The following is a 56,233-nucleotide window of genomic DNA, read 5'->3' as shown; positions in this document are numbered from 1 at the left end:
ATGACTTCGGCGGCTGGCCCCTGCTTTGGAGGCCTGGCCGCATCATCCAGAGCGGTAGTGTCCTGATCAGCAAGTTGCAGGCCAACTAAAATGGGCCGCCTGATGCAGGAGAGCCGCCAGTATATCTGTCGGACAATTCCCCGACATGTGAAAAACCCTTATGAATCAAGAGCTTGTTACAAAATACCCCGTCACCGACCGCGTTCAGGCGGCCTTGGCTGTGTCCCTGCGCGGCTGCGATGAGCTGATCCCGCAACACGAATGGATACAAAAACTCGCCAAATCGGAGGCCACGGGCGTGCCGCTGCGCATCAAGCTGGGGCTGGACCCCACGGCGCCTGACATTCATGTCGGCCACACCGTGGTGCTGAACAAAATGCGTCAGCTCCAGGATCTGGGCCATACAGTCATTTTTTTGATAGGCGACTTCACCAGTCTGATCGGCGACCCGTCCGGCCGCAACACCACGCGCCCGCCGCTCACGCCCGAGCAGATCAAGGTCAATGCCGAGACTTACCGCGCCCAGGCCGACAAGATCCTCGACCCGGCCAAAACCGAACTCCGCTACAACAGCGAGTGGAGCGAGCCGCTGGGCGCCACCGGCATGATCAAGCTGGCCTCGCACTACACCGTGGCCCGCATGATGGAGCGCAACGACTTCAACGACCGCTTCAAGGCCGGCACACCGATCAGCGTGCATGAGTTTTTGTACCCGCTGATGCAGGGCTACGACTCGGTGGCGCTGCGCAGCGATCTCGAGCTCGGCGGCACCGACCAGAAATTCAACCTGCTGATGGGCCGCCACCTGCAGCAGGAGTACGGCCAGCAGCCGCAGTGCATATTGACAATGCCGCTGCTGGAGGGGCTGGACGGCATCGAGAAGATGTCGAAAAGCAAGAACAACTACATCGGTATCAGCGAAGACGCCAACACCATGTTCGCCAAGGTGCTGTCGATCTCCGACGTGCTGATGTGGAAGTGGTACACCCTGCTGTCGTTCAAGAGCGAAGCCGACATCGCGGCGCTGAAGGCTAAGGTGGAAGGCGGGCGCAACCCCAAGGACGCCAAGGTCGCGCTGGCCAAGGAAATCACCGCGCGCTTTCATTCGACCGCCGCGGCCGACGCCGCCGAGCAGGACTTCATCAACCGCAGCAAGGGCGGCGTGCCCGACGAGATTCCCGAGGTGTCGCTGTCGGGTGCGCCCATGGGCATTGGCGCGCTGCTCAAGGCCGCGGGCCTGGCGCCTTCAGGCAGCGAAGCGACCCGCCTGATCGACGGCGGCGGGGTACGGGTGGATTCCAGCGTGGTGAGCGACAAAGCGCTCAAGCTGGCGGCCGGCACCTACGTGCTGCAGGTGGGCAAGCGCAAGTTCGCCAAAGTCACCTTGGCCTGAGCTGCGCCCCAGCGCTTCTGGGCCCTCGGCACAGAGGCTTGATGCTATTGTTTTTATAGCTGCTTGCGCCTGCCCCTATTGGGCAAAGCGGCTATTTCTCTCAAATATTAGCGAACCTCAATGGCCACGCGGCGGTTGCGCGGCTCGTCCACTTCGTCAGCGGTCGGTACGGCCAGGTCGCGCTCACCGCGCCCAGCCGCTTCGATGCGCTCGGCCGGAAACTGGCGCTCCACCAGCATCTGACGCACTTGCTGTGCCCGTTGGGCCGACAGCACATCGTTGCTGGCGCCGGTGCCGATGGTGTCGGTGTGGCCGGTGATCACGATGTCGCCGCCGCTTCGGGCCAGCGCATCGGCCAGCACGTCGTCCATGATTTTTTGCGTTTCGGGCGTCAGCACAACACCGCCCGCGTCAAAGTACACCGTGTAACGCCTGGGTTTGGGCGGCGCCATGTCGAACAGCGTGGCATTTTCGGCGCGCACCTTGGCCGGGTCTGCCTGGTCCACCTTGGGCGTGCCGCCCGCACCTTGGGCTGCAATGGCGCGCTGAAAAGGCACGGACAGCACGGCTTCGCCGCCGCCCTCACGGGCGCGCACCACCACGGCCGACGGGGTGCCGTCTTCCTGGGGCAGCAAGATCACGCGGGTGCCGGTGGAGCATCCGGCCAGCAGCAGGGCGAGGGCAAAAAGAGACAAAAGGCGATGGGTTTTCATGGCTGTGGATCCGCCTGCACGATGAAATCGGTACCGCGAACGCCGATGAGCGCGGTCTTGGTTTCGATACGCACCGTCTGGGGATGCGCCTTGCCGACCAGGCCGCTCATCATGCGCAAAGAGCCCTGCAGCAGCGAAATCAGCAGGCCGCCCTCCTGGGTGGTCGCATCAAAGCTGAAGTTCTTGAAATCAATTTGCGAGGCGGGTCCGACCACCACGGTCGTGCCATCGCGCAGCACCAGGCTGGCGGCAGAATCGGGCCCCGTCACGATACGGCCGGTGGGCAACACGGGTTCGCCGGCCTTTGCCGGCCGGGTCGTACCGGCGGCTTCCAGCACCTTCACATCGCCTCGCAGGGTTTTCAGAAAACCGGCCTGCGTTGGCGTGGGCGGTGGTGGGGGCAGCGCAACAGTCGGGGAGACGGCCAATGTTTCGGCACCGGGTGCCGGTGCAGTTGCCGGGGCGGCCTGCGCAGTAGCGCCGGGTTCCGGCGGAGTCTGCGCGCCGGCTTGCGTCGCGGCAAGCAACAAAGCCCAGGATGCCAACTTGTAACAATTCATGTCTTCCCCTTTTGGCCGGATTATCCCATTGCCCCAATGCCCTCCTTCGGGGCCCGCCATGGCCCACAATTCGCAAATGAATTTCCCCGGCTGGCAGTCCCTCACACCACAACGGCTGTTGCGCGCTTCCGTGGCGGTGGCCGCGGCCACCATTGCCCTGAAGACGACGGCTTGGTACATCACGGACTCGGTGGGCTTGCTGTCGGACGCGATGGAATCATTCGTCAATCTGGCCAGCGCGCTTTTCGGGCTGGCCATGGTCACGATTGCGCAGCGCCCGGCCGATGAAGATCATCCGTACGGTCACCACAAGGCCGAGTATTTTTCCTCGGGTTTTGAGGGCGCGCTGATTGTGGGCGCCGGGGTCGCGATCATCTGGGCGTCCGTCCACCGCATGATGAATCCACAACCGCTGCAGCAGCTGGGCTGGGGCCTGCTGCTGTCGGTTGGCAGCTCGGCGCTCAACGGGGTGCTGGCCTGGGTCATGTTCCGCTCGGCCCGGGTGCACCGATCCATCGCGCTGGAGGCCGACGCCAGACACCTGGTCACCGACGTGTGGACGTCTGCCGGCGTGGTTGTCGGCATTGGCGGTGTGATCTGGACGGGCTGGCTGTGGCTGGACGCCGTGGTGGCGATCGGCGTCGCCCTCAACATCCTGTGGGAGGGCAGCCAGCTGGTGTGGCGCTCCTCGCAAGGCCTGATGGACGAAGCCGTGGAGCCCGACGTGCTGGAGGCTATTCACCGCACGCTGGAGGGCTTTGCGCGCCCCGCCATCCGCTTTGATCACCTGATCACGCGGCGTTCGGGCCAGCGGCGCTTTGCCGACTTGCACATGCACATGCCTGAGCGCTGGACCCTGGGCCGGGCCGCGGCCTTGCGCAACAGCGTGGAGCAGGCCCTGATGGGCGCAGTGCCGGGCCTGCGCGTCAGCATCCAGATACTGCCCAGCAATGTGGAAGCCCACTTCGATGATGGGGATGGCCTGACCTGATGGCTTTCTCCGTGACGTCGCCCCCGTCGATAATTTTCCCTGCCTTTCATCCAGGAGTTTTCATGAAACGAATGAGTCTTTTTGCCGGCATTCTTGCGTGTGCGCTGGGCGGTACCGCCACGCAGGCGGCCGAGCTCCAGGTGCTGAGCGCCGGCGCGATCGAGCCCGGCCTCAAGGCTGCCGCGGCCGCTTTTGAAAAGCAGACCGGCCACACCGCTCGCATCACGTTCAACACCGCGCCCGAGCTGAAAAAGCGCATGGACAACCATCCGGCGTTTGATGTGGTGATTGCGCCGCCCACCGTCATCGGCGAGTTTGCCGCGGCGCGCAAGCTGGCAGAAACACGTGCCAACGTCGGCCGCGTCGGCATGGGTGTGGCGGTGCGCGAAGGTGCGCACGCGCCTGACATCGCCAGCGCTGATGCGCTCAAACAATCGGTTCTGCAAGCAGACTCGCTGGTCTTTAACCGCGCCTCCACCGGGTTGTATCTTGAAGGCCTGCTCAAGAAGATGGACGTCTACACGCAGGTGGAGGGCAAGACCACGCGCTACCCCGACGGCGCTTCCGTCATGGAGCACGTCATCAAAGGCAAGGGCAACGAGATCGGTTTCGGCGCCATCACCGAGATCCTGCTGTACCAGGGTAAGGGGCTGAAGTTTGTCGGCCCCGTGCCGGCCGAGGTACAGAACTACACGTCCTACACCGCCGCGCCGCTGGCCTCCGGCAAGCAGCAGGAGGTGGCCCAGCAGTTTGTGAGTTTTCTCGCGGGCCCGGTGGGCAAGCCGCTGTTTGTCGCTGCCGGCGTGACCGACTGATGAAAGCGGTGCTGCAGCGCGTGGCTGAAGCCCACGTGGTGATCGCCGGCGAGACCGTCGGCCGGATTGGCGCCGGGTTGCTGGTGCTGGTGTGCGCCGAACGCGGCGATACGGAGGTGCAGGCCGACAAGCTGCTGGCCAAGATACTCAAGCTGCGGATTTTTTCGGATGGACCGGGCGCCGGGCCGCCCCAAGCCCGGCCAGCTCCCTCGGGGGGCAGCGCAGCACACGCAGTGGCAAGCGTGGGGGCCCATAGACCCGGAAAGATGAATCTGTCGGTACAGGACGTGAAGGGCGGCCTGCTCATCGTAAGCCAGTTCACCCTGGCCGCAGACGCGTCAGGCGGCAACCGGCCCAGCTTCACCGGCGCGGCCGCGCCGGATGAGGGACGACGGCTGTACGACTACTTTGTGGCCCAGGCCCGCAGCGCGCATCCCCAAGTCGAAACCGGGCAGTTCGCGGCTGACATGCAGGTGCACCTGGTCAATGACGGGCCGGTGACCATTCCTCTGCAGGTCGTGCCGGGTACATGAATCTGCTATCAATTAAATAGCTGGTTGCGCTTATCCCTATTGGGCTGCAGCCCCATAATCCTTAAACCTCAGCGGTAGGGGTTTTTGATGCCCAGGCCAGCCAGGATCTCGATTTCGCGGGCTTCCATGGCCTCGGCATCCGCTTCGCCGGTTTCGTGGTCCCAGCCCTGTGCGTGCAGCGTCCCGTGCACCAGCAAATGCGCGTAGTGCGCCTGCAGCGTCTTTTTGTTGTCTTTGGCCTCCTGCGCCACCACCGGCGCACACAACACCAGGTCGGCCGTCACCACCGGCTCCCGGGTGTAGTCGAATGTCAGCACATTGGTGGCGTAGTCACGCTGGCGGTAGTCGTGGTTCAGCGCCTGGCCTTCTTCGGCATCCACGATGCGCACCGTGATCTCGCCGTCATGCGCCAATGCGTGGCGGATCCAGCGGGCCACGCTGTGGCGCGGCAAGGCGGCGCGGTGGCGGGCGGCGTCTTTCAGCTCGCCGAACTGCAAGGACAGGCTTAGCTGCTTAAGAGCCATTACGGCTCCGGGCACTGGTGCGGCGAGCAGGGGCTGCTGCGGGTTCTGCGTCGGCCTCCCTGGCGGGGCCAGCGGCGCCCGGTGATTTGTCGTACGCATCCACAATGCGGGCGACCAGCGGGTGGCGCACCACGTCAGCGCTGGTCAGCCGCGTAATCGCAATGCCTTTCACACGCTTGAGCACACGCTCCGCGTCGACCAGGCCGCTCAGCTGCGTCCGCGGCAGGTCCACTTGGCTGATATCACCCGTGACCACCGCCTTGCTGCCAAAGCCGATACGGGTGAGGAACATCTTCATCTGCTCGGGCGTGGTGTTTTGCGCTTCATCAAGGATGACAAAGGCATGGTTCAGCGTGCGGCCACGCATGAAGGCCAGCGGCGCAATTTCGATCTGCTGGCGCTCAAAGGCTTTTTGTACACGCTCAAAACCCATCAGCTCATGCAGCGCGTCATACAGCGGGCGCAGGTAAGGGTCCACCTTCTGACTCAAATCGCCCGGCAAAAAACCCAGGCGTTCGCCCGCTTCGACCGCCGGTCGCGTCAGCACAATGCGCTGCACCGTGCTGCGCTCCAGTGCATCCACCGCGCAGGCCACGGCGAGGTAGGTCTTGCCAGTGCCGGCCGGGCCAATGCCGAAGGTGATGTCGTGCGCAGCAATGTTTTCCAGGTAGGTGCCCTGGTTGGTGGTGCGGGCACGCAGGTCGGCGCGCCGGGTTGACAGCGCCATGCCGCCGTCGGGTGCGGTGCCCAGGGCGGTGTCACCCGCCAGCATCAGCTGCACGGTTTCGGGCTCAATGGGACGCTGGGCGATTTCGTACAGCGCCTGCAACACCTCCAGCGCCTGGGTCGCCTTCACCTTGGTGCCGTCGATCTTGAACTGCTCGAAGCGGTGGGCAATCGTGACGTCCAGCGCCACTTCGATGGTGCGGATGTGGCTGTCCATGGGGCCGCACAGATGGCCCATGCGGGTGTTGTTCGGCGGCGTGAAGGTGTGGCGAAGAATCAAGGCGGTGGTTTTCCTAAAAAACTCAAAAACCGGCGCCAGGCACCGGCCAAAACGCAATTGTCCGCCCAAACAGCTGCCCGCGTCCGACTGATAAGATTTGCCCATGATAGGAAGACTCACTGGCCAGCTGGCCGAAAAAAATCCCCCGGAAATCCTGGTGGACTGCAACGGCGTCGGCTATGAAGTGCTGGTACCCATGAGCACCTTCTACAACCTGCCCGGACTGGGCGAAAAAGTCAGCCTGCTGACCCATTTTGTGGTGCGCGAAGACGCGCAAATCCTCTACGGCTTCGGCAGCACCAGCGAGCGCGCCGCTTTCCGCCAGCTCATCAAGATCTCCGGCGTGGGCCCGCGCACCGCGCTCAGCGTGCTCAGCGGCATGAGCGTCGAAGAACTCTCGCAGGCCGTGACCCAGCAGGAGGCCGGCCGCATCATCAAGGTGCCCGGCATCGGCAAAAAAACCGCCGAACGCCTGCTGCTCGAACTCAAGGGCAAGCTGGGCGCCGACATCGGCATCCAGGTCAGTGTTGCCAACGACGCGCAATCCGACATCCTGCAGGCGCTGGTGGCGCTGGGCTACAGCGACCGCGACGCGGCGCTGGCGCTGAAGGCGCTGCCGAAAGACATCGGCGTGAGTGACGGAATCAAGCTGGCGCTGAAGGCATTGGCAAAATGAGAGTGAGCGACCGTGGGGGCTCTGTACCCAGGCAGGGGCCGCGGAACCGGCTTAGCCGGGCCGCAGGCGCAGCGGCCCCCTCGTCGGGGGGCAGCGTAGTACACGCAGTGACAAGCGTGGGGGCCTTATGACCATTCAGACCGACGATTTTTCCCCCGGCGACTTCCCGCCCGCCAAGCGCGTGATGTCGGCCGCGCCGGCCTCGCCCGGCGAAGAGGCGATCGAACGCGCCTTGCGCCCCAAGCTGTTTGACGAGTACGTCGGCCAGACCAAGGTACGCGACCAGCTTGAGATCTTTATTGGCGCAGCCAAAAAGCGCAACGAGGCGCTGGACCATGTGCTGCTGTTCGGCCCGCCCGGTCTGGGCAAAACCACGCTGTCGCACATCATTGCGCACGAGCTGGGTGTGAACCTGCGGCAGACTTCCGGCCCGGTACTAGAAAAACCCAAGGACCTGGCGGCGCTGCTGACCAATCTTGAAAAGAATGACGTCCTCTTCATCGACGAAATTCACCGCCTGAGCCCGGTGGTTGAGGAAATCCTCTACCCCGCACTCGAGGACTACCAGATCGACATCATGATCGGCGAGGGACCGGCTGCGCGCAGCATCAAGCTCGACCTGCAGCCCTTCACCCTGGTGGGCGCCACCACACGCGCCGGCATGCTGACCAACCCGCTGCGCGACCGTTTCGGCATTGTGGCGCGGCTCGAGTTTTATACGCCGGACGAGCTGGCGCGCATCGTCAAACGCAGCGCCAAGTTGCTCAACGCGCCCATGGACGAAGAAGGCGGCTTTGAGATTGCCCGCCGCTCGCGCGGGACGCCGCGCATTGCCAACCGCCTGCTGCGCCGCGTGCGCGACTATGCGGATGTGAAGGGCACCGGCCACATCTCGCTGGACATTGCCAACAAGGCACTCGCCATGCTGGACGTCGATCCGCAAGGCTTCGACGTGATGGACCGCAAGCTGCTGGAAGCCGTGATTCACCGCTTTGACGGCGGCCCGGTGGGTCTGGACAACATCGCCGCCAGTATTGGCGAAGAGCGCGACACGATTGAAGACGTGATCGAGCCGTACTTAATCCAGCAAGGGTATTTGCAGCGCACACCGCGCGGTCGCATTGCCACGCTGGCCGCCTACCGACATCTGGGCGTGACGCCGCCGGCCAGCGGCAACGACATGTTCAATTGAAGGCGGAGCGATATGTCCCAGAGCTTTCGTTGTACCGTCGTTTGCGGAACGTTGGCTGGCTTGAGCCTGCTGCTTGGCGGTTGCGCCGCGAGCGGCAACCCGTCTGCACCACGCACGCCCAACCCGGCCGTGCCCATAGCGGCCACCTCCAGCCTGCCGGAATTCCCCGAGCTGTTCCGGCAGATGAGCAAGCTCTACGCCGACCACCCGCAAGCGCCGGTGATGCAGGACGGCGACGGCATGGGGCAGAAAATTTCGATCGCGCGGGTGCGCAAGCCCGGCGCGATGGACGCGGTGCAGGCTTATCGGGCACAGGGCGTGCACGGACGGGTCGTGGTGATTTCGCTGCTGGATACCGAAGGCCGCTTGCTCGATGCGCGCGTGCTGTCGTCTACGCATGCCGAACTCAATGACGCGGTGCTGCAGTCGGCCCGCGAGGCTGAATACCGGGGCGGCCGCATCAATGGTGCGCCGTCGCCCATGTATGCGGTTTACGGCGTGAACTTCTAGGCGCGCCGTTCTCCAGCGCGGCAGACGCTCAGGTCAGCGCGCCGCGCGCGTCCACCCGGTAAATACGCTGCACTGTGCCGTGGCGCAGGCCGCCCACCACGCCAATCATGGCGTCGTGCAGATTCACGGTGGGGTCGCAGTGGCCGGGAATCAGCCACAACATGCTGCCAAGACCGGGCAGGCGTTTGCCATCGCCGGCGGGCCGCAAAATGCCGTGCTCGTCACCGCCGTTGAAAAAAATCAACTCGCTTTCGCTGTCAAAGGCATGCACCAGTGGCAGCCCGGAATCGATGGCGTGGCTCTTGTGGCCCGCGTCGCATACGGCGTGACCGGCATGTGTGCTGACAACCTGCGTTTTGACAAACAGCGCATGCTCGAATTGCGGCTGTGACGGATCGCGCTCGTTCTGGGCGTAGTCGGCATCCATGAACATGAAGGAGCCGGCCTGCAGTTCGCCATAGACGCCGCTGGCGGCCTCCAGAATCAGGCTGCCGGTGCCGGCGCCGGTGACCAGCTCCACCGTGATGCCCTGGGCTTCGATCAGCTTGCGCGTCAGCATCACTGCCTCAACAGCTTTTGCGATGGCGTCGCGCCTTTCCTGGGCGCTGCGCATGTGTTGGGCCTTGCCGTGATAAGCCTGCAGCCCGGCAAAACGCAAGGCGGGGTGTTTGCGTATCTCCAGCACAAGGGTCACGGCAGCGGCACCGGGCTCGACACCGCAGCGGCCCTGGCCGACGTCGATCTCCACAAACACGTCAATCACGGTGGCGCCCGCACTCTTGTTGGCGATGCGGGCTTCCGTCATGGCCTGCGCCAGCCGGATCACCCCCTCGGTGCTGTCCACCGCTATGGCCAGGTGGCCGCCCTGGGCCGCGACTTTTTGCGTAAGCGCCGCTACCCGGGCCAGCTTGCCCGGGGCAATGACCTCGTTGCTGATGTAGATGTTGTACACACCGCCGGCCACCATGGCTTCGGCTTCGGACGTTTTTTGCACGCACACGCCGATGGCGCCGGCCCGCATCTGCATCTTGGCCAGCGTAGAGCTTTTATGCAGCTTGGCATGCGGGCGCCAGCGGATGTTGTGCTTCTTGGCAAACTCGGCCATGCGCGCAAGGTTGCGTTTCATCGCATCCAGATCAATGACGAGCGCGGGCGTGTCGATGTCGTTGACCGGTTTGCCGATCAGGTCGGCCAGGGAGTTTGGCAGGGTGCTCATGGATGCGTTGAAGTGTATCTGCGCTTATTGTGCGCCGAGACCGGCACGGGCATCGCCGGCCGGTAACCGGTTGTCGTCCAGCGTGTCGTTGTCCAGGTGCTGGGTGTCGGCCCAGCCCACCAGTGAAAAGCCCTGAGGCGTCCAGAGCAGGCGGTTGATCGCTGCGTTGCCCAGCGCCCAGGTGCGTGGCGCCTGGATGTCCAGCCGCGTGGCGGCACGGTACAGCACGTCCATCACGCCGCCGTGGCCCACCATGGCGATCAGCTCGCCCGCATGGGCGGCAGCCAGGCGTTCGGCCGTGGCCACCACCCGGGTGCGCAGGTCCAGCAATGACTCACCGCCGGCGGGGGCAAATTCCGGGTCGCGTTTGCGCCAGCGCATCGACTGATCGGGCAGCAGGGCTTCAATCTCCGCAAAGGTTTTCCCTTCAAAGTCACCGAAGCCGCGTTCGCGCAAACCTTCTTCGCGCGTGACCTCGATGCCGAGCACCCGGCCCAGATAGAGCGCTGTCTCCCAGGCGCGGGTCAGGTCGCTCGCGTAAATGGCCGTGATGGGCTCATCGGCCAATGCCAGCGCCATGCGCTCGGCCTGGCGGCGGCCAGTGTCGTTGAGCGGGATGTCCAGGTGGCCCTGGATGCGGGTGTCCACATTCCAGGTGGTCTCACCGTGGCGAATGGCAATAACGCGCGTCGATTCAGACATCAAGCCCCCACGGTCGCTCACTTCGTGTAGCTCCCTGCCCCCCGAGGGGGCCGCCCGCCTGCGGCCCGGCAAAGCCGGTTCCGCGGCTCATGCTGGCAGGGACCTGCTGTGCATGAAACTGTCGCGGCCACATCACCGCGAAATTTCCACGTTGATTCGGCGCGTGCCGGCCGGCGGTTGCGGAAAGCTGCGCAGAGCCGAGTCCAGCATGGCGGGCAGAACGGCCAAGGTGTCACCCCAGACGCCGTCGTGCAGGGCCCGCGTCTCAAACGCGACCTGGTTGGTGCGCAGGTCACGCATCACGATGCTCAGCTCGCGCTTGAAATAGGTCGGTTCCGCAATCCCGCCGCCAATCGGGAACGACAAGCCCACCGAGGCGCCGCGGCTGCCGCCGCCCAAAAACACACCGCTTCCAAATCCACCATAAGGGCTGTAGCCATAGGGGCCGCGGTCGATGATCTGGGTGTTGGCCACGACCTGCACGCTGTATCGTGCGGCAGGCGGATTAAGCTCTAGCCCCACTTTCGCGAGGGCGTTGCGCGCCAAGCCTTCGACAGCGTCGTGGGGCGAGCCCGCACCCTGCTGGGAAGGCAGACGCTCAAACCGGTAAGGCGTTCCCGGCGCTGGCGGCGAGCCGTTCCAGTTGTAAAAAGCGGTGACGTCGCTGTCGACCACGCGAACGGTGGAGCAGCCGGTCATGAAGAGCGCCGCAGCGGCTATCGAAAAAATGGTGGTCAGTACGCGTTTCATAAAGCCTCCATGGTGAAAAGTATCGAACAGGTCAGCTGGACTGAATGCTGATAACGGATGCGCCCGGCAGGCGTGGCTCCTGGAACTCCTCGACATCAAAGGCCTTGTCGCCATCGGCGTCGGCAATGCCGGTGGCCTTGATGCCCTTGAAGTCGTGGCGCTTGTTGTCCATCAGGTGCGAAGGCACGATGTTCTGCAGCGAGGCAAACATGTTCTCCAGCCGACCGGGGAATTTTTTCTCCCATTCGCGCAGCATGTTGCCGACCTGCTTGCGCTGCAGGTTTTCCTGGCTGCCGCACAGCGTGCACGGGATGATGGGAAACTCGCGCACCTGGGCCCAGCGCGTCAGGTCTTTTTCGGTCACGTAGGCCATCGGGCGAATGACGACGTTCTTGCCGTCGTCGCTCACCAGCTTGGGCGGCATGCCCTTGAGTTTGGCCGCAAAAAACATGTTGAGGAAAAACGTCTGCAGCATGTCGTCGCGGTGATGGCCCAGCGCAACCTTGGTGCAACCGAGCTCACCCGCCACGCGGTACAAAATGCCGCGGCGCAGGCGTGAGCACAGCGAGCACAGTGTTTTTCCTTCGGGAATCACGCGTTTGACGATGCTGTAGGTGTCCTGATTCTCGATGTGAAACGGCACGCCCAGCTTGCTCAGATAGTCGGGCAGGATGTGCTCGGGGAAGCCGGGCTGCTTCTGGTCGAGGTTGACGGCCACCAGTTCGAAGTTGATGGGTGCGCGCTTTTGCAGCTTCAGCAAAATGTCGAGCATGGCATAGCTGTCCTTGCTTATTGGCACACCTGCCCGACCTACATTATGTAATTCCCTATCTTTTCTCCTGTGGCAAATCCGGGTAGCACGCGTCGAATCTTTACCAAAACTCTTGTTTTGGAAAGATTTTCGGGATTGTTGAGCGAAATATTTACAAAGGGACATCAATGACTAATCAAGTGATTTCGGGATTGTTTGATTGTCAGGTGTTTTACGCATTGACCGATTACAGCGGATGAACGCGAATCATGTAGACAATTTTCTCTAGTCCCTAACTTCGCGCGCACGCAATTGAGCAAATGGGAAGCCTACTTCTTCACTTATCGTTTTTGAAGCAGTTCAGCAAAATCCAATAGCAACCGTTGATCGGCAGTGGCCAAGCCCGCCATGATGGTCGTAATTTTTCGAGCTTGATCGCTTGGTAACGCGCTTGTTGCCGCTAACAGGTCGCCAATACCGACATCTAGTGCATCGGCGATAACCCAAAGGCGCTCCAACGAAGGCATAGAAATGCCGCGCTCAAATCGGGAGACGGTTTCTGCGTCGACCTCAACCAACCCCGCAAGCTCATCTTGCGTCAGCTTGCCAAGCTTACGCCGCTCGGCAATGGAGGCGCCCAGTTTCCGCCGGAAGTCCTCGGGAAATTCCCTTTTTTTAGGTCGCACGTCACATCCTTTGATACGTATCAAAGTGTTGACAATCGACGTGATATGTAGAATGATCTTATTTGCTGACAGTCAACAAATTAGGTCTAATTAACATCTTGGAGTGGTCAAAGTTAGCCGCCCATAATTTTTTGCGTGGTCGTTACTTACAAAGAGCACAAAGCGACATTGCCCTTTTGGGGAAGGACTGACGCATTATTGGAGGGCTGCGGAGCTCGCTCTGCAGCGGTCATGGTTTTTTTATTTACCTGTCACAGGTATGCATACATCCTCCACCAAAGCTGAACATCGAAATCGGCCTTTGGCATACAAGGACTGCTCATGCTTGAAGCTCTTCGCCCTAAAGCCTCAACAAGCTTAAAAGAGTTGACGCGTCTGACGGGGTCTTATGCGCCACACCTGCTGTACCCCTCAGCGCTCAAAGAGACGGTTCTTCTTTGCCTGGCCAGAGATTTGAGGATGGTTGAGCGCCTCTCATTTGAGGAGGGTGAACTTGATGCGCCACTTGCACCTTCGCTCTTTGTCGTCTGCGAACTTTTGATGCGACCTGGTACGAAGTACCACGCAAACGGTCAATTCCAAATGACGGAAGCGGGTCTTGCCCGCGCAATCAAGGTTCTGCAGGGTGCCGTCGAAAGAGAAATAGTCAGCCGCATTGTGGGAGTGGGCAGTGGACTTGATGAGGACGAATTCTTTCTCACTGAGCTGGATTCAAGTCAACGCAGTGAAGGAGCCGACTTGTGATCAAGATCCCTGACGAAGCGATTACTGAGGCCATTCAGTACTTCGGCATGGCGCATGTGCAACGCATTCAACAAGAGCTGGTTGAGGGCATGCGTAACGGAGAACCACGCGGATATGTCGCGCTCCGCGGATTGCTTGGGCAACTTGAAGAAATCTCGCAATTGACGGATAAACAGGTGGAACTCGCGACAGATTGGAACGTCATTGAAGACCTGCAGGATCCCGAGATTACACCGATGCTCTCGCCGGCCCGATACATCAGTCTGCTCGGGATCGACGTCGAAACGTTGTCTCGGAATGCCCAGGTATCTGTAAGCGCAATCACGGAGAGGCCAGGCACGGCCAAGATCCAAGCACATCTCAGAAAAAACCTCCTCGTCATCAAAGCCGCCTATGACGCATCAGGCAGCGATCTACCGAAAGCGCTGCATTGGTTCCGAACAGAACAGCTTTCTCCATTTGGTCAAAGAACCGCGGAGAAAGCAGTTGCGGACGGCCGAGCGTACGACGTGATCCGCCTGATTGATTCCCTCCACGCCGGAGCTGCGGGTTAGCCGCCATGGTTACATGAGCGATGTAAATGCTCTTAAGAACGAGTACGAGTTCTAGTCTTTGAGTACCCAAAGATGAATTCCGAAGATTTAGCCCGTGAGCTCACCAAAGCTAATCAGGCCTTGACCGAAAAGGACCGACTCATCAAGCATCACCAGATCGCGCTTGACCTGGTCACGTCGACACCTGATCACCGCGACCAGCTGATCAGCAGTGCACGAGCTACCGTCGCGCGTTGGCGTTCACAGCGCCTTTCCAGCCGGGACCACATAGAGAGGTGGAATGAAATTCTGAATATGGAACCCACCAAGATGGCGATCACCATGGTTTCTGCGGTCGATGGTTGGGGGCCGACTCTTCGCCAGAACTCGCCGTGGGTCGATGATGAAGAATTGGAAGCAACTGTTGGCATTCAGAGCCCAAACAGCCCTGCACATCTATATGGTGTGCTGACAGTCCGGGAAATGGCAGATCGTCTGAAATGTTCGCCGGAGGCGGTTTATGAACGCACGGTTGCCGGCGAGTTTATTTTCCTCTCGTCGCCATCCCGAGTCGACGACCGGCGCTACCCAGCGTTTCAACTCGATGAGCGTGTGGACAAGCCGCTACTAAAGCAAACCATTCAAAAATACCGGGACGCCGACGTCAACTCGACCCTGCTCTGGAGTTTCTTGCGGGCCCCATTGAAGATATACGTCGGCCTGACAGCTATCGAAATATTGCTAGGCGATATGCCGCGTCATTTTGAAATGCTAACGCTCGAAGAAAGATCCTGGCTATATCTCGATGTGGTGGACGAAGAGATTTCGCGCGTGCGATGGTAAGTGTGCCGCGGATTCCCGCGGGCCCAGAGCTTCTACAAAATCTGTGTAGTAGACCCTTATGGAATCCTAAATGCTTTCACTTTGTCGATGGATGACCCGTCCGACCAAATAGCAATGCTTGGCAAAAAACTGTTTACGAGGAAATCGCTGCGTATCAGGATTGTCGCAATGAAGCCACCAGGCTCCTACGTCTCGAAATGCGCGGCGTAACAACATCTTTCCTTCGTAATTAACCGCATACACCAGTCCATCAACTGGAAGTAAATCCGCGGTATTGACGACGACCAAGTCGGCTCTGGAAATGGTGGGTTGCATCCCATCATCGCCACTCTGAATCGCCAACAATTTGCGCTCGTCGTATCCATTTACAGTCAGCCAATCTCGCCTGAAAGCGATAAAGCTTGCCGCAGGCAGAATAGGTTTTACAGAAAATCCCTTTACGCCTTTCTTCAACAACAACTCCACACAGGGAATCCGCGCATATTCCTGCCCGCCCTCTGTGGGTGCTGTCTCCGGGCCTACGGCGACCAAAACCTCCTGAAGCTCTGAGGCCAGGCGAGGACTAAATTGCTCAAGAGGCACCCCCAATCCTCGAGCAAAGCGGCAGCCGGCCTTCAAATTCAAAGGACGGTGACCATGGAGGTACTGCCAAACCATCGATGCAGAGCCTAGCTTGTGCTGTTCACCAAACGCTTTTTGACTCATCAACGCGCGCTCCGCGAAAATATCGCTCAATAGCTGGGCTTCCTGCTGCTCGGTCATGTAGCAATGCTATCTCAAAATAAACCGCTTACGCAAATTCTTAAGCGATGCTATTATTTGACCTATGAGCCAGCCAAGCCAGCACTACGTCAGCCTCGCACCGCGCGGTCGTATTGGCATTCGGCATGATTCCGCTCGTCTTCCTCTACTCGCTTGCCCGCACTGCAAGTCCCCTGGAGGCACAGAATGAACGAAGATAAAGGCGCCACGCAAGAGAAGGCGGGTCGCCTGGAAAGCGCCATTTTTTCGATTGGCCCTGCTGAAGACCAAGTCGTGCGGCTTGACCTTAGCGACGGAGTGACGAGTCGTAATTTTGAGTATGCGGACCTACTCAAGGGAGACGAGTTCGGCCGTCGCGTGAGCGCGGTCATAGAAAAGGACGGAAGTCCCCTGGTTTACATTGCCGATATTCCTCAGGGATCCCCGGAGGTCGGCAAGAGGCTAGCGCAGCTTCTCGGCAACCGGGGGGAAACCGCCGTCTTGCTCGACATCCACCGCTCCCCTGGGAAGCAAACAATCGCTGCACGCGCTTGGCCGTGCATGCTCGATGCGGAAACCCACCTGCAACTCGACCTGGGTAATCCGGTTGATGCACGCTCCATACTTGGCGATTTGCAAGAGGGTCTATGGGGTTCAGATAGCAATGCTTATCAAGAGCAGCGCTTGCGTAATTTGCTTGTAGACAGCGTCGAAACCGTATCCAGCGCATTTTTAAAAGCCACCGCCGGCAAGCGTCGCGATCTTGGGTCAGGTCAAGAGGTCCTCGCATTGGTTGGAAGGGCCCTGTTCACGCGATTTCTATTGGACAGGGGGATTCTTTCGGAAAAGACTGCGCCCGCGCTCTGGGGATCAATGGGAACCGACGGCGAGTTGGCGTTTAGTTCGGCAAGCCAGGCAGCTGCAATTTGTCTCTGGTTAGATCAGACCTTCAACGGCGAGTTCATGCCCCTTTCGGCGCGGAAAGGGTATCAAGCGTATTTCGAGGACCTACTTCGACGCGCGCCGACGGCTTTAGAGCCTTTGGGGTGGATCGTGGGCCGCACGGACGTTGGTGGTCAACTCCCCCTATGGGAAAAACTGGATTTCTCCCATATTCCGGCTGGCACCTTGAGCGAGGTTTATGAAGACTACGCACACCGAAAAGCGCCGCGCACAGCCAAAAAAACGAGTGTGCACTTTACCCCGCGACATGTGGCGCGGACCATGGTACGCCAAGCTTTGGCGGGACTGCCGCCAGAGAAAGTTGCCTATGCCAAAATTCTCGACCCTGCAGTCGGTGCGGCAGTTTTTCTATCCCTTTCATTTCGGGAACTCGCTCGACATCGGGCGATTAGTGATGATGGGGTGTGGCCAGATACAAAAAAACTCCGCGACATTCTGTACGGGCAGCTTCGCGGGATGGACCTCAACTCCGATGCATTAAATCTCGCTGCATTAACGCTGTACCTTACAGCCATCGAACTTGATGCAAACCCAGTCCCCCCAGAGAAACTGAAGTTCGATCGCCGGCTAATTGGATCCGTACTTCACGACGTGGGAATTAAAGATCCCCACGATTCACACGCGGCAAGATTGGGAAGTCTTCGGAAAAATTCCGTCGTAGGCGTCGGAATTTTCGACGCAATCATAGGCAACCCGCCCTGGACCTCCATGGGTTTGGGGGATGGTCCAGACGGTGAGGATTCGGAAGAGGAAAGCACGGCCTCTGATGCGTTGGTGCGTGAGGTGGAGTCGATTGCAGCCGCATGCATTGAGGCCCGAGGCGTGAAGGTTGGCGGCCGCTATGCTCATCCTGACAAAGTCCCAGATCTTGCATTTCTCTGGAAAGCGACACAGTGGGCCAAACCCGGTGGAATCATCTCGCTTCTAGTTCACCAGCGACTGCTGATCAAGCAAAGCACTCAATGGAAACTTGCGCGGCAGGCCTTGTTTTCGAGCATTGAGATTGACGGAATTCTTAATGCCGGCGAGTTTGCAAACCACGATCAGTTGATTTGGCCTGGCATTGAATCTCCGTTCTGTATTGTTTTTGCCAGAAACAACGTACCTCCCAAAGATCACCGGACTGTGTTGTTGACGCTCGCCGTAGAGCCTACATTGCTGCGTCGTCGCCAGATCCGCATCGATCCGATGGCCACGATGAGTGTCACGATTGCTGAATTTGACGAGCATCCAGGAGGCATGGTTGTTCGCACCAAAGGATGCGAGCTAGACAGGGCGCTCCTGCAGCGCTGGGCCGCACGTGTTGCGCTTCCGAAGGACAAGCCGCTTGATACTCAAAATCATCGGCGCCTGCCTTTAACAACAATTGGCGCCTGCGTCGATCAAATTGCAGAAAAAAAACCCAAACGAGGATTCAAGACTGGCCTGAAGAAGACCAAGCTGCCTGAATGGTACAAAGATCTCCCCGCTCAGGCGAAAGAATTGGCGGGCAAATCAGAAGAGCGTATTGCGGGTGAGATCAATGCCTCAGATATTCATCTCAATTTCATCCATCGGCCAGTACGGTCATCACCTACGCTGGAGTGGTATACGCCACCCATTCTGTTGATTCGCCAAGCCGCTGGCAAGCTGGGAGATCTGGAGCGCACCGCGCTGATCACACCATCGGCCAACCAAACACCCGTGCTCTACCCATTCGCATTTTTGGGCACACCTTTGAAGAATACGGCCGAGGCGCTTCTTTACGCCAAATATATTGCGGTCTGGGTCAATAGCTCAATTTTCAGCTACTACCAAACGCTCACGTCAACGCAGCTTTCGTTTGGGATCAAGACACTTATAAACGAAGAGATATTGGAAACGCCTGCGCTGGATCCGCGCAAGGCGTTACAGGCGCAACTCACTAACAAAAAGGAAATAGAAAGTCTCTTCGCTCAACTTGCTCGGCCAAGTGGCTCATCACAGGCAGACATTGACGCCTGGGCGTTCAAAATCCTGGGGATGGATGAGAACGAGATGCGACTTGTCGAAGACACCCTGTCTGTCGCTTATCCCATCGGAAAACCGCGGCAGAGCGGCAAGACCTGGGTATCGGTTACCCAAGTCGAGCGCTACCTCAATGAACTTCGCAGAGAGCTTAGCCAAGTAGAAGATGCGGTGGATGTTCAATCGCTTCAACTGGTATCTACGGGTGATTCCTTGAGTGGTTGGCGATTTGTCACCTGGCGGCTAGCAGGTCCGATGGCCAAAGGACAAGTTGATATCAAGCTTGAGAAGATTGACGAGGATTCGTTGCTGCAGCTAGTTCGAGACAAGTATCCTGAAGGGGAGGTTTGGGCTGCAGCGGCCAAGGGTCAGTTTGTTTTCGGACAACTTGCTTTAAATCGCCTTTGGCTGCCATCTCGCGCATGCCTGGTAGCTCAAGTAATGGTCGCTTGGGCCGACCAAGCCGCCGAGTGACACAAGAGTTCTGCTTCTTCCATCCAAGAGATCCAGACAAGGGTCCGGTGAGGTCGACGCTGAACAAACGGTCTCTAAAAATTATCGTAGATGCTATCGGCTCGGCATGGAGCGAAATTGACTCATTCCCCTACCGAAAATCTAAGCCATTCAAGCCCGCCGATTATTTCGACGAGGACGAACTGACCACGAAGCTGGCCGAGATTCTGAACGACAAACTGACTAACAATTCGATTTCCAGATTTCGAAAAGAAAATTTTCAAACCGTTGTTCGCGATGGCAAGCAAAGCACAAGCTCACTTAACAGCTCGGAGCAGATGCCAGATCTCACGTTTCGGATGATTCAGTGTGCACCAGGAGAGGATCGAGAGGAATCAGCATTGTTTGTGGAGGCGAAACTGGTAAGCGAAACTACTGGATGTCGCCAGTACGTTGTGAGTGGCTTGTTCAGGTTCGTCTCCGGTAAATATGCTCCCCAAGTCACGTTTGGCATGATGCTTGGTTATTCAACCACCAAATTCAAAGATCCAGATCTGCATCTTCATAGCTATTACGCCTCTGCCAGTTCAGAAGAAGCTTTACTCTGCGCATCCAAGGTCGTCTTGGGAGGAATAGCTAAAGACTGTTTTGAAAGCACCCATAGTCGGCAAACACCTTGTGCGCCTGAGTTCAAGGCTCTTCATCTTTGGCTTCCTCGACCTGTTGATTGACTCTATCGTCCCGCAAAACACATCCGTGTATCTCAACGCCCAGTCGATCACTCTTTGCTGACGGTGCCAGTTGGAGCAAATACGTCACGTGAGCGGGATTTGCTCTACTTAGTACACCCCTTAAACCGGTGAATTGGCTTACGATAGTTGCTCTGACCACTCGGCCACCTAATTTGGCGGCGGGCGGCAAGCACCACTAATTGGCGGCAAGTGGAGAGGTCCAATAAAACGGCCGCCCCCAGGGAGAGATCACGGTGGAGATACGCTTTCGCTTTCTGCTGGACACAAACATCCTGATCCCTCTGCAGGACTCTATGGTGGTCCTGCAACCGGCACTGACTGACTTCGTCCGGCTGTGCAATGCCCATGGGCATCAGCTGCTTTATCACCCCGCGTCCGTTGAAGACATCCAGCGCGACGGGAATGTCGAGCGTCGTACCCGTACACTGGCTCGGCTACCTCAGTACACTCTGCTCCAGGAAGGCGACCCATGTCCTTGGAATACGCCCGCCACATCGGTTAACGACGCCTGCGACAACAGAATTCTGTGGACACTGGACCAGAATGCAGCGCACGCACTCGTCACGGAAGACCAGAGGCTGCACCGCAAAGCACGTGATCGCGGACTAAGTGACCGGGTTTATTTCATTCAGTCCGCGCAAGACTGGCTCCAGCGCCTCCACGAGCCAGCGGAGGTCACTCTTCCAAACATCGAAGAGGTGGAGCTCCACACTCTGACACCTCAGCTTGGCGGAGCCTTCTTCCAAACCTTGCGAAATGACTATGCAGGCTTTAACCAATGGTTTCAGCGGATTGCCATGGAGGGCCGTCGCGCTTGGGTATATCGGGAGCCGGGGCAGGTGGATGTACAAGCAATTTGCATCTTTACTGTGCAAGCCGACGAGCGAATCACCGATGACGCCCAAGTACTCGACGGTCTCGCGCTTAAATTGTGCACGTTTAAGGTGGGCGAAGTAGTCCGGGGCCGAAAGATCGGCGAGTTGTTCCTGCGAGCGGCTTTTCAGTTCGCCACGATCCATCAGTGTGAACACATCTTCCTTCACGCAAATGAAGAACAGCAGGTACACCTGACGAGCCTGATCGAAGATTTTGGATTCCGAGCAGTTGGCGCGTATATGAATGATGCCGTGTTCGTGAAGTCGCATCCAGTGAATCCGCCACCGATGCAGATTGAGCCGTTCGAGTACGTTCGTCGTTACTATCCGCATTACCTCGACGACCTTGAGGTTCAGAAGTACATCGTTCCGATCCAGCCACAGTTTCACGACATCCTCTTCCCGGACTGGATGGCTCCCGGTCAAGCGCTGCCCACCAACCATCCTCAGCGGCACGTTGGCAATGCCATCAAACTGGCATATCTATCGAACGCGCTCACTAAACTCCCAAAACCCGGTGATCTGGTTTTGTTCTACCGCAGTCACGACCTAAAGGCCATCACCACTCTGGGTGTGGTTGAGCGCTATGAATGGATGGGCGAGGCCGGCGAGATCGCCAGGGTTGTGAGCCGACGTACCGTCTACACCGATGCTCAGATCACGGAGATGACTCGGGCCGAAACCAAGGTTATGCTATTCCGGCTAATCCGGCACTTTGAAAATCCTGTGCCACTCGCGCTACTTTTAGCGTCGCCCCCTATCGTCAACGGCTTCATTCAGTCCACCACTCACATCTCCGATGAGTCTTTTTCAAGAATCCTCACAGCAGCCAACGGGTAGAGCCGTCCTTCTGTCGATCAAGCCAAAGTATGCTGACCTAATCATTGCAGGCAGCAAGACGGTAGAACTACGCCGCAGTTGGCCGTCCAACGATGTCGGCGTGATGATCATCTATTCCTCTGCGCCTGTACAGCGCCTGACCGGCATCGCTCTGGTCAAGGAAATCAAGGAGTGCGACTTCGACACGCTTTGGGTGATCTCGCAAGCCCATGGTGGCGGCGTTACCCAAGAAGAGCTCAAGGAGTACATTGGCAAAAAGAAACAGTCTTATGGCGTCATGCTAGGGCGTGTGATTCCCGCTGAAATCCTGGTTGATCCAAAGCCGTTGTTCCCCAATTTCACGCCACCCCAAGGCTTTATGTACTTGAGCCCACTGGACTATCAACGTGTGACGATTGCCATGTTTCCGTCGGGAATAGATTTATGAACATTTTCGTTGCGGGGATACACGGTGTTGGCAAAACCTATTTGGCTAGCCGGCTGCCTGCGGCCATGGGTCTACTGCACACCTCTGCCAGCAAACTTATCAAAGAAGAGCTTGCACTACCGGAGTGGAACCCTGACAAGCGTGTGACAGACGTCATGCAAAACCAGGTGGCATTGGTCAAAGCCGTCGCAAGGCATAACTCTAAGGGCACAGCACTGCTGCTCGACGGGCACTTCGTGCTTTTGAACACAGACGGTGAGTTCGTGCAGTTGAGCGCAGAAGTTTTCAAGACATTGAACCTGAGCGCAGTGCTGCTGGTCGAGGCTGATCCTAAAGTTGTATCGGTCCGAGTCCAAGGTCGAGATAATTTGCGACGCGATTCAGACTGGCTTGCGACATTCATGTGCAACGAGCGCGAACACACCAAGGCCGCCTGCAGCGAGTTGAATGTGCCGTTGCGAATTTTGATGTCGCCGAGTGAGGCTGAGTTCGCCTCCGCAGTTGCCTCATTGCTTTAGTAGCTGATGCAGTTCGGTGATTCGCTTGAGTTATTGAAACCGTCCAAGGGTCGAGCTGCACACAAGTATTCACTCTCAAAAATTAAATCTTGTGAATAGCCGTGGAAGCGAAATTTCGCAGATGCCAGTTTTTTTGATCTCCTCAGAATTGAATCATTTGTCATCCCGCATCATTAAGGCAAGATGGGCGAGTCGATCTTTGATGGATGCTACCTTTGCACCAATTTTATTCGCTGCGGCGTGGGCACTCGTGAGGCAACTTGTCGTGTGATCAACTCGCTCGCCCTTGTGAGTAAGGTAAAGGACATTCTTGAAATTTCCCCAGAAGACGTTCATCTGGCCATTCAATTTTTCAATCTCCTCCATAAGTGGTGGTTCGTGCAAACCTGCAAATGCGCGAAGTTCATCCAGCTCTCCACAGGCTAACAAATAGCGCAAGTCGTACTCGCTATCCGTCATCTTTGATCCCCGAAGGATGACAAGATTTGTGACAGAGAATTCGCGAGCAATCTTGCTGAGTAGCATATGCGCTTCGGCGAGACGCCGAATAGCATCGCCCCTGGCTTGGTCTACCTGTTCGCGTTCGTGTTTCGCAGCATCGCGTGTAAGTTGAAAGTGCTGAGTGACGCGTTGACTACGTAGCTGCAGATAGGCTGTCAGCGCCACGCCGAGCAACGCCGAAAGTGCAGTAACTATCGAAATAAGGATCGTAGTTTCCATTGGTGACTATCTAAGTAAGATTGAAATTGAGAGAACCAGACTTTAAAGCTTCGTCCTTGAACAGTATGAATGTTCTCTGTCCAACTGATGGCGTAGCCTTGCTGAGGTGTGTGTGTATTCAAGAATACGCACTCTGTCGACGCCGCATCAGCAAGTAGACCGCCGGGATCACAAACATGGACAGTAAGGGGGCGGTGATCATCCCTCCGACCATGGGCGCGGCAATGCGTTGCATGACCTCAGAGCCGGTGCCAGCGCCCCACATGATGGGGAACAGGCCGGCCAGGATGACCGCCACCGTCATCGCCTTGGGCCGAACCCGTAGCACGGCACCCTCCCGAATCGCATCCAGCAGGTCGGCGGTCGTGGTCTTTCCTTGGTCGAGCCGGTCGTCCCAGGCCGATTTGAGGTACAGCAGCATGATCACGCCGAACTCGGCGGAAACCCCGGCCAAGGCAATGAACCCAACCGCGCCTGCCACCGACAGGTTGTAGCTCAGCAGGTACAGCAGCCAGATACCGCCCACTAGGGCAAACGGCAGCGTGGCCATGATCAACAATGCCTCGTCAAAGCGTTTGAAGGTCAGGTAGAGCAGCACAAAAATGATCAGCAGCGTGAATGGCACCACCACCTTGAGTTTGGCCGTGGCACGCTCCAGGAACTCGAACTGGCCCGACCAGGACACCGAATAGCCGGGCGGCAGCTTGACTTTGTCCACCACGGCTTTCTGCATGTCCTGCACAGCCGAGCGCAGGTCGCGGCCCCGGATGTCCACGTAAACCCAGCCCGAGAGGCGTGCGTTTTCGCTGCGCAGCATGGGTGGGCCGTCGGTGATGCGAATGTCGGCCACGTCCGAGAGCACCAGGCGTTGGCCGCGTTCCGTCACAAAGGGCAAGCTGCGCAACTTTTCCAACGAATCTCGGACTTCCCTGGGGTAGCGCATATTGATGGGGAAGCGCTGCAAGCCTTCGACCGTTTCACCAATGTTCTCACCGCCCACGGCTGAACTGATGACAGATTGCACGTCCGCGATGTTCAGGCCAAAACGGGATGCCGCATCGCGCTTGATGTTGACGTCGATGTAGCGCCCACCGGTCAGGCGTTCGGCTAAAGCGCTCGAGACACCCGGCACATCCTTGAGCGCCCGCTCGATCTCGCCGGTGAGCCTGTCTATCGTGACCAGGTCGGTACCCGCCACCTTGACGCCTACCGGGCTCTTGATCCCGGTGGCAAGCATGTCAATGCGGTTGCGAATCGGCGGCACCCAGATGTTGGACAAACCAGGCACCTTGACGATGCGGTCCAGCTCCTCCACCAGCTTGTCCTGGGTCATGCCGGCACGCCACTGCTCGCGCGGCTTGAATTGGATGGTCGTTTCAAACATTTCCATAGGTGCCGGGTCGGTTGCGGTCTCCGCGCGTCCGGCCTTGCCATATACGCTGGCGACCTCAGGGACGGTTTTGATCAGCCGGTCGGTCTGCTGCAACAGCTCGCTGGCTTTGCCGGCCGACAGGCCCGGCAGCGCCGATGGCATGTAGAGCAGATCACCTTCATCCAGCCTTGGCATGAATTCACCGCCGATATGCTGCAGCGGCCAGAGGCTGATGACCAGAGCGACGCCGGCAACCAGCAAGGTGAGTTTCGGTGCGCGCAGCACCACCTCCAGCATCGGCCGGTAGATGGCGATCAGCAGGCGGTTTAAGGGGTTGGACTTCTCATCGGGAATCCGGCCACGGATCAAATAGCCCATCAACACGGGGATCAGCGTCACCGACAGCCCGGCTGCCGCCGCCATGGCATAGGTCTTGGTGAAGGCCAGCGGCGAGAACAAGCGTCCCTCCTGGGCTTCCAGCGTGAACACCGGAATAAACGACAAGGTGATGATTAGCAGCGAGAAGAACAGCGCCGGCCCGACTTCGGCTGCCGCGTCGCCTATGACCCGCCAGCGCGCCTCGCCCTCCAGCGTTTCGCCTGGATGGTCATGCCCCCAATGCTCCAGGTGTTTGTGGGCGTTCTCGATCATCACCACGGCGGCATCCACCATGGCGCCGATGGCAATCGCGATGCCGCCCAGCGACATGATGTTGGCATTAACGCCTTGGTAGTGCATCACGATGAAAGCGGCGAGAATGCCCAGCGGCAGCGAGATAATGGCCACGAACGCCGAGCGCAGGTGGAACAGGAAGATGAAGCACACCACGGCGACCACCAGGAATTCCTCCAACAACTTTTGCGTGAGGTTGTCCACGGCGCGCTCGATCAAGCCCGAGCGGTCGTAAGTCGGCACGATTTCAACGCCCTTGGGCAGGCTGGATTGCAGGGTCTGTATTTTGGCTTTGACGGCTGCGATGGTCTCCAGTGCGTTCTTGCCGGAGCGCATGATGATCACGCCGCCGGCGGCTTCTCCTTCGCCGTCGAGTTCACCGATGCCGCGGCGCATTTCGGGACCGATCTGGATTCGTGCCACGTCGCCCAGTCGCACCGAGATACCGGCAGGCGTGGTCATCAGCGGAACGGAGCGGAAATCGTCCAGGCTTTGCAAATACCCTGAGGCCCGCACCATGTATTCGGCTTCCCCGAGTTCCAGCACCGAGCCGCCGGCTTCCTGGTTGGCCTTCTGGATGGCCTCGACCACCTTGGTATGCGGAATCGCGTAGGCGGCCAGCTTGTCGGGGTCCAGCACAATCTGGTACTGGCGCACCATGCCGCCGACCGATGCGACTTCAGCCACATTCGGCACGGTTTTGAGTTCGTACTTGAGAAACCAGTCCTGCAGTGCCCGCAGCTGCCCGGCATCCTGCGTGCCGCTGCGATCAATCAGGGCGTACTGGTAAATCCAGCCCACACCGGTGGCGTCCGGACCCAGTGAGGCCTTGGCTGCCGCCGGCAGGCGCGACTGGACCTGGTTCAGGTACTCCAGCACGCGGGAGCGCGCCCAGTAGAGGTCTGTGCCGTCCTCGAACAGCACATAGACGTAGGAATCGCCAAAGAAGGAATAGCCGCGCACCGTCTTGGCTCCGGGCACCGATAGCATGGTGGTTGTCAGCGGGTAGGTGACCTGGTTCTCGACAATGCGCGGCGCCTGGCCGGGGTAGGTGGTGCGGATGATGACCTGCACGTCGGACAGGTCGGGCAAGGCGTCCAGTGGCGTTTTTGTCACCGAATACACGCCCCAGGCCGCGATCATTAGCGTGGCCAGCAGCACCAGGAAACGGTTGCCGATGGACCAGCGGATCAGGCGGGCGATCACCGCTGGGCTCCCGATGAGGGGGTTTTGGGCAACTGCGATGAAACAGGTGCCACAGGCGTGATGGAGGTCAGAGTCGGCTCGCCGTCCTTGGGCAGCACAAACTCAAACTGGACCCTGTCCCCTTTGGCCACGTTGCGCGGCATGCCGCCGACCGGTGCCTTGAACTCCATGGTCATGGCGCCCATACCGGCCGTGGGAAGCGCGCCATGGGCCAGCAAGGCGCTATCCTTGTCGATGGCGATCACCTGCGCTTCACCAGGGTGCCGGGCCAGTGGCGGCGGGGTAACCTCGCTGTTGAGCCGGGCCTCCACGCCCTTGAGACTGGCTTCCGAGTCAATCAGGAACTGTGACGACACCACCACACGTTGGCCCGCCTGCAGGCCGCGTTTGATTTCCGTCTGGCCGCCGCTTTCAATGCCGGCTTCGACATCGACGGGCCGGAAGCGGCCGTTCTCCTCAGCCAGCATCACGACCATGCGTTTGCCGGTCTGGAGGACGGCTTCGGTGGGAACCAACAAAGCCTTCTCCGCCCGCATGTCCATGAACTGCATGGTCACGAACATGCCCGGCACCAGGCGTGAGCCAGGGTTGGCCAGCTCCAGCCGGGCTTTGCGCGTGCGCGTCGCCGCATTGACGTCTGGCAGGATGGCTTGCACCTTGCCTTCGAAGGTCGTGCCGGGCACGGCCGGGCTGCGGGCTTGTACCTTTGCGCCCGGGCGCAGGAACGCCGCCTGGCTTTCGGGCACCTCGGCGTTGGCCCAGACCGTCGAAAGACCGTTGATGCGAAATAAGGTCATTCCTGCCGACACCGTCATGCCCTCGCGTGCCAGCAGTTCCACCACCACGCCGCCCAACGGCGCCGTGATCGTGGTGCGGGCCTGTGTCTTGCCGCTGGTCTCCACCAGGCGTATCTGCTCATCGTTCATGCCGGCCTGGCGCATGCGCTGGCGCGCGCCGTCGACCAGCGATCCCAGGTCATTACCCTGCATGCGTTTGAGGGCCAGAAACTCCTCCTGGGCCGCCACCCAGTCCGGAACATACAGGTCCACCAATGGCTGACCCTTGACCACCGGGTCCAGCGTGGCGCGCACGTGGAGGCGCTCGACATAGCCTGTCGCCCGGGCCTGCACGGTGGCCTGGTCGCGCTCGTTGAACGCAATGTTGCCGACCGCGGAGACTTGGGGCGACAGCGTGCCTTCGGTGACCGCAGCGGTACGCACCCCGAGGTTCTGCTGAATCCTCGGACTGATGGTGACTTTGCCCTGGTCGGAATCGCTGTCGGCATAGACCGGCACCAGCATCATGTCCATGAAGGGCGACTTGGCCGGTTTGTCGAACTTGTTGCCTGGCACCATGGGGTCCTGGTAGTACAGGATCTTGCGGCCACTGGCCGGATCGGTATCGCCGGCTTTGAGGCCCGCGCTGATGTGACGGCGCGTGGCTTCTTCGCCTTGGGCGATGCTTTGGGGCCCGGCTGTGGGCGTGGCCGCTGGAGTCGGCGGCGCTTCACCCGGTGGGGCGACGGTAGCCATGCTGTTGCCGTTTTTCATGCCCAGGGCGTAGAGGCCGTAGCCTGCGCCGCCCAGTGCGCCGGCACCGACCAGCGCGGCAATCAGGTATTTTTTGTTCATGGCTGTTCCTTGGCTTGTGCCGGCATGCTGTGTTCGGGGAATAGGAAGTTGAGTTGGGCCCAGGAGCGCGTGGTTTCCATTTCCAGCGTCAGGGCCTGCATACGGGTGTCAATCTCATCGCGGCGTGCGGCCAATGCCCCGGTCAGATCGCTCTTGCCTGTGCGGTAGGTGGTCAGTGCGGCCTCAGTACGCTGACGGGCTGTTGGGATCAGTTCATTACGATAGCGGGCGACCCGGTCTTTGCCTGTTTGCCAGTCGTTCAGCCAGCCGCGCACTTCGGCCTCGTGGTTGCGCAGCATGTCTTCGTAGCGGGCTTTGGCCTCGTCGACCATGGCCAGCTTGGCGGCCAGTTCCCGGTTCTGGCGGTTCTTCTGATCCCATTGCAACGGGATGGAAACGCCGATGGAGATCATGTTCGAGTAGGCCGGACCACGCTGGGCATAGCTGGCCTCGACGCTCCAGTCTGCTTGTTTGTTCGCTTGCGCCAGCTTGGCGTCGGTGTTCACGGCATCAACCTCGGCCCCCATGGCCAACAGATCGGGATGCTGCTTGAGGTGCTCACTGGAAAGCTCGCTCTGAAGGGGAGTGGTTTGCCAGGGCGGCGAGCCCGAGAGAGGGCGCTCCGCATCAGGAGCACCTACCCAGCGGGCCAGCATCAGGCCGGCGTTGCGTGACTGGCGGTCGACCTGGCTGAGCCTATCCTCCAGCTGAATCACCGCGCTGCGGGCGGCAAACACGTCGGCCTGGCTGCCCCGGCCGGTGCGAAAAGCAATGTCGGCCGCCTGCACCTGCAGCCGGGTTTCTTCGACCTGCTGCTGCACCAGCTCGCGCATAGCCTGGGTGTAATAGCGGTCCAGCCAGGCCAGCGCCGCGTCGCGCTGCAAGTTGGCCAGGGTCAGCTGGCGCTGCGCCTGTACCCGCTGTGCGTCGCGTTCAAAGCGTTCCGAGCGCAGCTGGCGCTTCTCGGACCGGGTGATTTCCTGCATGACGCCGATGCGGCGCATGGTCATGAAGTCGCGTGTCAGACTGCCGCGGTCCGCGCCGTCGGCCGGCAGGTTGTCGATGCCGAATTTGAGCACCGGGTCGGGGAGCTGGCCGGCCGAGACGGCTTGTTCTCGGGCAGCAGCGGTTAGCGCACTCTGGGCGACCAGTTGTTGGGACCGGCCAATGGCAATGCGCTGCGCTTCGACCAGCGTCAAAGGATCAGCGGCCCACGACGCAGACGTCAGGGCCATCGTCAAGGCGGCGGCAGCAGTCCGATAAATCGGAAATGAAACAAACATAAGACCTCCAGAGCACGAATAAGGACCTGCCGATGCACAGGAAATGCATCAAGCAGAAGCTAGACAGTCGGGGAGGTCAGAGGCGGAAGCAGCAGTTCCGGATGGAGACAGGGGGCGCGGTGGTGCGCTGCAGATGAGGCGCCTGCAGCGGCGCTTCGGAAAACACCGGGACGGCGACCTGCAAGCTGAAATCGGCAGGCAAGGCGCCAAGGGCAATGGGCGCCGGCGAGTGGTACTTGTCGGCAGACTGCTGGCCGGCTTGGCAGTGCGCGTGGCACAGGTTGGGCTGCTGGTCGTCCATGCTGAGCGGCATGGATTCGGCGCAGGGCATGCCCGCTTCAGCCATCGCGGCCGCTTCAGCGATTTTTGATCCGGAACCGGGGCAAACATACCCAGCCACCGCCAGCTGCATGGACAGCAGGCTGACCAGTGCGAAGAGCATTGTGATCAGGCGGTGGCGATGATTTCGGGTCATGGCTTGAGTTTAGTGGACATGTGACTGGCGATGCGCAGGAAAGTTCCGTCCTGCGGGCGTTTGAAACCCAGTGTCGACCGTGAGCGTATATAGCCACTATCTGGAGGAAATGGCTACTATGAAAGACCTGCATCGTTATCAAAAGGCGCTTCATGGAGCTTAAATCCCATTGGGAACAGGTCTACACCACCAAGTCCGCCGAGGCCGTGAGCTGGTACCAGCCTCATGCCACGTTGTCGCTGGACTTGATCTGCCGCATGGCGCAAAGCAAAGCGACGCGTATTGTGGATGTGGGGGGCGGTGCCTCCAGCCTGGTCGATGATCTGCTCGCCCGTGGCATGACCGAAGTGGGTGTACTGGACATCTCCAGTGCCGCGCTCCATGTGGCCCGCCAGAGACTCGGCGAACAGGCAGGGCGCGTCCGATGGATGGAAGGCGACATCACAACCATCGAATTTGAAAAGGCCAGCATTGACATCTGGCATGACCGGGCGGTTTTTCATTTCTTGACCAATCCGGCTGACCGTGCGGCCTATGTGGCCCAGGTACGCCGCGCGGTGCGCCCCGGTGGTCACGTCATCGTGGCGGCGTTCGGGCCGGATGGGCCGCTTCAATGCAGTGGCTTGCCGGTCGTGCGTTATGCGCCTGACGCTCTGCATGCCGAGTTCGGTGGTGCGTTCGAACTACTGGAACACGTGAAGGAAGACCACCTCACGCCTTCAGGGCTTGTGCAGCACTTTGTCTATTGCCATTGCGTCCTGCATTGAAGGACATTCGCATGAATAACCGAAAGCCCTAATTTTGAGATCACTGACACAGCCCGGCGTGCTGGCCACCTTGATGGCCGCAACCTTATTCGGCGCCGGCACCCCGCTGGCCAAATTGCTGTTGGCACAGACAAGTCCCTGGCTGCTGGCCGCTTTGCTCTACCTTGGCTCGGGCATTGGACTGTTTCTATTGCGGCAAGTACGCAAGTCGCCCTCTGTGAGTCTGCCCCGCGGTGAGTGGAAGTGGCTGGGCGGTGCCGTGGTGGCAGGGGGAATGATCGGCCCGGTCCTGTTAATGGTGGGCCTCTCGGGTATGCCGGCGTCAGGAGCTTCGCTCCTCTTGAACGCGGAAGGGGTCTTGACGGCAATGATCGCCTGGTTTGTATTCCGTGAGAACTTTGACAGGCGCATTGCGTTGGGAATGCTGGCCATCGTTGCCGGCGGTGTGGTTCTTTCCTGGCCGGGGGAGGCAAAGTTTGGCGAGTTATGGCCTGCCTTGGCGGTCCTCGGTGCCTGTCTGGCCTGGGGCGTAGACAACAACCTGACACGCAAGGTTTCTTTATCAGACGCCTCGTTCATTGCCATGGTCAAAGGGTTGGCGGCCGGTGCAACCAACCTCGCGCTTGCGCTTTCGTTGGGGGCCACGTGGCCTGCAATTCCCGTCGTGCTGGCGGCTGCGCTGTTGGGCTTTGCCAGTTATGGAGCCAGCCTGGCGCTCTTTGTTCTTGGCTTGCGGCATTTGGGAACTGCGCGCACAGGAGCGTATTTCTCTATCGCGCCATTTGTAGGAGCCGCTTTGGCTATCGCGGTTCTTGGTGAACCCATCACACTGCCGCTGCTCATTGCGGGCATGTTGATGGCCTGGGGCGTCTGGCTGCATCTGACGGAGAGCCACCAACACGCACATATCCACGAACCACTTGAGCACAGCCACGAGCATGAACACGGTTCCGGTGATGAGCATCATGACCATGGGCACGAAACTCCGGTTGGGGCCGGTACACGCCATGTCCACATACACAGGCACGATCCTATTGCCCATACCCACGCACATTTCCCGGATGCCCACCATCGTCATTCACACTAAGAGGGCCGTAGATCGACTGGGCACTTCAGCTTCATGAGATATTTTCAGCCTCTTTTTGCATGGGCGAAACGCCTCAAACATGATGTGATAACGAGAGTCGGCAGGGATTCTTGTAAAAACCCGCAGAAACAAGCTTAAGTCCCTGTCCCTGTTGATCTTTTTCAATCCTTCATAGCCGATTGGCTGATCCCTTCAGGCGGGTTTTTCATCACCGAATCAGGATCAGGCGCCTACGCGCTGAAGCGCTCCAGCCTGCGGGCTCCCGTGACGGATGCTCGCGCTGCTCGCTGGTGGCCTATTCCTGGGCGGCCGGCGCTTGGCATCTAAACGTGCAACGGTCTCAGAGGACTAGACCGCGAGTTTGTCGGGAAGCAGCCGGTCATATTCCGTCTTGACCACGGCGTAGCATTCACAGGTGCGCTGCTCCAGGCCTGGGCGATCCAGCACCGTTATGCGCCCGCGCGAATAGCGGATTAGCCCGAGGGTTTGCAGCTTGAGTGCGCCTTCGGTGACGCCCTCTCGACGCACACCCAGCATATTGGCGATCAGCTCCTGCGTCATGACCAGTTCGTTCCCCTGCAGCCTGTCCAGGCTGAGCAACAGCCAGCGGCATAGCTGCTGGTCCAGCGAATGGTGCCGGTTGCACACCGCCGTTTGCGCCATCTGGGTGATCAGGGCCTGCGTGTAACGCAGCAGCAGATGCAGCACCGGTGCGCGATTGAACTCTTGCTTGATTACATATGCCGTTAACCGGAAGCCCTGGCCAGCGCTTTGCACGACGGCGCGGCTGGGGGTGGATCCGCCGCCCATGAATAGGGAGATGCCGACCAAGCCTTCATGGCCGACCACCGCGATCTCCGCCGAGGCTCCGTTTTCCATCACATAGAGCAAGGAGACAATGGCTGTGGTGGGAAAGTAAACGTGGCTCAGCGTGCTACCCGATTCGTAGAGCACTTGGCCCAGCGGCATGGCAACCCACTCCAGCTGCGGCGCCCATCGTTGCCACTCTACGTCCGGCAATGCAGCAAGCAGCTGGTTCATTTTGGGGTCAGGGGAAGTGGCCATCGCGAGCTCCCGAACGAGTCTGGTTTCGACTAAGACCTCTGGCAGAGGTCGCGCACGTCTTTGGGAGTATAGGTAGTAAAGGTATCTTGATGTGTACGCTACCGAACAAGAGCATTCGATGAACTGCAGCTATGGGCTTTAGCAAGTCACTGGCTGGCTTCGAGAGTTTGGCTACTTGGCGCGGCTGTGGTACCGGTCCGTTGTGCAACCTGAGGATCAGAAGACCGACGCTACTGCGTGAAAGCCCATGGAGGCTACAAGGCATCCACCTCAATGCCAGGGCTCTCCAGGCAATCAAGGCGCCGCAGCAAATGTAAGTTGAGAATAGGAGTCTCTTTGTTGAACTTCAGGCTGAACTTGTCGACGAACGCCGCGGCGGGGACCCCCCAGATATGAATGGAAGCTTGACGCGATCGAATTGGAGGGAGCGTCGTTGGGCATCGTTTCGATATTAGAAGAATTTGTTGCGTGAGCTTGGGCAGGAGTCAGCGCCGTACGATTCCAAGGGGATGGTGATGGCATCAAAATTCAACGGACCAATCTTTCGCCGGAAATCCAGCGTGTAGCCCTCAACCGATTGATGGGCGCTGTGCGAAACGGCGCCCCCTTACCTCTTGGAATCCGTATCCCATAACTGAGATCATCGGCTAGCCTGTTGGGCTCGCGCAGCGTGCGAGCTAATGCCGAAACCAATTGATCTGCAGCGCGTCAACGACGATCAATGTGTGTGCGCTATCGAACGGTGTTCAACACCGAATGCGTGTATGTTGCCGGCATGCTCCATCATTTCTTATCCAACAATCGGGCAGCTTTAATAAATCGCTGCATCCTCAAGGTTGCACAACGGTCTGAACCGCAAGCCAATCAAGCTGCTTCGCTTTACGGAATCCCCTTGTTTCTTGATCAGCTTACGGAGACCTTAGCGATTGAGCAACGGTCATCGAGATCAGGCGCTGATGCGATTTCCGGGCCGGCCGGCGGACCTTCAGAAAAGTCAGAGCTCGGTAAATCTGCCGCCAGGCATGGGCACGAGCTATCGGACCACGGTTTTACAATTGAACAGGTTGTTCATGACTACGGTGACCTCTGTCAATCTATTACCGATATTGCTGTCGAGATGGATGAAAAGATTGGCGCTGATGAATTTCGTACCCTTAACCGCTGCCTGGACAATGGCATGGCAGATGCTGTCACTGAATTTGCACATCAACGCAAGCTGATCAGCGATGACCGGGAAGAGCAAGCAGTGCAGCACCGCCTGGGTACTCTGGTACATGAATTGCGGATTCATATCGATGCTGCCACTCATGCCATTGCCGTCATCAAATCCGGACAGGTTGGGTTCGGCGGGGCAACAGGTGCAGTTTTGGACAGAAGCCTTGTTGGCATGCGAAAAGTCGTCGATCGATCGCTGGCCGAAGCCCGTCTTGCTGCCGGGCTGCCTCCTAATCACGAACTCATTTTGATCAAGGGCTTCATTGACGAGATCCATGAATCGATGCGCTTTGCAGCGATTGCCAAAAAGTGTGAATTTTCGGTGTCTGTGGTGGGCTTGGGCCTGGCTGTGGATGCCGACAGGGATCTGCTTTTCTCGGCTGTAGGAAACCTGCTGCATAACGCCTTCAAGTTCACGAAACCCGGAACCAAAGTCATACTGACCGCTTATGCCGAAGACGAAAAAATACTGATAGATGTGCATGACCATTGCGGAGGTTTGCCAGTGGGAAAGGTGGAAAACCTTTTCGTGCCGTTTTATAAGGCTGGCAACGAAAAATTTGGTTCTGGGCTTGGTCTGTCCTTATCCCGACGCAGCGTAGAAGCCAATAATGGTACTTTAAGCGTTCGAGATGTTCCTGGCTCGGGCTGCGTGTTTACGATCGCTTTGCCGCGAAGTGTCTTGGTAATCTGAGCGCGGGATTACGTGCCGTTGATTTCCATAGGTGCCTAGTCGAGCAGGACGCTGCAGCGCAGCACTTCAAACGTGCAGCTGCAACGCAAAGTTGATGAGCTGCTCACCGCAAAACAACAGCTGGCGCTGCCTAGGTCACCCGTCACGGCGCAGGAGCAGGACGTGGCCAGCATATTGGGACGCTACAGCGCGCCTGATTCTGATTGGGTGGAAAAAAAGCCGCCAGAAGGGGCAAACCAATCGACTAAATGGGATTCAAAAAATCAATGAGGACAGGTACTTAAGCTTGTTTCTGCGGGTTTTTACATGAATCCCTGCCGACCCTCATTTGGTCGCCGTGCAGGATTTTGCCGGACAGCTATTCCTCCGGTTTTCACGAAATATCCCTTGGCTTGCTGGCCGTTGGGTAGTTATGCGGAACCAAAAAGAAACTATAGAATCAACAACTTATGTCGCGATTTTGCACGCTCCTGCTCTGGCTCATGATGCTGGCTTTGCCCATGCAGGGCTTTGCTTCCGCATCGATGCAGTATTGCGGCAAAAGCGTCGACCATACGGCCCTGCAGGCCTCGGTTGAGCCAGAGACGCATCATCGCCATGCTGATGCGTCGAACGATGGCCATGATCACACCATGCATGGAGAGGCGACCCAGGCCGCCAGCGCGGAGCAAACTCCGGATCTGCAAAATCAACTGCCTGATGCTGCCCACAAATGTGGCGTGTGTGCCTCTTGCTGCAACCTTGTCGGCATGACCGCCGCCACTCAGACGGTGGTCATTCATTCCGCTCCCAACGCTGTCTACATCGAGCATTCGATCTTGATCCAAAGCGTTCCCTCGGGCCTGCCCGAGAAACCGCCTCGCGCCTGACGCACCCGGCTGACTGCGGACCTTCGGGCTCCGCAGTACGGGTGCTTTTCATCGTTCGCCATCAAAGCTAAATCTCCTTCTGGGAGATGCCTTTGTTGTCGCCGTTCCATGAAACCGCGAGGAATCCCATGTTTAAACCCCTGCTGGCCTACGGGCTGGTTTTGATAACCGCAATGCCTGGCCTGTCGGCCGCGCAAAGTTCCGCCCCGGCTGCACCAGCCGCCGGAGCCCAGGCAAGTCCGCCTCCGGTCTTCCGCTCGGTCATGGAAGGCTACAAGCCCTATACCGAAGAAGCCACGGTTAACTGGAAGGAGGCCAATGACACCACTGCCCGAATCGGCGGCTGGCGTACGTACGCCAAGGAAGCCAGGCAACCGCAGGCGTCCGAGCCAGCGTCGCCGGGCGATGCACGCAACGCGCCGGCCAAACCCTGACCGAGGACCACCATGAACGCCATTTTTAAACTCGGCGCCCTCGCCACGGCGACCCTCGTCCTGGCTGGCTGCGCGTCTGTCAACTTTGACCAGACTCTTGAGGACGCCAACGGCAACGCCACCACCAGTACCTTCACCCAAGGCAAGCTCGAACTCAGCCGTACCGACCAGCAGCGCCAAGCGCGCAGCAGGCTTACGGACGAACTGCTGGCCAAGCCGCTGAGCATGGACGACGCCGTGCAGTTGGCATTGGCCAACAGCCCTGCGGTGCAGACCTTGCTGGCCCAAAGCTGGGCGGACATGGCCACCGCGAACCAGAACGGTCGCATCACCAATCCGCTGTTTACCTTCGAGCGCACCCGCATGGGCTCCGAGCTCGAGCTGAATCGCTTGTTGTCGTTCGGCTTGCTGGACTTGCTGACCTTGCCGCAGCGCATGTCAATCTCCCGCGGGCAAGTAGCCCAGGCCAAGGTGCAACTCGGCGCCAGCGTGGTCGAGCAGGTGACGCAGGTGCGCCAAGCCTGGGTGCGGGCCGTTGGCGCGCAGCAGAGCTTGCAGTATGCGCAGCAGGTCAATACCACTGCGCAGGCCGGTGCCGAACTTGCAAGGCGCATGCAACAGGTTGGTAACTTCAATAAGCTGCAGCGAGCCCGCCAGCAGAGCTTCTACGCCGACTCGGCGGCGCAGCTGGCTTCGGCCCAGCACGCCACGACAGCCGCACGGGAAGAATTGATCCGGCTGCTGGGGTTGACCGACGCCCAGGCCGATGTTTTGAAGCTTCCCGAACGCCTGCCCGACCTGCCCAAAGAGCCTCGCCAGCCTGCTTCGGTGAGCACCAATGCGACAGAGCAACGCATTGACGTTCAGATGGCGCGCCATCAGCTCGACGTGGCCGGCCGATCTCAAGGCTTGAACCTTCTCACCAGTCTGGTTGACGTCGAGCTTGGGATCCGCCGCGACACCGTCATCGACGATGCGGCCGGCACCCGTACGCCGCGTCGGGGTTACGAGCTGGGCATCCGCCTGCCGATCTTCGACTGGGGGTCTGCCCGGCGCGACGCCATGAACGCGCAGTCCCTGGCCGCCGCCAACCGGTATGAAAGCACGGTGCGGGGCGCTTCGTCCCAACTGCGCGAAAGCTATTCGGCCTACCGTACAGCTTATGACGTCGCCAAGCACTACCGCGACGAGGTCGTTCCCTTGCGCAAAACCATGGCGGAAGAAAACGTGCTTCGCTACAACGGCATGCTGATTGGCGTGTTTGAGCTGCTCGCCGACACCCGCGAGCAAATCTCCAGCGTGACGGCAGCCATCAACGCCTACCAGCAGTTCTGGCTGGCGGATGCGGCGCTTGTTGCATCGATGACCGGCAAACCGACCGCTGCGGGCGCGATGTCCGTCTCAGGCGCCGCCAGTGGTGGCGTCGAAGGTGGCCATTGAGGCCTGGCCAAAACAATTTACGGAAACCTCAATGACAAATAGAAGAAATTTCCTGACCGGCGCTGGCGCGCTGACGACGGCAGTGGCGGCCGCCGCGGTCAGCAGGGTCGCCATGGCGGCATTGCCCGAGCCGGTGCTTCAGACCAAGCCGGACACCATGGCACCCTTGATTCCAAACACCGGGCGCCCCTACAACCCGGTGGTCACCCTCAATGGCTGGACGCTGCCCTGGCGCATGAACAATGGCGTCAAAGAGTTCCACCTGGTAGCCGAACCCGTGGTGCGTGAGATGGCGCCGGGCTTCAAGGCCCATCTCTGGGGTTACAACGGCCAGTCGCCCGGGCCGACGATCGAAGTGGTCGAAGGCGACCGGGTACGCATCTTTGTCACCAACAAACTGCCGGAACACACCAGCGTGCACTGGCACGGCCAGCGGCTTCCCAACGGCATGGACGGCGTGTCGGGCTTGACCCAGCCAGCGATCCCCGTGGGCAAGACCTTTGTCTACGAGTTCGTGGCCAAACGCCCGGGTACCTTCATGTACCACCCGCATGCCGACGAGATGACGCAGATGGCCATGGGGATGATGGGTTTCTGGATCACCCATCCCAAGGCCAAGCATCCGCTGATCGACGAGGTCAACCGGGACTTCGTGTTCCTGCTCAATGCCTATGACATTGATCCTGGGGCCTACACCCCCAAGATCATGACCATGCTGGACTTCAATCTGTGGAGCTGGAACAGCCGGGTCTTTCCCGGAATCGATCCGCTTGTCGTTCGCAAGAACGACAAGGTGCGCATCCGCATCGGAAACCTGACAATGACCAATCACCCCATCCATCTGCACGGGCATGAGTTTTTGGTCACCGGCACAGACGGCGGGCCAACCCCCAAGTCGACCCGTTGGTATGAGGTGACCACCGATGTCGCTGTGGGCCAGATGCGGCAGATCGAGTTCCTGGCAGACGAGGAGGGCGATTGGGCTTTCCACTGCCACAAGAGCCACCACACCATGAATGCGATGGGCCACGACGTGCCGACCATGATTGGCGTCGATCACCGAAAAGTCGCCCGCGAGATTACCAACGTGATTCCGGATTACATGGTGATGGGCGAACGCGGCATGGCGGATATGGCCGAGATGGAGATGCCTTTGCCGGACAACACCGCACCCATGATGACTGGTACCGGCCCGTTCGGCTCGGTCGAGATGGGCGGCATGTTCTCGATGGTGAAGGTGCGCAAAGACCAGAAAGCCGGAGACTACAAGGATCCGGGTTGGTACAAGCACCCCGCCGGCGAGGTGGCCTATGAATGGACCGGATCCCTGCCCAATCCCGCTCGCTTCGCCGCGGAAGGCGGCAAGTCCATGCCAGTCCAGAACATGCCCGCCAAAGAAGTTGAAGTCCAGGTGCGCAAGCCCATGGGCAACATGAAGCACTAAACCCAGAAAGAAAACTCATGAAACACACAATGCTTCCGAAATTTTTCATCCCGTGCATCCTGTTGGCTACTGGTTCGGCCGCGATAGCACAGCAGCACCAGCACGGAGCTGGGTCCTCGACGTCACCGGCAACCAGCCCTTATGCCGGCCAGCAGGATCGCGCGATCAAGTCGCTTTCCGCCACCCAGACACAGGATCTGCTGGCCGGGAAGGGTATGGAACGGGCGAAGGCCGCCGAACTCAACGGCTATCCCGGGCCCATGCACACCCTGGAGCTGGCACAGCCGCTTGAACTGAGCGCCGAGCAAAAGCAGGACACCGAAGTGTTGCTGGCTCGTCATAAAGCCGAAGCCCGGGCGCTGGGCGAGCAATTGGTACAGGCCGAGCGGGAACTGGATACCGCATTTGCTGAGCGCCGAATCGACACGGCGACCCTGGCGGGCCATACCCAACGGATTGGGCAACTGCAGGCGACGCTGCGTGCCTCTCACCTCAGAACCCATTTGCAACAGATCGAATTCCTGACTTCGGAACAGGTCGGTCGTTATGCGCAGCTGCGCGGGTACACCGCGTCCGCAGACTCTTTCCCATCCAGTTCTCATCAACACTAACCAAGGAACACCCATGAAGAGAATCAACACCGCAATCTTTGCTGCCCTGATCGCTGGCGCAAGCACCTTCGCCATGGCGCACGGCGACGAAGCCCACGCCAAAAAAGCCGGCCCCGTCAAAAAAGAACAGAAAGAGTGGGGCATTGCCGGCGATGCCAAAACCGTCACCCGGACGGTCACTTTCACCATGACTGACAACATGCGCTTCAATCCTGACAAGCTGGACGTCAAACAGGGAGAAACCATCAAGTTCGTTATCAAGAACGGCGGGCAGACCATGCACGAGATGGTGATCGGCACCAAGAAGGACCTTGATGAGCATGCGGCGCTGATGATGAAGTTCCCGAACATGGAGCATGAGGAACCGTACATGGCCCACGTCGGCCCCGGCAAGACTGGGGAAATCATCTGGACCTTCAACAAGCCCGGCAGTTTCGACTATGCCTGCCTGATCGCCGGCCACTACCAGGCCGGTATGGTGGGCAAGGTCACCGTGGTGGCTTCCAAGTAACGTCTGAGCCGTGAAGGAGGCCTCCATGCAAAAACGCTCGTTTCTCAAAGTGCTCGCGGTATTTTTTGCCGGCACGCAGCTTGCCCCTGGTGGCGGCGCATTCGCTACAACCCGTCCCGTCGTCGAGGTCTGGAAAGACCCGGATTGCGGCTGCTGCAAAGATTGGGTGAAACACCTCGAAGACAGCGGCTTTGATGTGACGGCCCACGACAGCGGCAATACGACGGCAAGGGCCCGGCTTGGCATTCCTGCCAAGCTAGGCTCGTGCCACACCGGACAGGTAGGCGGTTACGCCGTTGAAGGCCATGTACCCGCGCGAGACATTCAGCGCCTGCTGACGGAGCGCCCTAAAGCGGTCGGCCTGGCGGTACCCGCCATGCCTGTGGGCTCGCCGGGTATGGACGGCGCCGTCTACGGAAAGCGCAAAGACGCTTACGACGTGCTGCTGGTGAAGGTCGATGGCAGCACCAGCATTTTTAAATCTTATTCCTCAAAATCTTCCACTGCTTCCTGAAAGGAACTACCCATGAAATCCCTCAAAATCATTCTGGTTCTCGCTGCCATGTCTATCGGCGCAGCACACGCGCAATCCACCATGGCGCCCGGCAGCGGCGCGATGCCGATGGGCGAAGCGAAAAAAGAGGCAGCGAAGCCCTCAACCGAGATGGCCGACGGCGAAATCCGCAAGGTCGACAAAGAAGCCAAAAAGATCACCATCAAACATGGCGAAATCAAGAACCTGGACATGCCAGGCATGACCATGGTGTTCCAGGTCAAGGATGCCGCCATGCTGGACACCGTCAAGGCGGGTGACAGGGTTCGCTTCAAAGCCGAATCCGCAGGGGGCGCCATCATCGTGACGGAAATTCAACAGGCAAAGTAAGTTTGCGGAAGAGGCGGCCGAGGGTTGTACGACCTCGGCACTGTCCGCTACCGCACATATAGCAGTACAACGAGATGCCGTACGAGTTTCGCAACCTTCCGAACGCTTCGCATGAAACGCCGACGACCGCGCTTATAGCCGGAGGTGCGGCGGCGTTGGTGCTTTTGATCGTGATTGGCTACCTGGTGTGGCGCGACCGCAGACCGAAGAAGCCGGGGCGAGTGAATAAGGTCCCGTTAAATCGTCACGCAAGAAGCGAGGGCGTTGAATTTCGACCGCGTATGCTGTCACCTAACCCATAAGGCGCACATGGAACACCACCACACCCCCGCGAATCCCACGAACGCAGATTTAACGCCTGCGCAGGCACCGAAGGGACAACCCTTTGTGCCGGACCCGCTCAAGGATCCGGTGTGTGGCATGACCGTGACGGATCAGTCGCCGCATCGGCATGATCATGGGGGTCGGCATTATTATTTTTGCAGCGCTCGCTGCAAGGAAAAGTTCACCGCTGAGCCGGAGCGCTATTTGCAACCGGCACAAATGGTGGCGAGCGTGCCCAAAGCGCCAGAAGTAGTCTCCGGCACCATTTACACCTGCCCCATGCATCCGGAGATACGGCAGGACCATCCAGGCCACTGCCCAAAATGCGGTATGACCCTGGAACCGGTCATGCCCACCCTCGATGACGATGAAAACCCGGAACTCAAGGATTTTTCGCGGCGATTCTGGTGGACGCTGCCGTTGACGGTTGTGGTCACCGTGCTCGCCATGTTCGGTCACCAACTCGGATGGTTCGCGATGGCGACGCAGAGTTGGGTGGAGCTGGTGCTGTCGCTACCCATCGTTCTTTGGGCCGGTTGGCCTTTTTTCGTGCGTGGCTGGCAGTCTGTCGTCAATCGCAGTCCGAACATGTGGACGTTGATCGGTTTGGGCACGTCCGCGGCTTTCATCTACAGCGTGGTCGCCACGGTGGCGCCAACGGTATTCCCGCCATCGTTTGTGGCCATGGGGCGTGTGGCTGTGTATTTCGAGGCCGCAGCCGTCATTATTTCGCTGACCTTGCTCGGTCAATTGCTGGAGCTGAAGGCTCGCTCCCAAACATCGGCTGCAATCAAGTCCTTGTTAGGCCTTGCCCCAAAAACCGCACGGCGCATCCGGCCGGACGGTACCGAAGAGGACGTGCAGCTGACGCATGTTCATGAAGGTGATCTACTGCGGGTGCGCCCCGGTGAGAAGGTGCCCGTCGACGGTCTGGTGACTGAAGGTAGCAGCGCGGTCGATGAGTCCATGTTGACCGGTGAACCGCTGCCAGTGACTAAACGTGAAGGCGACAAATTGATTGGCGCCACCTTGAACACCTCCGGCGCCCTGGTGATGCGCGCTGAACGCGTGGGCTCGGCAACCGTGCTGGCGCAAATCGTCCAGATGGTGGCGCAGGCCCAGCGTTCCAGGGCGCCCATGCAGCGCATGGCGGACCAGGTTGCCGGCTACTTTGTGGTGGCGGTTGTAGCGGCGGCCCTGTTAACGCTGCTGGTATGGGGGTTCTTTGGACCGCAACCCAGCTGGGTCTACGGCCTGATCAACGCGGTGTCCGTGCTGATCATCGCCTGCCCCTGCGCGCTGGGCCTGGCAACGCCTATGTCCATCATGGTGGCCACGGGGCGCGGCGCCACACAGGGCATCCTGTTTCGCGATGCGGCAGCGATTGAGAACTTCCGCAAGGTTGAAGTCCTGATTGTCGATAAAACCGGCACGCTGACCGAGGGGCGACCTGCGTTCAACCAGGTCGTCGCAGCAACGGGCCACACCGACGACGAGGTCTTGAGGCTGGCAGCCAGTCTGGACCAGGGCAGTGAACATCCCCTGGCCGATGCGATCGTGCGGGCCGCGCGGGAGCGCGGCATGACGCTGACCAAGGCAGAAGGATTCGAATCGGGCACGGGCATTGGTGTCCGGGGAGTGGTTGATGGTAAGCGGTTGGCACTGGGAAATGCCGCCCTTATGGCTCAGGAGGGCGTGACAAACGATGGCGCATTGCAAGCCAGGGCGGAAGCCTTGCGCCTTGAAGGTGCCAGCGTCATGTCATTGGCTGTGGATGGCAAGCTTGCCGGTCTGTTGGCAGTCTCCGATCCCGTCAAGGAGAACACGCCCGCAGCTCTCCAGTCACTGCGCGACGCGGGTATCCGTATCGTCATGGCCACGGGCGACGGTCGCACCACGGCGAAAGCCGTTGGCCAGCGGCTTGGCATCGACGAAGTCTATGGGGAAGTCAAGCCGGCCGACAAACTGGCGCTGGTGGCACGGCTGCAGGCGGAAGGACGGGTGGTCGCCATGGCCGGCGACGGCATCAACGATGCGCCAGCTCTGGCCAAGGCTGATGTTGGCATTGCCATGGGCACCGGCACGGATGTGGCCATGAACAGTGCACAAGTGACCCTGGTCAAAGGCGATCTGCGCGGTATCGCTACCGCGCGCGAACTGTCCCAGGCGACCGTGGCGAACATGAAGCAGAACCTGGGCTTCGCTTTTGTGTACAACGCTCTGGGCATTCCCTTGGCGGCGGGCCTTCTGTTTCCCTTCACTGGCTGGCTTTTGTCACCCATGATTGCGGCATTGGCGATGAGCTTGAGTTCGGCATCGGTGATTACGAACGCACTGCGCTTGCGCCGGGCTCGGTGATGCCGTGACCGACGCGCTCGAGCTTTGGGGAAATATGCGCCGAGCGTTTTAGCTCATACCGTGGGATAACCTGCTTCTGTTATTGCTTCCGCAAAAGAAGCGCGATCCTCGGTCGACTCCACCGTGATCTTTTTGCTGCCCAGATCCACCCGAACCTTGGCCTCTGGGTCCACGAGCTTGACGGTTTTGGTAATCACGCTGGCGCAGTGGCCGCAACTCATGTCTTTCACTTCGAATTCAATCATGGCGATTCCTTAAAGATGGAATACCTGACTCTAGACCTTGCCCCCATGGGAAGGTCAAAGCGCCTCGCCGCATACCTGTGATTGGTAAGGGATATCGAATGCGATCAACTCCACTTTCGAGCCAAAAACCCTGACCACCGCGCCGTCTGCTACTTGCTCATTTTTTCGACGGGATGGCCGCTCTTGGCCAAGAATTTGTCAAGTTGAGCGATCTCTTTCTTTTGAGCCGCGATGATGTCTTTCGCCATCTTGCGCATCTGGGCATCCTTTCCGTCGCGCAGTTCAGCCTGAGCCATGTCGATGGCGCCCTGGTGATGAATGCGCATCATCATGGCAAAGTCAACATCGGCGTTGCCGGTCATTGCCATGGAGGACATCTTGTCGTTGTTGCCCTTCATCATGGCCTTCATATCCATGCCGCCGGCCATTGCGGCGGGCGCCATGCCACTCTTGCCTTGCATGCCGTGCATGGGGGCCGCACCAGGCGAAGCAGAAGTTTGCGCGCCAGCAGCGTGAAAATACAAGGCCGCAGTGAGCGCAACAACAGCGATCGACGAAGCTTTGGAGTTGAATTTCGAAATCATTATGTGGTTCCTTATTGATTCGGGTTAGGCCATGGCGGCCGTGTTGCGGCGTTCTTGCGCACACCGATGGCAAGCCTTTGCGCATGCCTGGCAGTGCGCCATCTCGTGCTTGGCGCACTCATCGCCGCAAGCCTGACAGATACCAAGGCGTTTCGGGATGCTTGTAGGCAAACCAGAGCGTGGCGCCATCGCGCTTCAATTGCTTGGCCCAGCTGCGCAGCGTCTCAAATATTTTCATCACACGCCTTCATTGTTTGCGATTACTTGAGATTTATGGCACATTATAAATGTAGCGGTTGACACATTTATAATGAATCAAGAAAAAACCTCTTGGCTTTTACTGACGTACAAGGTTCCTGCAGAACCTACCAAGATCCGCGTGGGCATCTGGCGCCGCATTCGCGGTCTTGGCGCCGTCTATCTGCAAAACAGCATTTGCGTATTGCCGCTGACCGCGGAGCATCAGCGCCAGCTGCGCATGGTGCAAAGCGATATCGAACGCGCAGGTGGCGAAGCCGTCATTTTTGAAACACTGGCGCTTGATCCGAAGCAGGAAGAGTTGGTGGTTTCGCGCTTCAAACACGACCGCGATCAGGACTATGAAGAGTTCCTGGATAAATGCGCTGATTACAAGAGGGAGATCGACAAAGAGGTCAAGGCCGGTCACTACACCTTCGCGGAGGTCAAGGAGAACGATGAAGACCTGAAAAAGCTCAAGGGGTGGCTGGAAAGAATCAAGGTCCTGGACTTCTACGGTGCGCCGGCGCGCGTGGCGGCCGAGAAACAACTAGCAGAGTGCGAAGCATTGCTGGATGGGTATGCGAACGAAGTGTTCGAGCGCGAGCAGAACGCGAAGTCCGTGCCAGCCAGGAAACCGGCCTTGGCTCAACCACCTGCCGCCAAGGTCACCGAGCGTACCCGTAAAACCTAGTGCACCCCCTGAATCATCCGGAGTTTCTCAATGATTGACTGGACAACAGTAGGCCCATCAGTCCTGGCCGCCTTCATGGCTTCCATGGTGGAATTTGTCGAAGCGCTCACCATCGTGCTGGCCGTCGGCGTGGTGCGTGGCTGGCGCTCGGCGTTGTTGGGCACTGTCGCAGGCCTGGTAGTGCTGGGCGGCTTGGTGGCCATCCTGGGGCGGTCATTGGCCGGCGTGCCATTGCCGGTCCTGCAGCTTGTGGTGGGCATCCTGCTGTTGATGTTCGGGTTGCGCTGGCTGCGCAAAGCCATCCTGCGCGCTTCGGGCGTACTTGCCTTGCATGATGAGGCGCAAGCGTTTGCCAAGGAAACCGAATCACTGCGGCGCCTGGGGGGCGTTGCGGCCGGCATCGACAAAATTGCCTTTCTGACCACGTTCAAGGCCGTGGTGCTGGAGGGTATGGAGGTTGTCTTTATCGTGATTGCCCTGGGTGCGGATGGCCGTTTTCTGGTGCCGGCGGCTGTTGGCGCTGGACTGGCACTGACCGTGGTGGTGGCGCTTGGACTGGTCCTGCATCGGCCGTTGGCCAATGTTCCCGAAAATACACTCAAATTCGGTGTTGGCGTGATGCTGTCGGCATTCGGCACCTTTTGGGCTGGCGAAGGAATTGGCCTGGAGTGGCCGGGGCATGACTGGATACTCCTTGCATTGATCGCCGGTTTCCTGGCCGTTGCGCTGGGCCTCGTGGCAGCCTGCAAGCACTGGCGCGACATTGCACTTAAATCGACAACACCAGCTGCCGGTAAATCAATGGCGGTTGTACCTCCCGGCGCTGTCGAAACTATTTCTGGTGAGCTGTTCGGACTGTTTGTCGATGACGGATGGCTGGCCGCAGGCGTTCTGGCCTGGGTATTTGGCGGATGGTGGCTGCTGAAACATCAGCAGGTAGGGGTCACCATGACCGCCGATACCATTTTTGTTGCCGGTCTGCTGGTGGTCTTGGCATTCAGCGCCCTGCGGCGTGCGCAAATGAAGGCCACCTGATGCCGCCCCGGTTTGATTTGACGCTACAGATCGCAGTAGATACCAGCGCGTGAGCAACTCCTAATTTAGCCCTTCAGGCGCTAAAATTCCGCATAGATAGCAGCGCATAGCTGAAAGGCAGATATGAAAGACGTTGAATTCAACAAGTTGCGCAAGCGATTACGCAGGGAAGCCGGACAAGCCATCGTCGACTTCGAGATGATCGAAGATGGTGATCGAGTAATGGTATGCATGTCTGGTGGCGCGGATAGTTACACCATGCTCGATACTTTGATGTATCTGAAAGAAGTGGCGCCAATAGATTTCGATCTCATCGCGGTCAATCTGGATCAAAAACAACCCAATTTCCCCGAGCATGTATTGCCCGAATACCTACAAGCTTTGGGCGTTGAATATCGAATCATCGAACAGGATACTTACTCCATCGTCAAGGAAAAGATACCTGAAGGAAAGACCACGTGCTCTCTCTGTTCGCGTCTTCGCCGCGGGATTCTTTATAAAACTGCCCAGGAACTGGGGGTTACAAAAATTGCTCTCGGCCATCACCGGGAGGACATACTGGAAACATTGTTGTTGAACATGTTCCACGGCAGCTCACTCAAGACAATGCCCCCTAAGCTACTGTCAGACGATGGCAAAAACGTCGTGATTCGACCAATGGCGTACTGCCGGGAGAAGGACATCAAGGCCTATGCGGAAACCATGCAGTTCCCGATCATCCCTTGCGACTTGTGTGGCTCACAGCCCAATTTGCAGCGTCAGGCAATGAAAGAGTTGCTCACCTCATGGGACAAGCAGTTCCCTGGCCGTGTGGACAACATGTTTCGTGCGCTGTCGAATGTAGTCCCGTCTCATCTCTTGGACCGCCGACTACACGGGTTTGGCACTGCAAAGATGAGCGAGGAGAAGGGGCATATGGCCGACTGGCTGGCCTCCGAAGAAGTCAGCGATCCGAAGGTCATTCTGATCAAGCCACTCACCACACCGATAGCGGCTTAAGACTGACTACGCGTGTTATTCGGCAAGGGATCCTGAAGCAAGGCAGTGCCCCCAGGCAAAAGGGATGCGTTATAGGCCAAGCGCGTATGTCGGAGAAGCAGTAACTCATGCTTCCTTTTAAGCGCAGCGAGTTGCGCTTCCAGCAACTGAACGCGCTGAACGTAGCTATCAGCGCTCTGGATTACTTGCTTATAACCGTTCCTTGCCTCAACGGCCCTCTGCTTGCAGACTTTGAAAGCTGATGCGATCACTTCATTGCGGGAAAGAGCTTGCCTGCTCCATATATCCTGAGGCTTGATTTTTAGCCGCGCGGCGAGTGCAACCCTATAGCCTTCCCAATTTATCGCCTTCTTGGCCGGCCACTTAGCCAATAGCTCCACCGCGTAATGTTGATCACTACGCGAGATCTTTCGTTTCCCAATTGTCTCTAACTCACTCATCGTCGCCACTTTCCTCACGGAGTTTCACAACAAGGTCAGCGGTGCTCATTGCTAATGGAGCGGAGTTGAATGTGGCGATTGCTCCTATCTCAATGTCCGGATTCGCCTCGACAGCGAAGATTTCTTCGCACCTACTTATCGTGTCCCTGTGCTGTTGAATGTGTCGCCTTAACGGCGCCTGTTCTTGTCCTGGCAGTATTTTCCCCTCTGCAATAAGCAACATGGACTGAGCATAGTCATGCAGAGCCCGAATGCGGGGCAACCGCTTCCTATCCCCCTTCCGCCATAGCGATTTGTTACATCGCATGCAGTCTCCAAACTGTGGGCATGGATTTAGCGACCAATCCGTACTACACCCTCCGACCTCGGTAACTTGCTTCGGAGCAGCGTTTTCAAACAGAAAAGCGCCTCTCTCAACGACAGTGATACCAATGGGGACCTGATCGGCGATAGGACCATACACAGAAAAGTCTTGATTCGGATCGAAAACCTCCATCGAGCCAGTCACAACCTCATGCGCAGTCCGTTTGTCATAGTGAGCAGATTGCCGACCCCCATGTCTACCGGCCAGTTCGTCTATGAACGGTTCACTGGCACCTGCAAGAAGTGCTTCCGTGTGGTGGTACTTGCGCAGGTCGTGTAAAGTGAATGATGGCCAGCTACCGTTACGCAGTTTAATGTTCAAACTAGAGAACAAAAGAGGAGCGCCTCCCTGATACTGACTGATCCAATGCTCGATCAAAGGAGCTGTCATTTGCCTAGGACACCACCATCCATCATCTTTATTTTCGGCGATAGGAAGCTGATTAGATTTAAAGGAAAACAGCACGAGTAGCGCGTGATCCAATCGTAGCTTTCGATCTTTCGCTGTATAGGGCCAGTGGGGAAATTTTTGTGCTTTGAACTTGGATAGCAGGTAGACTTTTACGGTTTCGGTGGGAACAAAAACTGTCGCCGGCCGTCCATCACACCAGAGCTGATCCAAGATTGGTTTCAGCTTACTTGGATTTTTCCTATTTAATGCTTGATTTGCCGTAGGCGCCGAGATAAAAAGATCATCGTATTCGGTAGAGATTGGCAAAATCAAACCGATTGCTAAGCACCTGCGACGCGCTTCGTACACCTTTAAAAATGACAAATTCCTTGCCATTTTTGAAGGTGAGTAAATATCGTTACCTGTATCGACGCCCAGAACCTGTACAGACCTTATTCCCTGATATGGCGTCCCAAGGCCTATAGAGCTTTCGTCGCCCTCCCCACCGACAATTTTCTGAAGGCTGGTTAGCGATAAAAACGGTTCCTCAAAAGAGGACCTGAACCTCTCAGGTATATACAACTCGTCAATCGATTCAAAGTCCTCGCTGAATCTGTCGATATAAAAGGAAAAAGCCTCTCTAGATTCGCGCGTGTAATCGTCGATCACTCGAACAAGCTCCAAGCTAACGGGAGTCAACCTCTGAGTGATAGGAAGTTTTTGGTGCAAATCAATTTTTGGGCGATATATCGAAATCATCCATCTTTCTGCATCCTGGTCAAATTGCAGGCAGTCATGTCTCAAGCTCAGGTAGTCTGACATGCGCATGGAGACAGTTGTCAAAGGCATCGCGGCGACGGCTGCCATAAACGTGACGCGGTGATTTACTCCAAAATTATTCTTTGCGCTTCGAAAGGCTATGCCAACTGACGCCGCAACTTCCCCGCTTAATCTTGTTTCATTTTCTTTATCTCCAATGACATCCACGACGGCAACACGGAGGTGACGAGCCTGCTTCTGGATGGTGGAGTAAGAAAAGGAGTTATCAATAAGATGAAAACCTTTTCCCGAAAAACGAAAGTTTTTACTGTGATGCCCAGACTGAAGCATATTAGAGAAGATCTCTATCTCTCGCCCAATGTCATACTTTTTTGAGTCGCTCATGGCTGATTTTTGCAGCTCCAAATCAGCGCGAATAATCACCTGTCGATTTAAATTGGCTGGATCATTGTTTCCTTGATTAAAATTTCGTAGTGCGCACTCGATAAAGGCGAGCGCGCGAGCCGTTGTTTTATTCTGAGATCGAATTCCTTTATACAAACAAATCACGTTTAGGTATGCCTTGGAGAATGGCAAAAACGGCCCCGATATTAGAGCTTCGGGTCTTGTAAAGTTCGACAGTTTTCCTTCGTGAGCTCGGCCGATGAACTCCCGATCACGTCCCAAATATTCACTTTTAATAAACCAAGTTTTAGCCTGATGTTGCCCATGGGGGATGAACCTCGTTGCCCATGAGAACCATGGTGCCTGCGGTTCATAAGGAGCGCTATGGAAATTGGAAATTCCCGCGTTCCCAAATGGTTGAGCCCATACGATAAAATTTTCGATCTTTTCGGCATCATCTAGTCGCTCCTCGGGAAGGAAAAATGGGATAGGGGCATTTGGCATGACTATTCAATGTTCTGAATTTGATCTATCACAGCTCTCACCACCGCGATCAAGAAGTCATCTCTCTGCACGGTTTCTAGAGGCAATTGGAGTCCAACGGCCCTGTTTCTCTTAAACAGCAACTCATCAAGAACTTCCTGGTGAGGACCGTCTTTGAAAGCCCTGAATCGGCTGCATGTGTAGCAACCTATCGGCGCTAGTACTCCACAGGGAGTGGCGGCGCAACCTCCGACCACTTCTGACATTGAGGGCGACAGGATCAGGCTTTGTTCGTCATGGGTTGATTGCCACTCGCGTGAAACAATTTCACCTCTGAAGGTAGAAGCTATCTCGTTGTGAGATTCGTCCATCTTCAACTCATAGGCATCGAATGCCTCGGCAGATAAGTTGACGTAATGACGAAGTGAAATTGTGGAGGTTTGAAAACCAGCACGGGCCAACACTGCGAGTGGGGCGCCAATTATTGCCAAGTGGGTAAGTTTGGTATGTTTGAATCGCCGTGTAAAAAATTCAATGTCATTGAAATCGTCTGAATGATTGGCAATGTAAGCGCGGGTTCGAGCGATTAAAGAAGATATCCACATCCCTTTTTTTGCGATGGAGAGCGGTTTACCATTACGTCTTACTACTGAAAATAGCGGAGTTGAGTCGCATAAGGATTTTCCTGCCACGGCATTTAAGTAGTTGAGCTGTGCCAATATCGCCGGAATTACAGCGGAAGACAATTGATATTGCATCATGTACTTCCTTGCAGAGGTGGCCTTCTGCTTAACTATGGGCGTATCGATGAAGATTCGAATCACATTGCCAGATGCATCACGGATGATCTTTATGTCACCTACTCTTAGAAGGTGTAGCTGACTCGGCCTCATAGCCTCAGAGATGATCAGTCGCCAAAGCAGATAGTCCTGCGGACTAAAAACTCGTTTGACATAGAGATCTTCTACAGTCGAGAGAATCTCCCTGACTTGTTGAGACGAGAATGGCCGCTCTTGAGTTGAATTGGCTTGAATTTCTAAGGTGGATCTTGGCTTGGGTGCTTTGGAGGTGGATAAGTGATCTTTTAGGTCTTTGGAGATGCCTGGATGACCTTGACGTATCCAAAATTTCAGCAGGGAGCGAAGCGTCTTTGCGTTTGAGGCACCGTCATCTTTGGTTGAGTATAAAAACATACTCAATGTGATGGTCAGAATTGGCTTGTCCACCAACGGCACGATGACGTCCATGAGCCGGGAAAATCTGTTCACCCACTTGAGGACGGTTAGGCCTTTCCTCTTTCCATGGAGTGCATTTGCGACGCATGAAAAAAATATTTCACTAGTAGCGGCTGAGAGTCCGAACGCGGATTGCTTGAGTCTTAGGCTAAATTCCCCCGACTCGGTATGAAGTGTCATTTGGTCTGGATTGAACGCTATCAATCGGCCAGACTCAATACTTCTTACATGTTTGGGGAGCTCACCAGGCAAGAACTCGTCCTGGTCGATGACGAATTCGTCATAGCCGAAAAAAAGGCTGGGATTATGAGTTGCCAAGGCGATCATCCCTAGCTTGTATAAGCTCCGCTGTCTTACGCATCAAGCTCCTTGCCGAGTAGCGCTCGAGCATGTTTGAACGCTCACTCCAGCGTCCTCGCTGTGACAGAACTTGCTTGTATTCGGTTCCCCTCTCATCGGCTATGTCTGCAAGTTCAGTAAAGTGGGTATGTCTCAGTCGATGCGGGGAGAAGTCATCGGGCAATCCATGAACTCCGTTCAATTTTGAAACAATGCGATTCAAATTCCTCTGCGACATGGGGCATCCGCAGGTGGTTCCGCTATGACAAACAAATAAGTAAGGCGACTCGATCTTGGAACTGCATCGGTCAACAGCTACTCGCCTATCTGTTGTGACGTAGTTGATGATCGCATCTGCAAGCTTGTTGGATATCGTGACAAAACCTGGTGTGGTCTTGGCTGCAGGTTCAGATATTCTTGGGTCTAACAAATCGTTGGGGCGAAGTTTCACTTTGAGAACTGCAGTGAATTTGCCTTTGCCGATTGGATAGCGCGGGTCCAAGTCGTGGCAACAAAGCTTTAAGAGTTCTCCGGCTCGTAAACCCGTCTCGAGGAGGAGTCGAGTAATTAACCTATCGCGCCGGCCGTGGCTGGAATCTTTGTGGGACTCTGGATCAGAGAGAACGGTCCTCAACGCTTGCCCCTCCTGCTCGGTCAATGACCTCACTGGACCCGGCTTGTGACCCTCGTTAAGCTGCCGCTCGAAGGCATCTCTTACAGAAGATTTATGCCTTTCCTGACGCTGAAAATCAGCTTCTCCAAGCGTCCTATTAATGTCAACACAATCCTCGATTAACCAGCATAAGTAGCGACGGACTGTGCGTAGTCTGGCGTTCGCCGTCTTGGTGTCGACAGTTTCTCCTGCGGGGATTGTTTTTACTCTCTTCTCCGCCCGCTTAACGGCTTTGGTTAAACAAGGAGCGGTGAGTTGAGCCCATCTTGAAAAATCTTCTATTTCCCTCTTCGTCAACGGCTCGCCTCCTGTTGGCGTACGTTGTTCAGGACGTTTCCAATTCTCCTGTTTTAGGCTTTTCCATTTCATCCATTCGATAAAGAACGAAAGGTCCCGTAGTACTGCTTTATGGGTATTGAAGCTCTTCTGAGGGTATTCGCGGTAGACAAATGCCATCGGAAGTTCATAGATCAGGCCGCTCAGCTTGTCCCGTAAGACGAGTCTTCGTATTGCTGCGCTGGCGTCGGAAGTAACGTCTAGGAGTACTTCGATCTGAGCGGATAGTTCCACATTATTGTTGGATGACATTGGATAGTGCTGCTTGAATAATTTCCAAGCTTAGGGACGCACTACAGCTAAGTCAAAGACAATATTTTTTAAGTGGTTGATTCAAAAGGAGAAAACCTGAGTTTCTTTCCAATTAAATACTTGTGCTAATACCTTTGCCGCCGGACACGCACACCATGACCTTGTCACCTTCTTCAATCATGTTGAAGTCGACAATCGCCCGGCCGACTTCGCGGCACAGGCGTTTTTCGAGCTTGTGGTCCTCGCGCTCTATCTTCATGCTGTTCTGCACGCGCGCCGAGCTTTCCTGCTGCTCGTATTGCGCTACTGCGTCATCCCAGACTGCACTCATATCGTTCGCTCCCATATCGTTCACCACTGTCCCGTCTCGATGCGAATGGCCACTTCGCAGTCGTCAAAAATTTCAAGTTTGGCGATCTTCACCCGCACGCCCAGCACGCCGGGCAGCTTCATCAGCCGATGCGCCAGCTTGCCGATCAGGCTTTCCAGCAGGTTGACGTGCTCGGAGGTGCATTCGGTGATGATGATCTGGCGCACCTTGCGGTAGTCCAGCACATGGTGGATGTCGTCGTCATGGGGCAACAGCGGCTGCGCGCCGAGGTTCAGTTCGGCATCGACCTGGATGGGTTGCGGCGCGGTTTTTTCGTGATCCAGAATGCCCAGGTTGGCGTCAAAGCGCAAGCCGGTGAGGTTCAGGATCTGGGTGCCCCGGGAGTTGAACATGGTGCCAGTCTGTAGTGGGTCAGTTGGGGTGATGTGTAAGCCGTTGCCGATGGCTTACATCAGCGAAAAATCGCGCTCGAACTTCATCAAGTGCTGACCGCCGTCCACCAGCAGCGTGGTGCCGGTGATGGAGCTGTTTTCCAGCGCGAACTTCACCGCGGCCGCGACGTCGGCGGGCGTGGACGAGCGGCCCAGGGGCGACAGCTTGTGTCTGGCCTCGAATTGTTCATCGGTCAGCAGGTGGCTGGTCAGCGTCAACCCCGGTGCGACGCCGACCACACGAACCTGTGGCGCCAGCGCCAGCGCCAGCATGGTACCGGCCGCTTCCAGCGCGGCCTTGGAGAGCGTGTAGCTGAAAAAGTCGGGGTTCTGGTTCCAGAGCTTCTGGTCCAGCAGGTTAACCACGGCACCCGTGGCGCCGCGCGCAGCCACATGCGCATGCAGGGCCTGCGCCAGCACGATGGCGGCGCCGGTGTTGCTGTGCAGGTGCCGGTCCATGGCGGCAAAACCGAAGCTGGCGGCGCTGTCTTGCTCAAAGGTCGAGGCGTTGTTGACCACGGCATCGACCCGGCCCATGCGCTCGACCACCGCCGGCACCAGCCCGCGAACCGCCGTTTCGTCGTTTAAATCGGCATGAAAAGCGGCTGCAGCGCCCGACAACTGGGCGCAAGCAGCTACTGTTTTGATAGCATCTTCTTCGGAGCTGCGGTAATGCACCGCCACCTGCCAGCCGCCAGCCGCGAGCGCCAGCGCAATGTCGCGGCCCAGCCGCCTGGCGGCGCCGGTCACAAGGACAACGGGTCGGGATGATGGCGGGGTTGAGGTCATGGGTGGTGGGGGTTGGCAAAAAAGGTCAGGGACGTATCGCCGACAATTGCAGGCGGTGACAAACATGACCCAGACGACCAATCCCCCTATTTTACCGACCGGCCTTGCCGACCACATCGCCAAGGCCATTGACGCTGCCGGCGGCTGGATCGGTTTTGACCGTTTCATGGAAATGGCGCTGTACACGCCCGGCTGGGGCTATTACGCCAACGCCTCGCGAAAATTCGGCCTGATGCCGCAGTCGGGCAGCGATTTTGCGACGGCCCCGGAGATGTCCACCCACTTTGGCCGGGCGCTGGCCAGGCAGGTGAAAGAAGCACTGGCGGCAACCGGCACCACGGAAATCTGGGAGTTCGGTGCGGGTTCGGGTGCCCTGGCGCACCAGTTGCTGGACGCGCTGGGCGATTCGGTCACGCGTTATCACATCGTCGACCTGTCGGGCAGCCTGCGCGAACGCCAGCAGGTGCGGCTGCAGGCTTTTGCCGGCAAGATGAACTGGGTGGCGGAGTTGCCGGCGCAGATGAGGGGTGTGGTCGTGGGCAATGAAGTACTGGACGCCATGCCGGTGAAGCTGCTCGCGCGGATTGGCAACCGGTGGCATGAACGCGGCGTGGCCCGCTTTCAGGAGGGGTTTGTCCACGCTGACAGTCCCACCGCGCTGAGGCCGCCTTTCGAGGTGGAAGGCGGGCACGACTACGTCACTGAAATCCATCCGCAGGCGGAAGGTTTCATGCGGACACTGGCCGACCGGCTGGGCGCCGGCGCTGCGTTCCTGCTCGACTACGGCTTTCCTGAACACGAGTACTACCACCCGCAGCGCAGCATGGGCACGCTGATGTGCCACCGCGGCCACCTCGCCGATGCCGATGCACTGGCCGATGTAGGCGACAAGGACATCACGGCGCACGTCAACTTCACCGGGGTTGCCCTGGCAGGCCAGGAAGCCGGCCTGCAGGTGGTGGGTTACACCAGCCAGGGGCGGTTTTTGCTCAACTGCGGCCTGCTGGAAGGCATGGAAAATGCCAGCCTGCAAGATCGGGTGATGCTGCAAAAGCTGGTGAACGAGCATGAAATGGGCGAGCTGTTCAAGGTGATCGCCTTTGGCGCCAAAGGCGGCCCGGCATGGGAGCCGCTGGGCTTTGCCGCAGGCGACCGCAGCCATACCTTGTAACTCCCCTGTCCAGGCTCACTGCGTGTAGCCCGTTCTCCCCCCAAGGGGACGGCGCCTGGGGCCGGCAAAGCCGAACCCTCGGCCCCCACTGGTAGCGCCCAAAGAACTCTTCAACCAGCATGAGCCGCGGAACCGGCTTCGCCGGGCTTTATAAGCTCACCCCTGTCCAAGCTCACTTCGTGTAGCCTGTTCCCCCCTTCCAGGGGGCGGCGCCTGGGGCCGGCAAAGCCGGACCCTCGGCCCCCACTGGTAGCGCCCAAAGAACTCTTCAACCAGCATGAGCCGCG

The 56,233-nt window shown here is 58.1% G+C and carries 54 protein-coding genes and 3 pseudogenes; 33 read left to right on the top strand and 24 right to left on the bottom strand.

Annotated features, from left to right (window positions below; genetic code table 11):
• Window positions 1–160: 160 nt before the first annotated feature.
• Window positions 161–1,393: a tyrosine--tRNA ligase gene (gene tyrS / locus ABI546_RS11880; protein ID WP_348046790.1), complete on the top strand. Its 1,233-nt coding sequence runs from the start codon at window positions 161–163 to the stop codon at window positions 1,391–1,393.
• A gap of 107 nt (window positions 1,394–1,500) precedes the next feature.
• Here the strand turns inward: tyrS and ABI546_RS11875 are convergent, their stop codons facing one another.
• Both ABI546_RS11875 and ABI546_RS11870 read right to left on the bottom strand, forming a co-directional pair.
• Complete coding sequence (locus tag ABI546_RS11875) at window positions 1,501–2,106, bottom strand: OmpA family protein (RefSeq protein ID WP_348046789.1); 606 nt, start codon at window positions 2,104–2,106, stop codon at window positions 1,501–1,503.
• Entirely contained in the window at window positions 2,103–2,666 is a 564-nt protein-coding gene (locus ABI546_RS11870) for a FecR domain-containing protein (protein WP_348046788.1), read from the bottom strand. The genes ABI546_RS11875 and ABI546_RS11870 overlap by 4 nt, the downstream gene beginning before the upstream one ends.
• Before the next feature lie 58 nt (window positions 2,667–2,724).
• On the opposite strand from ABI546_RS11870, the gene ABI546_RS11865 reads away from it, so the two are divergent.
• From ABI546_RS11865 to dtd, 3 genes are all read left to right on the top strand, one after another.
• Window positions 2,725–3,657, top strand: a complete 933-nt coding sequence (locus tag ABI546_RS11865; protein WP_348046787.1) for a cation diffusion facilitator family transporter — start codon at window positions 2,725–2,727, stop codon at window positions 3,655–3,657.
• Window positions 3,658–3,719: 62 nt separating this feature from the next.
• Window positions 3,720–4,472, top strand: coding sequence for a substrate-binding domain-containing protein (locus tag ABI546_RS11860; RefSeq protein WP_348046786.1), 753 nt, complete (start codon window positions 3,720–3,722; stop codon window positions 4,470–4,472).
• Complete coding sequence (gene dtd / locus ABI546_RS11855) at window positions 4,472–5,005, top strand: D-aminoacyl-tRNA deacylase (protein ID WP_348046785.1); 534 nt, start codon at window positions 4,472–4,474, stop codon at window positions 5,003–5,005. The genes ABI546_RS11860 and dtd overlap by 1 nt, the downstream gene beginning before the upstream one ends.
• 68 nt (window positions 5,006–5,073) lie before the next feature.
• On the opposite strand, the gene ybeY is transcribed toward dtd, so the two are convergent.
• Window positions 5,074–5,529 (bottom strand): rRNA maturation RNase YbeY, encoded by a 456-nt coding sequence (ybeY, locus tag ABI546_RS11850; protein WP_348046784.1) that lies wholly within the window; start codon window positions 5,527–5,529, stop codon window positions 5,074–5,076.
• On the bottom strand, window positions 5,519–6,535 hold the full coding sequence (locus tag ABI546_RS11845; protein ID WP_348046783.1) for a PhoH family protein: 1,017 nt from the start codon (window positions 6,533–6,535) through the stop codon (window positions 5,519–5,521). The genes ybeY and ABI546_RS11845 overlap by 11 nt, the downstream gene beginning before the upstream one ends.
• Window positions 6,536–6,638: 103 nt before the next feature.
• Here ABI546_RS11845 and ruvA point away from each other — a divergent pair, with 103 nt between their 5' ends.
• The 3 genes from ruvA (at window position 6,639) to ABI546_RS11830 (ending at window position 8,913) form a co-directional block, all read left to right on the top strand.
• The gene (gene ruvA / locus ABI546_RS11840) at window positions 6,639–7,211 is read left to right on the top strand and encodes a Holliday junction branch migration protein RuvA (RefSeq protein WP_348046782.1); all 573 of its coding nucleotides are present in this window, start codon (window positions 6,639–6,641) and stop codon (window positions 7,209–7,211) included.
• A gap of 127 nt (window positions 7,212–7,338) precedes the next feature.
• Window positions 7,339–8,403 carry a Holliday junction branch migration DNA helicase RuvB gene (gene ruvB, locus ABI546_RS11835; RefSeq protein ID WP_348046781.1) on the top strand — a complete coding sequence of 355 codons (1,065 nt, stop codon included), beginning with the start codon at window positions 7,339–7,341 and terminating at the stop codon, window positions 8,401–8,403.
• A 12-nt stretch (window positions 8,404–8,415) separates the two neighbouring features.
• Window positions 8,416–8,913 carry an energy transducer TonB gene (locus ABI546_RS11830; RefSeq protein WP_348046780.1) on the top strand — a complete coding sequence of 166 codons (498 nt, stop codon included), beginning with the start codon at window positions 8,416–8,418 and terminating at the stop codon, window positions 8,911–8,913.
• Window positions 8,914–8,941: 28 nt separating this feature from the next.
• Here ABI546_RS11830 and ABI546_RS11825 read toward each other — a convergent pair whose 3' ends face one another.
• The 5 genes and pseudogenes from ABI546_RS11825 to ABI546_RS11805 form a co-directional block, all read right to left on the bottom strand.
• Complete coding sequence (locus ABI546_RS11825; protein ID WP_348046779.1) at window positions 8,942–10,129, bottom strand: DSD1 family PLP-dependent enzyme; 1,188 nt, start codon at window positions 10,127–10,129, stop codon at window positions 8,942–8,944.
• Window positions 10,130–10,153: 24 nt separating this feature from the next.
• The gene (locus ABI546_RS11820) at window positions 10,154–10,831 is read right to left on the bottom strand and encodes a histidine phosphatase family protein (RefSeq protein ID WP_348046778.1); all 678 of its coding nucleotides are present in this window, start codon (window positions 10,829–10,831) and stop codon (window positions 10,154–10,156) included.
• A gap of 132 nt (window positions 10,832–10,963) precedes the next feature.
• On the bottom strand, window positions 10,964–11,581 hold the full coding sequence (locus ABI546_RS11815; RefSeq protein ID WP_348046777.1) for a DUF4136 domain-containing protein: 618 nt from the start codon (window positions 11,579–11,581) through the stop codon (window positions 10,964–10,966).
• Window positions 11,582–11,612: 31 nt separating this feature from the next.
• Window positions 11,613–12,368, bottom strand: a pseudogene (gene ttcA, locus ABI546_RS11810) (tRNA 2-thiocytidine(32) synthetase TtcA); the annotation flags it as partial.
• A gap of 305 nt (window positions 12,369–12,673) precedes the next feature.
• A complete protein-coding gene (locus ABI546_RS11805) occupies window positions 12,674–13,018 on the bottom strand; it encodes a helix-turn-helix transcriptional regulator (protein WP_348046776.1) in 345 nt (114 codons plus the stop codon).
• A gap of 321 nt (window positions 13,019–13,339) precedes the next feature.
• On the opposite strand from ABI546_RS11805, the gene ABI546_RS11800 reads away from it, so the two are divergent.
• From ABI546_RS11800 to ABI546_RS11790, 3 genes are all read left to right on the top strand, one after another.
• Window positions 13,340–13,762 (top strand): hypothetical protein, encoded by a 423-nt coding sequence (locus tag ABI546_RS11800; RefSeq protein WP_348046775.1) that lies wholly within the window; start codon window positions 13,340–13,342, stop codon window positions 13,760–13,762.
• Window positions 13,759–14,316, top strand: coding sequence for a hypothetical protein (locus ABI546_RS11795; RefSeq protein WP_348046774.1), 558 nt, complete (start codon window positions 13,759–13,761; stop codon window positions 14,314–14,316). The genes ABI546_RS11800 and ABI546_RS11795 overlap by 4 nt, the downstream gene beginning before the upstream one ends.
• Before the next feature lie 72 nt (window positions 14,317–14,388).
• Window positions 14,389–15,138 (top strand): hypothetical protein, encoded by a 750-nt coding sequence (locus tag ABI546_RS11790; protein WP_348046773.1) that lies wholly within the window; start codon window positions 14,389–14,391, stop codon window positions 15,136–15,138.
• Window positions 15,139–15,204: 66 nt separating this feature from the next.
• Here the strand turns inward: ABI546_RS11790 and ABI546_RS11785 are convergent, their stop codons facing one another.
• A complete protein-coding gene (locus ABI546_RS11785) occupies window positions 15,205–15,900 on the bottom strand; it encodes a S24 family peptidase (RefSeq protein ID WP_348046772.1) in 696 nt (231 codons plus the stop codon).
• 186 nt (window positions 15,901–16,086) lie between these two features.
• Between ABI546_RS11785 and ABI546_RS11780 the strand changes: the two genes are divergently transcribed.
• From ABI546_RS11780 to ABI546_RS11760, 5 genes are all read left to right on the top strand, one after another.
• On the top strand, window positions 16,087–19,302 hold the full coding sequence (locus ABI546_RS11780; protein ID WP_348046771.1) for an N-6 DNA methylase: 3,216 nt from the start codon (window positions 16,087–16,089) through the stop codon (window positions 19,300–19,302).
• Entirely contained in the window at window positions 19,299–20,012 is a 714-nt protein-coding gene (locus ABI546_RS11775) for a hypothetical protein (RefSeq protein ID WP_348046770.1), read from the top strand. The genes ABI546_RS11780 and ABI546_RS11775 overlap by 4 nt, the downstream gene beginning before the upstream one ends.
• Window positions 20,013–20,266: 254 nt before the next feature.
• A complete protein-coding gene (locus ABI546_RS11770; protein ID WP_348046769.1) occupies window positions 20,267–21,748 on the top strand; it encodes an N-acetyltransferase in 1,482 nt (493 codons plus the stop codon).
• A complete protein-coding gene (locus tag ABI546_RS11765; RefSeq protein WP_348046768.1) occupies window positions 21,708–22,175 on the top strand; it encodes an ASCH domain-containing protein in 468 nt (155 codons plus the stop codon). The genes ABI546_RS11770 and ABI546_RS11765 overlap by 41 nt, the downstream gene beginning before the upstream one ends.
• On the top strand, window positions 22,172–22,693 hold the full coding sequence (locus ABI546_RS11760) for an ATP-binding protein (protein ID WP_348046767.1): 522 nt from the start codon (window positions 22,172–22,174) through the stop codon (window positions 22,691–22,693). Before ABI546_RS11765 ends, ABI546_RS11760 begins: the two co-directional genes overlap by 4 nt.
• 153 nt (window positions 22,694–22,846) lie before the next feature.
• On the opposite strand, the gene ABI546_RS11755 is transcribed toward ABI546_RS11760, so the two are convergent.
• The 5 genes from ABI546_RS11755 to ABI546_RS11735 all read right to left on the bottom strand — a co-directional run bounded on the left by ABI546_RS11755 (window position 22,847) and on the right by ABI546_RS11735 (window position 30,052).
• A complete protein-coding gene (locus ABI546_RS11755) occupies window positions 22,847–23,413 on the bottom strand; it encodes a hypothetical protein (protein WP_348046766.1) in 567 nt (188 codons plus the stop codon).
• A 118-nt stretch (window positions 23,414–23,531) separates the two neighbouring features.
• Window positions 23,532–26,663: an efflux RND transporter permease subunit gene (locus ABI546_RS11750; RefSeq protein ID WP_348046765.1), complete on the bottom strand. Its 3,132-nt coding sequence runs from the start codon at window positions 26,661–26,663 to the stop codon at window positions 23,532–23,534.
• Window positions 26,660–28,294 (bottom strand): efflux RND transporter periplasmic adaptor subunit, encoded by a 1,635-nt coding sequence (locus ABI546_RS11745; RefSeq protein ID WP_348046764.1) that lies wholly within the window; start codon window positions 28,292–28,294, stop codon window positions 26,660–26,662. The genes ABI546_RS11750 and ABI546_RS11745 overlap by 4 nt, the downstream gene beginning before the upstream one ends.
• Window positions 28,291–29,577: a TolC family protein gene (locus tag ABI546_RS11740; protein WP_348046763.1), complete on the bottom strand. Its 1,287-nt coding sequence runs from the start codon at window positions 29,575–29,577 to the stop codon at window positions 28,291–28,293. The genes ABI546_RS11745 and ABI546_RS11740 overlap by 4 nt, the downstream gene beginning before the upstream one ends.
• A 76-nt stretch (window positions 29,578–29,653) precedes the next feature.
• Window positions 29,654–30,052 (bottom strand): hypothetical protein, encoded by a 399-nt coding sequence (locus ABI546_RS11735; protein WP_348046762.1) that lies wholly within the window; start codon window positions 30,050–30,052, stop codon window positions 29,654–29,656.
• Between the two features lie 152 nt (window positions 30,053–30,204).
• Between ABI546_RS11735 and ABI546_RS11730 the strand changes: the two genes are divergently transcribed.
• Together ABI546_RS11730 and ABI546_RS11725 are read left to right on the top strand one after the other, a co-directional pair.
• Window positions 30,205–30,819 carry a class I SAM-dependent methyltransferase gene (locus tag ABI546_RS11730; RefSeq protein ID WP_348046761.1) on the top strand — a complete coding sequence of 205 codons (615 nt, stop codon included), beginning with the start codon at window positions 30,205–30,207 and terminating at the stop codon, window positions 30,817–30,819.
• Window positions 30,820–30,880: 61 nt separating this feature from the next.
• The gene (locus tag ABI546_RS11725) at window positions 30,881–31,906 is read left to right on the top strand and encodes an EamA family transporter (RefSeq protein WP_348046863.1); all 1,026 of its coding nucleotides are present in this window, start codon (window positions 30,881–30,883) and stop codon (window positions 31,904–31,906) included.
• A gap of 348 nt (window positions 31,907–32,254) precedes the next feature.
• On the opposite strand, the gene ABI546_RS11720 is transcribed toward ABI546_RS11725, so the two are convergent.
• Window positions 32,255–32,971, bottom strand: coding sequence for a Crp/Fnr family transcriptional regulator (locus ABI546_RS11720; RefSeq protein ID WP_348046760.1), 717 nt, complete (start codon window positions 32,969–32,971; stop codon window positions 32,255–32,257).
• Between the two features lie 742 nt (window positions 32,972–33,713).
• Between ABI546_RS11720 and ABI546_RS11715 the strand changes: the two genes are divergently transcribed.
• The 11 genes from ABI546_RS11715 (at window position 33,714) to ABI546_RS11665 (ending at window position 43,754) form a co-directional block, all read left to right on the top strand.
• Window positions 33,714–34,880 carry a HAMP domain-containing sensor histidine kinase gene (locus tag ABI546_RS11715; protein ID WP_348046759.1) on the top strand — a complete coding sequence of 389 codons (1,167 nt, stop codon included), beginning with the start codon at window positions 33,714–33,716 and terminating at the stop codon, window positions 34,878–34,880.
• Between the two features lie 72 nt (window positions 34,881–34,952).
• The gene (locus ABI546_RS11710; RefSeq protein WP_348046758.1) at window positions 34,953–35,150 is read left to right on the top strand and encodes a hypothetical protein; all 198 of its coding nucleotides are present in this window, start codon (window positions 34,953–34,955) and stop codon (window positions 35,148–35,150) included.
• Window positions 35,151–35,362: 212 nt separating this feature from the next.
• On the top strand, window positions 35,363–35,749 hold the full coding sequence (locus ABI546_RS11705; RefSeq protein ID WP_348046757.1) for a hypothetical protein: 387 nt from the start codon (window positions 35,363–35,365) through the stop codon (window positions 35,747–35,749).
• Between the two features lie 128 nt (window positions 35,750–35,877).
• Complete coding sequence (locus ABI546_RS11700; protein ID WP_348046756.1) at window positions 35,878–36,183, top strand: hypothetical protein; 306 nt, start codon at window positions 35,878–35,880, stop codon at window positions 36,181–36,183.
• Between the two features lie 12 nt (window positions 36,184–36,195).
• The gene (locus ABI546_RS11695; RefSeq protein WP_348046755.1) at window positions 36,196–37,623 is read left to right on the top strand and encodes a TolC family protein; all 1,428 of its coding nucleotides are present in this window, start codon (window positions 36,196–36,198) and stop codon (window positions 37,621–37,623) included.
• A 31-nt stretch (window positions 37,624–37,654) separates the two neighbouring features.
• Window positions 37,655–39,067, top strand: a complete 1,413-nt coding sequence (locus tag ABI546_RS11690) for a copper oxidase (RefSeq protein WP_348046754.1) — start codon at window positions 37,655–37,657, stop codon at window positions 39,065–39,067.
• Between the two features lie 17 nt (window positions 39,068–39,084).
• Entirely contained in the window at window positions 39,085–39,678 is a 594-nt protein-coding gene (locus ABI546_RS11685; protein ID WP_348046753.1) for a hypothetical protein, read from the top strand.
• Window positions 39,679–39,691: 13 nt separating this feature from the next.
• Window positions 39,692–40,189, top strand: coding sequence for a cupredoxin family protein (locus ABI546_RS11680; RefSeq protein WP_348046752.1), 498 nt, complete (start codon window positions 39,692–39,694; stop codon window positions 40,187–40,189).
• Between the two features lie 25 nt (window positions 40,190–40,214).
• On the top strand, window positions 40,215–40,703 hold the full coding sequence (locus ABI546_RS11675) for a DUF411 domain-containing protein (protein WP_348046751.1): 489 nt from the start codon (window positions 40,215–40,217) through the stop codon (window positions 40,701–40,703).
• A gap of 12 nt (window positions 40,704–40,715) precedes the next feature.
• Window positions 40,716–41,072, top strand: coding sequence for a copper-binding protein (locus ABI546_RS11670; RefSeq protein WP_348046750.1), 357 nt, complete (start codon window positions 40,716–40,718; stop codon window positions 41,070–41,072).
• Between the two features lie 387 nt (window positions 41,073–41,459).
• A complete protein-coding gene (locus ABI546_RS11665; RefSeq protein ID WP_348046862.1) occupies window positions 41,460–43,754 on the top strand; it encodes a heavy metal translocating P-type ATPase in 2,295 nt (764 codons plus the stop codon).
• 53 nt (window positions 43,755–43,807) lie between these two features.
• On the opposite strand, the gene ABI546_RS11660 is transcribed toward ABI546_RS11665, so the two are convergent.
• Window positions 43,808–43,999, bottom strand: a complete 192-nt coding sequence (locus tag ABI546_RS11660; RefSeq protein WP_348046749.1) for a heavy-metal-associated domain-containing protein — start codon at window positions 43,997–43,999, stop codon at window positions 43,808–43,810.
• Between the two features lie 149 nt (window positions 44,000–44,148).
• Window positions 44,149–44,583, bottom strand: a complete 435-nt coding sequence (locus ABI546_RS11655) for a DUF305 domain-containing protein (protein WP_348046748.1) — start codon at window positions 44,581–44,583, stop codon at window positions 44,149–44,151.
• Between the two features lie 379 nt (window positions 44,584–44,962).
• Here ABI546_RS11655 and ABI546_RS11650 point away from each other — a divergent pair, with 379 nt between their 5' ends.
• From ABI546_RS11650 to ABI546_RS11635, 4 genes and pseudogenes are all read left to right on the top strand, one after another.
• The gene (locus tag ABI546_RS11650) at window positions 44,963–45,514 is read left to right on the top strand and encodes a Chromate resistance protein ChrB (protein WP_348046747.1); all 552 of its coding nucleotides are present in this window, start codon (window positions 44,963–44,965) and stop codon (window positions 45,512–45,514) included.
• A 30-nt stretch (window positions 45,515–45,544) separates the two neighbouring features.
• Window positions 45,545–46,549, top strand: coding sequence for a hypothetical protein (locus tag ABI546_RS11645; RefSeq protein WP_348046746.1), 1,005 nt, complete (start codon window positions 45,545–45,547; stop codon window positions 46,547–46,549).
• 135 nt (window positions 46,550–46,684) lie between these two features.
• Window positions 46,685–47,548 (top strand): annotated as a pseudogene (gene ttcA / locus ABI546_RS11640) (tRNA 2-thiocytidine(32) synthetase TtcA); the annotation flags it as partial.
• 107 nt (window positions 47,549–47,655) lie between these two features.
• On the top strand, window positions 47,656–47,790 hold the full coding sequence (locus ABI546_RS11635; protein WP_348046745.1) for a hypothetical protein: 135 nt from the start codon (window positions 47,656–47,658) through the stop codon (window positions 47,788–47,790).
• Between the two features lie 190 nt (window positions 47,791–47,980).
• On the opposite strand, the gene ABI546_RS11630 is transcribed toward ABI546_RS11635, so the two are convergent.
• The 6 genes and pseudogenes from ABI546_RS11630 to ABI546_RS11605 form a co-directional block, all read right to left on the bottom strand.
• Complete coding sequence (locus ABI546_RS11630; protein WP_348046744.1) at window positions 47,981–50,410, bottom strand: hypothetical protein; 2,430 nt, start codon at window positions 50,408–50,410, stop codon at window positions 47,981–47,983.
• A gap of 2 nt (window positions 50,411–50,412) precedes the next feature.
• Entirely contained in the window at window positions 50,413–51,636 is a 1,224-nt protein-coding gene (locus tag ABI546_RS11625) for a hypothetical protein (protein WP_348046743.1), read from the bottom strand.
• A 292-nt stretch (window positions 51,637–51,928) separates the two neighbouring features.
• Window positions 51,929–53,224 carry a site-specific integrase gene (locus ABI546_RS11620; RefSeq protein WP_348046742.1) on the bottom strand — a complete coding sequence of 432 codons (1,296 nt, stop codon included), beginning with the start codon at window positions 53,222–53,224 and terminating at the stop codon, window positions 51,929–51,931.
• Window positions 53,225–53,357: 133 nt separating this feature from the next.
• Window positions 53,358–53,555 (bottom strand): annotated as a pseudogene (locus ABI546_RS11615) (tRNA 2-thiocytidine(32) synthetase TtcA); the annotation flags it as partial.
• 20 nt (window positions 53,556–53,575) lie between these two features.
• Window positions 53,576–53,947, bottom strand: coding sequence for a dihydroneopterin aldolase (locus ABI546_RS11610; protein ID WP_348046741.1), 372 nt, complete (start codon window positions 53,945–53,947; stop codon window positions 53,576–53,578).
• A gap of 54 nt (window positions 53,948–54,001) precedes the next feature.
• On the bottom strand, window positions 54,002–54,775 hold the full coding sequence (locus ABI546_RS11605; RefSeq protein ID WP_348046740.1) for an SDR family oxidoreductase: 774 nt from the start codon (window positions 54,773–54,775) through the stop codon (window positions 54,002–54,004).
• A 64-nt stretch (window positions 54,776–54,839) separates the two neighbouring features.
• Between ABI546_RS11605 and ABI546_RS11600 the strand changes: the two genes are divergently transcribed.
• Window positions 54,840–55,946 (top strand): SAM-dependent methyltransferase, encoded by a 1,107-nt coding sequence (locus tag ABI546_RS11600; RefSeq protein ID WP_348046739.1) that lies wholly within the window; start codon window positions 54,840–54,842, stop codon window positions 55,944–55,946.
• The last annotated feature ends 287 nt before the right edge of the window (window positions 55,947–56,233 follow it).

Origin of the sequence: Polaromonas sp. (genome assembly GCF_039932935.1) — a bacterium.
Taxonomy (GTDB): Bacteria; Pseudomonadota; Gammaproteobacteria; order Burkholderiales; family Burkholderiaceae_C; genus Polaromonas.
This window is presented reverse-complemented; position numbering and strand designations above follow the sequence as displayed.

What these genes read in the sequence shown, in the direction of transcription:
- ABI546_RS11600 (WP_348046739.1), top strand. Translation starts at nt 54,840, where the DNA reads ATGACCCAGACGACCAATCCCCCTATTTTACCGACCGGCCTTGCCGAC.
- ruvA (WP_348046782.1), top strand. Translation starts at nt 6,639, where the DNA reads ATGATAGGAAGACTCACTGGCCAGCTGGCCGAAAAAAATCCCCCGGAA.
- ABI546_RS11720 (WP_348046760.1), bottom strand. Translation starts at nt 32,971, where the DNA reads ATGGCCACTTCCCCTGACCCCAAAATGAACCAGCTGCTTGCTGCATTG.
- ABI546_RS11695 (WP_348046755.1), top strand. Translation starts at nt 36,196, where the DNA reads ATGAACGCCATTTTTAAACTCGGCGCCCTCGCCACGGCGACCCTCGTC.
- ABI546_RS11645 (WP_348046746.1), top strand. Translation starts at nt 45,545, where the DNA reads ATGATTGACTGGACAACAGTAGGCCCATCAGTCCTGGCCGCCTTCATG.
- ABI546_RS11670 (WP_348046750.1), top strand. Translation starts at nt 40,716, where the DNA reads ATGAAATCCCTCAAAATCATTCTGGTTCTCGCTGCCATGTCTATCGGC.
- ruvB (WP_348046781.1), top strand. Translation starts at nt 7,339, where the DNA reads ATGACCATTCAGACCGACGATTTTTCCCCCGGCGACTTCCCGCCCGCC.
- ABI546_RS11800 (WP_348046775.1), top strand. Translation starts at nt 13,340, where the DNA reads ATGCTTGAAGCTCTTCGCCCTAAAGCCTCAACAAGCTTAAAAGAGTTG.
- ABI546_RS11605 (WP_348046740.1), bottom strand. Translation starts at nt 54,775, where the DNA reads ATGACCTCAACCCCGCCATCATCCCGACCCGTTGTCCTTGTGACCGGC.
- ABI546_RS11875 (WP_348046789.1), bottom strand. Translation starts at nt 2,106, where the DNA reads ATGAAAACCCATCGCCTTTTGTCTCTTTTTGCCCTCGCCCTGCTGCTG.
- ABI546_RS11685 (WP_348046753.1), top strand. Translation starts at nt 39,085, where the DNA reads ATGAAACACACAATGCTTCCGAAATTTTTCATCCCGTGCATCCTGTTG.
- ABI546_RS11620 (WP_348046742.1), bottom strand. Translation starts at nt 53,224, where the DNA reads ATGTCATCCAACAATAATGTGGAACTATCCGCTCAGATCGAAGTACTC.
- ABI546_RS11755 (WP_348046766.1), bottom strand. Translation starts at nt 23,413, where the DNA reads ATGGAAACTACGATCCTTATTTCGATAGTTACTGCACTTTCGGCGTTG.
- ABI546_RS11730 (WP_348046761.1), top strand. Translation starts at nt 30,205, where the DNA reads ATGGAGCTTAAATCCCATTGGGAACAGGTCTACACCACCAAGTCCGCC.
- ABI546_RS11735 (WP_348046762.1), bottom strand. Translation starts at nt 30,052, where the DNA reads ATGACCCGAAATCATCGCCACCGCCTGATCACAATGCTCTTCGCACTG.
- ABI546_RS11660 (WP_348046749.1), bottom strand. Translation starts at nt 43,999, where the DNA reads ATGATTGAATTCGAAGTGAAAGACATGAGTTGCGGCCACTGCGCCAGC.
- ABI546_RS11700 (WP_348046756.1), top strand. Translation starts at nt 35,878, where the DNA reads ATGTTTAAACCCCTGCTGGCCTACGGGCTGGTTTTGATAACCGCAATG.
- ABI546_RS11625 (WP_348046743.1), bottom strand. Translation starts at nt 51,636, where the DNA reads ATGGACGTCATCGTGCCGTTGGTGGACAAGCCAATTCTGACCATCACA.
- dtd (WP_348046785.1), top strand. Translation starts at nt 4,472, where the DNA reads ATGAAAGCGGTGCTGCAGCGCGTGGCTGAAGCCCACGTGGTGATCGCC.
- ABI546_RS11630 (WP_348046744.1), bottom strand. Translation starts at nt 50,410, where the DNA reads ATGCCAAATGCCCCTATCCCATTTTTCCTTCCCGAGGAGCGACTAGAT.
- ABI546_RS11820 (WP_348046778.1), bottom strand. Translation starts at nt 10,831, where the DNA reads ATGTCTGAATCGACGCGCGTTATTGCCATTCGCCACGGTGAGACCACC.
- ABI546_RS11675 (WP_348046751.1), top strand. Translation starts at nt 40,215, where the DNA reads ATGCAAAAACGCTCGTTTCTCAAAGTGCTCGCGGTATTTTTTGCCGGC.
- tyrS (WP_348046790.1), top strand. Translation starts at nt 161, where the DNA reads ATGAATCAAGAGCTTGTTACAAAATACCCCGTCACCGACCGCGTTCAG.
- ABI546_RS11865 (WP_348046787.1), top strand. Translation starts at nt 2,725, where the DNA reads ATGGCCCACAATTCGCAAATGAATTTCCCCGGCTGGCAGTCCCTCACA.
- ABI546_RS11830 (WP_348046780.1), top strand. Translation starts at nt 8,416, where the DNA reads ATGTCCCAGAGCTTTCGTTGTACCGTCGTTTGCGGAACGTTGGCTGGC.
- ABI546_RS11760 (WP_348046767.1), top strand. Translation starts at nt 22,172, where the DNA reads ATGAACATTTTCGTTGCGGGGATACACGGTGTTGGCAAAACCTATTTG.
- ABI546_RS11765 (WP_348046768.1), top strand. Translation starts at nt 21,708, where the DNA reads ATGAGTCTTTTTCAAGAATCCTCACAGCAGCCAACGGGTAGAGCCGTC.
- ABI546_RS11635 (WP_348046745.1), top strand. Translation starts at nt 47,656, where the DNA reads ATGCTTCCTTTTAAGCGCAGCGAGTTGCGCTTCCAGCAACTGAACGCG.
- ABI546_RS11825 (WP_348046779.1), bottom strand. Translation starts at nt 10,129, where the DNA reads ATGAGCACCCTGCCAAACTCCCTGGCCGACCTGATCGGCAAACCGGTC.
- ABI546_RS11790 (WP_348046773.1), top strand. Translation starts at nt 14,389, where the DNA reads ATGAATTCCGAAGATTTAGCCCGTGAGCTCACCAAAGCTAATCAGGCC.
- ybeY (WP_348046784.1), bottom strand. Translation starts at nt 5,529, where the DNA reads ATGGCTCTTAAGCAGCTAAGCCTGTCCTTGCAGTTCGGCGAGCTGAAA.
- ABI546_RS11870 (WP_348046788.1), bottom strand. Translation starts at nt 2,666, where the DNA reads ATGAATTGTTACAAGTTGGCATCCTGGGCTTTGTTGCTTGCCGCGACG.
- ABI546_RS11745 (WP_348046764.1), bottom strand. Translation starts at nt 28,294, where the DNA reads ATGAACAAAAAATACCTGATTGCCGCGCTGGTCGGTGCCGGCGCACTG.
- ABI546_RS11740 (WP_348046763.1), bottom strand. Translation starts at nt 29,577, where the DNA reads ATGTTTGTTTCATTTCCGATTTATCGGACTGCTGCCGCCGCCTTGACG.
- ABI546_RS11680 (WP_348046752.1), top strand. Translation starts at nt 39,692, where the DNA reads ATGAAGAGAATCAACACCGCAATCTTTGCTGCCCTGATCGCTGGCGCA.
- ABI546_RS11785 (WP_348046772.1), bottom strand. Translation starts at nt 15,900, where the DNA reads ATGACCGAGCAGCAGGAAGCCCAGCTATTGAGCGATATTTTCGCGGAG.
- ABI546_RS11780 (WP_348046771.1), top strand. Translation starts at nt 16,087, where the DNA reads ATGAACGAAGATAAAGGCGCCACGCAAGAGAAGGCGGGTCGCCTGGAA.
- ABI546_RS11610 (WP_348046741.1), bottom strand. Translation starts at nt 53,947, where the DNA reads ATGTTCAACTCCCGGGGCACCCAGATCCTGAACCTCACCGGCTTGCGC.
- ABI546_RS11690 (WP_348046754.1), top strand. Translation starts at nt 37,655, where the DNA reads ATGACAAATAGAAGAAATTTCCTGACCGGCGCTGGCGCGCTGACGACG.
- ABI546_RS11860 (WP_348046786.1), top strand. Translation starts at nt 3,720, where the DNA reads ATGAAACGAATGAGTCTTTTTGCCGGCATTCTTGCGTGTGCGCTGGGC.
- ABI546_RS11655 (WP_348046748.1), bottom strand. Translation starts at nt 44,583, where the DNA reads ATGATTTCGAAATTCAACTCCAAAGCTTCGTCGATCGCTGTTGTTGCG.
- ABI546_RS11815 (WP_348046777.1), bottom strand. Translation starts at nt 11,581, where the DNA reads ATGAAACGCGTACTGACCACCATTTTTTCGATAGCCGCTGCGGCGCTC.
- ABI546_RS11705 (WP_348046757.1), top strand. Translation starts at nt 35,363, where the DNA reads ATGATGCTGGCTTTGCCCATGCAGGGCTTTGCTTCCGCATCGATGCAG.